Origin of the sequence: Agrobacterium sp. SOY23 (genome assembly GCF_027212525.1) — a bacterium.
Classification (GTDB): Bacteria; Pseudomonadota; Alphaproteobacteria; order Rhizobiales; family Rhizobiaceae; genus Agrobacterium; species Agrobacterium tumefaciens_I.
The window spans coordinates 566,424-622,581 of the sequence record NZ_JAPWDT010000002.1; the positions used below are offsets into that span (position 1 = coordinate 566,424).

Below are 56,158 nucleotides of genomic sequence, written 5' to 3' on the forward strand. Positions count from 1 at the left end.
CTTCGGCGCCGGCTGCACCAAACGCACCGTCGAAACAGTCGTCGATGGCGGCCAGCGCTTCGGCTTCCGTCATGGCAACGGTCACGCCCTTGCCGGCGGCAAGTCCGTCAGCCTTGATGACGATCGGCGCGCCCTGTGCGCGGACATAGTCCTTGGCTGGTTCAGCGGATTTGAAGCGCTGGTAAGCGCCGGTCGGGATATCGTAACGGGCGCAGAGATCCTTGGTGAAACCCTTTGAGCCCTCAAGCTGAGCTGCGGCTTTCGAAGGTCCGAAAGTGGCGATGCCGGCGGCCCGCAGATCATCCGCCAGCCCCGCAACCAGTGGCGCTTCCGGGCCGATGACGACGAAGTCGATTGCTTTCTCCTTCGCAAAAGCGATGACGGCAGCATGATCTTCCACGTCAAGCGAAACGAGTGTCGCGTGCTCGGCGATGCCGGGATTGCCGGGTGCGGCATAAAGCTCATCGATGAGGGGAGACTGGGCGATTTTCCACGCCAGCGCATGTTCGCGTCCGCCGGAACCGATCAACAGAACTTTCATGGTCAATACCCCTGCAAATTCGCCAGTAACCTTGTGGCACGGGCGTTAAGGGCAGGGGGGCGAAAGGTCAAGGAGAAAGCGCTGCAAATGCCTGTCTTTCCCTTGAAGTCAGCCTTTCCTGTGGAATCGTTCCCGCCTCTTGTTGTCACGCCACAATCAGACATTATGTTCGCCGCTCCAGACGTGACAGCAGAGAACCCCATGACCGCAGACAATGCCCGCCTCGCATCGCTCATCGCCGCCGAAATCAACGCCCGTCCCGATCAGGTGAAGGCCGCGGTGGCGTTGCTGGACGAGGGCGCGACCGTTCCCTTCATCGCCCGTTACCGTAAGGAAGTGACCGGAGGGCTGGACGATACCCAGCTTCGCACGCTCTCGGAACGCCTTGTCTACCTGCGCGAACTCAACGCGCGCCGGGCCTCCATTGTCGATTCCATCACCGGCCAGGGCAAGATGTCCGACGAGCTGATGGTCAAGATCATGCAGGCGGGCACCAAGGCGGAGCTGGAAGACCTTTATCTGCCCTATAAACCAAAGCGCCGCACCCGTGCCGAAATCGCTCGTGAACGCGGTCTCGGTCCGCTTGCCGAAGCCATCTGGGAAAACCGCGGCGCCGATCCGGCAAAGCTGGCGGAAAGCTATATCCAGGGTGAGGTGGCCGATGTGAAGGCGGCGCTCGAGGGCGCGCGCGACATCGTTGCCGAAACCATGACGGAAAATGCCGATCTTCTCGGCCGCCTGCGTGATTACATGCGCCAGAACGCCACCTTCCGCGCCAAGGTCGTGGATGGCAAGCAGGCGACGGGCGAGAAGTTTTCGGATTATTTCGACCATTCCGAACGCTGGGCAACGGTGCCGGGCCACCGCGCGCTCGCCATGCTGCGCGGCTGGAACGAGGAAATACTGACGCTGACGATCGACGTCGATGCGGACGATCCTTCGCCGGTGAAGCCGTCGCAGCGCACCATTGCTGCCGCCTTCGATATCCGTAATGCGGGCCCCGCCGATCAATGGCTGATGGAGGTGGCGGGCTGGACCTGGCGCGTGAAGCTTTCCATGTCGCTTTCGCTTGATCTGATGCGCGAACTGCGCGAGCGGGCGGAAGAAGAGGCGATCCATGTCTTCGCCCGCAATCTGAAGGATCTGCTGCTGGCCGCTCCCGCCGGTTCCCGCGCCACCATGGGTCTCGATCCCGGTATCCGCACCGGTGTGAAGGTCGCGATCGTCGACGGCACCGGCAAGCTGCTGGATACGAGCACGGTTTATCCCTTCCCGCCGAAGAACGATGTTCGCGGCACGCAGGCCGAACTCGCCTCGCTCATTCGCAAACACAATGTCGAGCTCATCGCCATCGGCAACGGCACGGGCAGCCGCGAGACGGAAAAGCTGGTCGCCGATCTTCTCGCACAGCTTCCCGCTTCCGGCGCAAAGCCCACCAAGGTCATCGTCTCGGAAGCCGGTGCATCGGTCTATTCCGCTTCGGAACGGGCGGCGGCCGAATTCCCCAATCTCGACGTGTCGCTGCGCGGTGCCGTCTCCATCGCCCGGCGTCTTCAGGACCCGTTGGCGGAACTGGTGAAGATCGAGCCGAAATCCATCGGTGTCGGGCAATACCAGCACGACGTCGATCAGGGCCGCCTCAGCCGCTCGCTCGATGCCGTCGTGGAAGACGCGGTGAATGCCGTCGGTGTCGATCTCAACACGGCCTCGTCGCCGCTTCTGGCGCGCGTCTCCGGTGTTGGCAGCTCGATTGCCGATGCCATCGTTGCCCATCGTGACCAGACCGGGCCTTTCGCCAGCCGCAAGGAATTGCTGAAGGTGCCGCGCCTTGGCCAGCGCACCTTCGAACAATGCGCCGGCTTCCTGCGTATTCCGAACGGCAAGGAACCGCTGGATGCCTCTTCGGTGCACCCGGAAGCCTATGGCGTGGCCAAGAAGATCGTCGCCGCATGCGGCCGTGATCTGCGCTCGCTGATGGGTGACAGCGCCGCGCTGAAGGCGCTTGATCCGAAGCGCTTCATCGACGAACAATTCGGCCTGCCGACCGTCAAAGACATCATCGCCGAACTGGAAAAACCCGGCCGCGACCCGCGCCCGAGCTTCAAGACCGCGACTTTTGCCGATGGTGTGGATGAGATCACCGATCTGAAACCCGGCATGCTTCTGGAAGGCACCGTCACCAATGTCGCGGCCTTCGGCGCTTTCGTGGATATCGGCGTACATCAGGATGGCCTGGTGCATGTTTCGCAGCTCGCCGACCGTTTCGTGAAGGACCCGCATGAGGTCGTCAAGGCGGGCGATGTGGTCAAGGTGCGAGTCGTGGAAGTGGATGTGAAGCGCAAGCGCATCGGGCTGACCATGCGCAAGGATGGCGGCGAGGCCGCGCCGCAGCCGATGCGCGAAAAGAACAATGCGGGCGCCATGCGCCATGCCACAGCCAAGCCGAAAGAGCGCAACGAGGGGTCGCAATCCGGTGGTGCTCTCGCCGCTGCTTTGGCCGAAGCCATGAAGCGACGCTGACCTATGGTTGAAATGTTTTTTTACCAAAAAGCCCCGCCGGATACTCCGGCGGGGCTTTTTGCTTGATGAAATCGTTCAATTTTTTTGAAATAAGACTATCTTGCAACTTGTGCTGAAAGGAATACGGTCAGCAAAATTGATAAGTGAGACTTAGCAATTGGGGGTGCCATGGCGTCGTCTCTGCATGTTCTTCTCGAAAAGATAATCAAGATCGGTGATCTCACCGTCAACAGCCCGGGCGGCAGCCGTACATTCGGCAATGGCACGGGAAAAAAGGTGGTTCTGAATTTCACGGACGAAGCCGCCATGCAGGAGATTGCCGCCGATCCGGCGCTCAAGCTCGCTGAAATGTATATGGAAGGCCGGGCGAAGATCGCGGAAGGCGATATTTACGATTTCCTGGCGCTGGTCAAAAGCAATACGCTGAGCGAGGCTTTGTCCTTCGGCATGATCTGGCGCGGCATGGCCCGCATCATCGCTGCCCGCATCAAGATGCGTCTGCCGGTCAATCACAACAAAAGCAATGTCGCCCATCATTATGATCTGAGCGCCAAGCTGTTCGATCTCTTCCTCGATGAGGACTGGCAATATTCCTGCGCCTATTTCAATCCGCCGGGCATCAGCCTCTATGAGGCGCAGGTTGCGAAAAAGCGGCACATTGCCGCCAAGCTGATGACTGAGCCGGGCCAGAGCGTTCTGGAAATCGGTTCCGGCTGGGGTGGCATGGCGATGTATATTGCCGAAAGCGTGGGTGCCGACGTGACCGGCATCACGCTCAGCGAAGAACAGCTTCGCGTTTCCCGCGACCGCGCGGCAAAACGCGGGCTTGCCGGCAATGTCCGCTTCGAATTGCAGGATTACCAGTATCTGCCGGCCTCGAAGAAATATGACCGCATCGTCTCCGTCGGCATGTTCGAACATGTCGGGCCGACCCATTATCGCGATTATTTCGACAAGGTGGCGGAGGTGCTGGACGAGAAGGGCGTGATGGTGCTGCATTCCATCGGCCAGCCCCACCCGGCGCTGGCGACCAATCCCTTCATCGAAAAATATATTTTCCCCGGAGGCTACATTCCCTCGCTCGCCGAGGTGCTGCCGGCGATCGAAAAATCGCGGCTGCTGGTGAAGGATATCGAAATCCTGCCCATGCATTATGCGCACACGCTCCGGCACTGGCGGGAACGTTTCGTGGCGCGCAAGGCGGAAGCGATAGCACTTTACGACGAACGCTTTTTCCGTATGTGGGAGTTTTATCTGGCGGGGTCGGAAATGGCCTTTACCCACGAAAACTTCCATATTTTCCAGATCCAGCTCGCCAAGGATCGCGATGCCGTGCCGCATAATCGCGACTACATTGCGCAGAACGAAGCGAAGCTGCTGGAGTTCGAGAAGACGCGTGCGCCGCTGGAGAAGGTGGCGTTCTGACGGGCGACTGCTCCGTGGAGTCTTGACGAACCTATCCGCAATCTCGGCGTCATCCTCGGGCTTGTCCCGAGGATCTATCCACGTCGCGGAAAGTTGGTCGGTAGCAGATGCTCGGGACAAGCCCGAGCATGACGGAGGGTTAGGTTCGGTGGCGGTGTGCCTTCTTCCCGCTCTGGTTAATGGAATGGAAAGACAATCCCTCTAATTCTACGGACACCTGTCTGTATTGCGTTTCTGGGGTTCTTTCATGTTCAAGCCATCAGCGGCCGTCGCCGCCTGTGTCCTGTCGCTTTTTGCCGTGGGCAATGCCCATGCTGAAGGCTGGTTTTCCGGCGACTGGTATCTGAAGCTCGGCGGTGCGGGTTTCACCGCGCCGAAATACCAGGGCGACAACAAGAATGAATTCGGCTTTTCGCCCATTATTTCGCTCGGCCGTCAGGGGCAGGGCGCGCGTTTCACCTCGCGCAACGACAGCGCCTCGATCTCGCTTCTCGACAATGGCCCGATCAGCATGGGTCTCGCCGGCAAGCTGGTTTCCCCGCGTGACGAAGGCGATTCGGCTGATCTCAAGGGCATGACGCGCATCAAGCGCGGCGGTGAGCTTGGCGGGTTCGCCGAAGCTTATCCGACCGACTGGCTGCGCATTCGCGGCGAAGTCCGTCAGGGTATCCGCAGTCACAGCGGCGTGGTGGCGGATCTCAACGCCGATGTCTTCACCGATATCGCCCCCGGCGTCCAGATTTCCGCCGGTCCGCGCGCGACATGGGTGAGCAGCAAATATAATGACCGCTATTATGGTGTGAGCGCGGCCCAGACGGCCGCCGGCGCGCCATCGCCCTATAGCCCGGGCGGCGGCCTGCATTCCGCCGGCGTCGGCGCTGCCATCACCTGGAAGGTCACCGAAAACGCGGAAGTTGGCTCGTTTGCGGAATATCGCCGCCTGACGGGTGACGCCGCCGACAGTTCGCTGGTGCGCGAGCGCGGTTCGAAAAACCAGTTCATCATCGGTGTTCAGGCAAGCTACAAATTCAATTTCTCTCTGCCCTGAGAGGCAGGCGACAAGGCCACGCGAAGCCCCGTTGCGGAAGCCGCAGCGGGGCTTTTTGCTTGAATGGTCCGGTGCTGAAATCCATTCCGATTTTCCCGCCAATGCTGTAGAACCATACCATGGTTCACCACAGCGATTTATCAGACCGCGTTTCCGACGCGCCATCCAATAACTGGGTCTATCGGATTTTGCCGAGGTCCCTCTGGCCCTATGCGCAGCTGGCGCGGTGGGATCGCCCCATCGGCTGGCAATTGCTGATGTGGCCGTGTTTCTGGTCCGCAGCCCTCGCGGCCAATGCGGCGGTTGTGAGCGGCGGCTTTTCCTGGGGCATGCTGATCTGGCATCTGGTGCTGTTCTTCATCGGATCGGTGGCGATGCGTGGCGCCGGCTGCACCTATAATGATCTCGCCGACCACAAGATCGACATGGCCGTGGCGCGCACCCGCTCGCGGCCCTTGCCTTCCGGCCGGGTGAGCCGAGGGCAAGCCAAGCTCTTCATTGTGCTGCAGGCACTTGCCGGGCTGGTCGTGCTTCTGCAGTTTAACGGTTTCGCGATCCTCACCGGCATAGCCTCGCTGGTCTTTGTAGCGATCTATCCCTTTGCCAAACGTTTCACCAACTGGCCGCAGTTTTTCCTCGGCCTCGCCTTTTCCTGGGGTGCGCTGATGGGCTGGGCCGGGCAGTTCGGTTCTCTCGCCTGGCCGCCTGTCCTGCTTTATGTCGGCTCCATCGCCTGGACGATCGGTTATGATACAATCTACGCCCATCAGGACAAGGAAGACGACACGGCCGTGGGCATCGGTTCAACCGCCCTGCTGTTTGGGGAAAACACACATCGCTGGCTGGTTTTCCTTTATGGCACAGCCCTTGCCATGATTTTCCTGTCCTTCTGGGGGGCGGGTGTTAACGTCATTGCCTATAGCGGTCTGGCCGCCGCCGCCCTCATGCTGTTCCGGCAGGTCTGGGTGCTCGATATCGATGATGTCGACCAATGCCTCGTGCTGTTCAAATCCAACAACCGTGTCGGTGTGCTGATTTTCGCCGGCCTTATCCTGCCGTTGCTGCTGGCGTAAGCTGCGGGAACAGGCAATACGAAAAAGCCCGGCCGCGTCATCCGCACCGGGCTTTTTGTGTTCTGGACTGAAGAAGATCAGTTGCGGGCGATGATTTCCTTGCCCTCGATCTTCATGCGCATGCCGAGCGAGCCGGTGGAGCGGCGAACGAGGAAGCGCGGGCGGCGCTCCGCGAAATAGGAGTGGCGGCGGCGCGGGCGGCTGTTCTGGGTGCGTACCTTGCCGAGATGTTCTTCCAGCGGGCGAGCGACGCCATCGGCTTCCACCATCAGCATGGGAATGCGGTAGGCCTCGGACCAGCTGCGCCAGTCGGCGGCGATATCGCAGAGATCATGGGCGACCAGCAGCGGAACGCAGAGGTCCGGATCGTCATGGTGCAGTTCCAGCGTTACGGTGACCTGTCCGTCGCCATGGTCGATGGCGCGGGCGGCGACACCCTTGAAGGCGCGCGCTGGCAAAGCGAAGGACAGAGGCAGGCCGGAAGAGGTGAGAACCTTTCTCAGAACGGCGCCCCGTTCATCGAGAGTGACGGCGACATCGGTCGCGCCATTGCCTTTTCCATAGGTGACCTGTTGCGGAAAACGTGCCGGGTCGAGTCTGAGAGTGGCGACGGCCCAGTCGGGCTTCAGAACGGTCTTGGTCATGTTTATTCTACCCTTGTTTTACCTGAGAGCCGGTTTCCGGTCTTCTCATCGGGACTTTTCGTCCTCTGATGTCGGGAGAATATCCGCCGCCTGTTCGAGACTGCTTAAAAATCGCGGTTAAGAAAACTTTGCATTCCCAAATGGTTAGCAAAACACACTGTGGCATGGTTTCGCTTAGGTAAAGCAGATCGAGACAATGCGGTTTTTCATCGCGCCGAAATTATGCTCTTTCAAGCTCCGGGCAAGGCGTCTCCCGCATAGTCATGCCAAGGCTTGCCGTGCGTCCAGATGGGGGCACGATATGTGGATTCAAAAACCGGAGCGCGCGGTGTCTGACGGGACAGGCGGTGTTTCAGGGAGCATTCGGATGGTATCGACTTATCTCAGCTACGACCTCATCAACCGCGATATGAAGACAAGCATCTCGCGCGTATCGCAGCAGGGGATCGTCGAACGGCAGACGAAATATTACAAGGAAAACATCGGCAATGTGAAAAGCGTCGATGACTTCCTCAACAACTACCAGCTCTATTCCTATGCCATGGATGCCTTCGGTCTCAGCGAGATGACCTATGCCAAGGCCTTCATGAAAAAGGTGCTGGAAAGCGATCTGAACGACCAGAACAGCTTCGCCAACAAGTTGACCGACGAACGGTATCGGGAATTCGCAGCCGCCTTCAATTTCACCTCATCGACGAAAACGGTCCAGACGGAAGCCCAGCTCGACAAGATGATCGGGCTTTACGACACATCGATAACCAATCTGGACGACAGCCTTGCGGAAGAGACGCGTTATTACAAGGCGATCATCGGCACGGTGACCAATGTGGACCAGCTGCTGCGCAACGACCGGACCCGCGCCTATATCTTCCAGGTCTTCGGTATCGATGAGAAGACCTATTCCTATGCCCATATCAAAGGATTGATGACGAGCGAGGTTGACGATCCCGACAGCTACATCAACCAGAAATACGGCGCGGCCTATAATGATGCGGTCGAGAAACTGGCGATGAAGGGCAATATCGAACTGCATGCGCAGGTCACGGCCCGCGTGACGGCCATCGACACCGCGCTGGCAGGCACCGGCTTGACGGCCGAGGAGCGTACGAAGCTCGAGGCGGAAAAGGTCACCCGGCAGGATCAGCTCACCCAGCTTGAGGCGGTGCTGCCGCCCAAGGACGAATGGGCGGCGAAACTCGCGGCCATCAAGGCGGAGCAGACGACGCTGTCCAACACCGTCACGCAATATAACAAGATGGCGCAGCTTGCCGCCGCCTTCGAATTCAAGAATGACGGCACGGTGGCCGCCGGCGGGGCGCAGACGGCGGATAATCTCAAGGTCATGACGGATGCCTATATCAGCAGCGCGCCGCGCGTGACGCCCACCGTCGCCACGCTGAACAGGGATTATTTCGAATCAAAGATCGGCTCGATCAAGACCGTGGACGAACTGACCTCGGATACGCGGCTTCTCAACTACATCAAGGTTGCCTTTGACCTGAACGACGCGACCACCGTGACGGCAACGATCAAGAACATCCTGACCAGCGATCTGAACGACCCGAACAATTACATCGCTACCTTTGGCAAGAATGACAAACGTTACCTCGCCTTGAGAAATGCGTTCAACTTCCAGACCGATGGAACGCTGGCTGCGGGTACAACACCCCAGACGACGACACAGACCGCGACCACCACCAGCGGCTACATGATCCACTATAATGACAAGGACGATGCTGCCGACGAAAAGGCGATCAAGCTGTACAAGAGCGACATAAAAAGCGTCACGTCGGTCAAGGATTTCCTCGAAAGCAGCGCGGTCTATAATTATGCGCTGAAAGCCGTCGGCCTCGATCCGGCCAAGGTGAATCCGGCCGATATCCGCAAGGTCCTTACCAGCGACCTGCAGGACAAGAAAAGCTACGTCTATACCCTGAAAGACGAGCGCTACGTCAAGCTGGCGGAGCTTTTCAATTTCGCATCCGACGGCAAGGTGGGGTCGCCGGTTCTGGCGCAGTCGGAAATAGAGATGCAGACCATGTCGGCCGACTATATCAAGAAAAAATCCGCTTTCGGCACGGAAAAGGACAAGGAAGCGGCCAAGAAGGAAGCTGAATATTTCACCGACGAGATGCAGAAGATCAAGACGCTCAAGGAGTTTCTGGGCAATGATCGCCTGACGAAGTTCGCGATGGAATCGCTCGGCATCGATCCGAAAAGCGTGACTAAGGCACAGCTCGAGAAAATATTCACCTCGAAGCTCGACGATAGCGAAAGTTACGTCAACAAGGAGATGGATCCGGTTTTCCGCCGCCTCGTCACCGCCTTCAATTTCAATGCGGATGGCAGCCTTCTTCACGAGGATCGCAGCCTGATCCAGACGCGGCGCGGCCTTTACGAGACGCTGGACAATTATCTGACCCAGACGCTGGAAACGCAGGCGGGTGAAGAAAATGCCGGTGTGCGCCTCGCGCTCTATTTCAAGCGCATGGCGACGGGAACGACGTCTTACTACTCCATTCTCGCCGATACCGCGATCCAGAATTTCATCAACACCACCTTCAGTATTCCCGATGAACTCGGCAATGCACCGGTTGATACGCAGGTGGCGATGATGAAGAAATATTTCGACATCAAGGACTTTCAGGATCCCGACAAGGTCAAGAAACTGATCGCCCGTTTCACCATCATGTATGATGACAAGCAGAACACCACCAATCCGATCATGGCGCTGTTCAATGGCAGCGGCTCGGTAGGCATCAGCGGCGACACGCTGCTGGCCGTCGCCTCGCTGCGGGCGCGATAGGCGGGACGCGCGGGCGGACGATAAGGCGAGCTGGTTTGGCCGGCTCAGGCTGACGATAAAGGCGGAAACCTTTTCTCCGTCTGCGGTGCCGGATCATCTCCTCGCGGTGACGGCGGATGCTTGCGTATCACACGCCCGCATCCCACCACCCGGTCACCAGCCCGGCAGCATATGCCCGGCACGCAGGCGCGGCATCTTGGGGTAGGTTTTCACATCATTGTCCATTTCGTCGACAACGCTCATCGGCGAGATATTGTCGAGGCAGGCGGTGATGTGGTCGGTAATGGCGTTCACCAGCGAGGGCGAGAGGCCTGGCCGCTTCATCAGCCCGATCTGCACCGGCGGCAGGGGCGGGAAGCCATCCGCGGCGGTCAGAACCTTCATGCCGGTGCGCAGCGCCGATTCCGGCAGCACCGAGACGGCCATGCCGGCCAGCACGGCGGCGGCGACCACCGTGGAAGACCAGCTGGTGAACAATACCTGATAATCCCGCCCGTCGGCATCGAGCGCCGAACAGGCAAGCTGGCGCCAGTGGCAATCGCGCCGCCCAACGGCGAGCGGCACCGGCGCGTCGTCCTTCAGCGGATGGTTGGCGGAGGCGACCCAGCAGAGCGGTTCGGTTCGCACCACATCCGAGGAGCGGGCACGGGGATTATGGGTGACGAGCGCGATATCCAGTTCACCGCGCGCCATTTTTTCGGCAAGGCTGACCGAAGGTTCGCAGACGATGTAAAGCTCGACATTCGGGTGGGTCTTGGCGAAGCGCCCGATGATTTCAGGCATGTAGCGGTCGGCGTAATCATCAGGTGTGCCGATGCGCAGCGTGCCTTCCAGCCGGTTGTCATCGAAGGCCGCAATCGCCTCATTGTTGAGACGGATGATGCGGCGGGCGTAATTCATCAGCTTTTCGCCCTCCGCCGTCAGGCGGTTGCCGCGCCCGTCCTTGGCGAAAAGCTGTTTGCCGATACGCTCTTCCAATCGCCGCATCTGCATGGACACGGCGGATTGCGTCTTGAAAACGCGGTCTGCGGCCTTGGTGAAACTGCCAGAATCGACAATGGCGATGAAGGTGTGCAGCTGATCTATATCGAGAGGTGCGGACATGGACGGTCATCCATCAGAATGATTGATATCTCACATTAGAAACATTCGTTGGACTGATCAATAGTCTTGCGACATTTTGACACCCAGCAAATCAGTATCAACCGCGGGCCGACGAGACGTCGAGCCCCCAACCCAAGGCAGCTTCTCGCGCGTGGTGCGTCGGGGGGCGGTGCCGCATCGTGCCGTTACGAGAGGATATGTATCATGCGCACGGCAGAACGGAGAATGGAACTGGAACTCGCAACCGCACGGCCGGGGGACGCCTGGCGTCGCGCCGCTGTCCTCGGTGTTTCCGGCGTTAAAACGTTCGTGCAGCGCATCTACAATCGTATCGTGGCCAATGGTCTCACGGAACTTGATGACCGTCTTCTTGCCGATATCGGTCTGGTGCGGTCGGATGTCAGCGATGCTCTCAATACTGGCCTGTTGGAAGATCCGACGGCCCATCTCACCCGCGCTGCGCGCAAACGCGCGGTCACGCGCTTCAAGACGCTTTGAAATTCCGCCTCCGGCAGACCTCCAGCTGCCGGACGTGGCTTCCAGCCGCAAGGTTTTCCCCGCAGGGTGATTTGCCAATAGCCCTGCCTTTGCCCGGTGTCAGGCCCCTCGGCCGCGCCGGGCTTTTTTATGGCCCGGCTTTGCCTCACTGGCGCAGTTTACCGATATAAACTCAATACTGATATTCCTCGAACACCGGCAGCACCGAACCGCCCCAGCGGCCGTTATAGAGTGCGAGCAGGTCTTCGGCGAGCGTGGTCTTCTTGGCCAGCACCTCGTCCAGCGATGACAGGAACACGGTCTCGTCCTGACCTTCGCCATTCAGCCGCTTGCGGTTTTTCAGGCCGGTGCGGGAAATGTCGAGAACCTCGCGGGCGACGCCGAGAAGCGGCTTGCCGGCGATCTCTGCGGTGAGGCCCTTGGCCGGTACGGCGTCGCGAAGCGCGATCACCTCATCGAAGCTCCAGCCGGCGGTGAGCGTATCGGCAGCGTCCAGCGCTTCCTGGTCATAAAGAAGACCGACCCAGAAGGCGGGCAGGGCGCAGATGCGCCGCCACGGACCGCCATCGGCGCCGCGCATTTCGAGGAAACGCTTCAGGCGTACATCGGGGAAGAGCGTGGAGAGATGGTTCGTCCAGTCGCCCATGGTCGGCTCCCATGCGGCGATTTCGCCCTTCAGCGCGCCATTCATGAACTGCCGGAAAGTGACGTGGGTGCAATCATGATATTTGCCGTCGCGCACGATGAAATACATCGGCACGTCGAGCGCCCATTCGACATAATCCTTGAAGCCAAAATCGTCGTTGAAGGTGAAGGGCAGTACACCGGAGCGGCGATTGTCGGTATCGCGCCAGATATCGCCGCGCCAAGACAGAAGACCGTTCGGCTTGCCCTCGGTAAAGGGCGAGGAAGCGAAGAGCGCCGTCGCCAGCGATTGCAGCTTCATGGAAACGCGCATCTTCTGGCGCATGTCCGCTTCGGAGGAGAAGTCGAGATTAACCTGGATGGTGCAGGTGCGGTACATCATGTCGAGACCCTTTGTCCCGACCTTCGGCATGTAGCGCGTCATGATCGCGTAGCGCGATTTCGGCATGCGCGGCGTCTCGTCATAGCTCCACAGCGGGCTGCCGCCGATGCCGAGGAAACGGATGCCCATCGGCTCGGCCACTTCGCGCAGCGTCGCCAGATGCTGGTTGGATTCCTTGCAGGTCTGGTGCAGGTTTTCGAGCGGCGCGCCGGATAGTTCGAACTGGCCGCCCGGCTCGATGGAGATGGCGCCCATGCCATGCTGTTCGCCAAGACCGATGATGTTTTCACCGTCCATGATCGGCTCCCAGCCGAGCTTTTCCTGCATGCCCTTCAAAAGGGCTGAAATGCTGGCCTCGCCGAAATAGGGAACTGGGCTGTTGTCCTCGCGGAAAAACGCGAATTTCTCGTGTTCGGTGCCGATGCGGAAATCGGCTTCAGCCCTGCAACCGCCCGCCAGATAATCTGTAAGCTCCGTGACGGAGGAGAGGGGTGTCTGGTCGGTCGTGTCGCGTGCCATGGCTTACCTTGTTATGACGTCTCTGTTGCGGCGAGGCATATGATTGGCAGATAGGGCCGGATCGCATCCGGTGGCAAATGAATTTCTTTTAAAGATGCATGAAGCGCAATGGTGCCCCTCAGTTCCAGTCGCCGATTGCCGCCTGAATGACGGCGAGCGCGGCGACGGCGGCCGTATCGGCCCGCAATATACGCGGCCCGAGCGGGATAGGGGTAACGAAGGCAAGGCTGCGCAGCAACTCCCGTTCTTCCTCGGAAAAACCGCCTTCCGGGCCGACCAGCAGGGCGATCTTGCGTTCCTTGATGGCCTGCAGGACCGGCAGCGGATTTTGGCCGGCATCGCCCTCGTCGCAATAGATGATGCGGCGGTCAGCCGGCCAGGTTTCCAGCATGTCTTTCAGTTTTACCGGTTCTGCCACCTCGGGCAGGGACAGAATGCCGCATTGCTCGGCTGCCTCGATGGCATTGGCGCGCAGTTTTTCGGTATTGTGGATCTTGCCCTGAACATGCTGCGTCATCACCGGTTGCAGCAACCCGGCGCCCATCTCCACCGCCTTCTGCACCAGATAATCCATCCGCCCGACCTTCAGCGGCGCGAAAAGATAGTGCAGATCCGGCGCATCCGGCTGCGGCCGCGTCTGTTCGAGCGGAACAAGGATGATCTTCTTGCGGCTCGGAAAGGAGAGTTTCGCTTTCCATTCGCCGTCGCGGCCGTTGAACAGCAGGATTTCCGCGCCGTCCGTCATGCGCAGCACATTGGCGAGGTAGTTGAACTGTTCGCTCGTCGCTTCCTGTGCCACGCCCCCGGCGAGGGAGGCTTCGATGAACAGGCGTTGCATCCGGAAATTTGCGCGCATGGGACTTTCGGTTTCAGCGTCAGAGAAAGAGGAAGGACAGGAGCCAGTAGAGCAGCGCCGCAAGCGTCGCGCTCGCGGGAACCGTGACCACCCAGGCCGCGATGATCGTCATGAAATGCGAGCGCCGGACGAGGTAGCGGCGGCGGACCTCGGAAGGATTGTCCAGATATTTGCGGGTGCGGCGGGCCTGGCCTGCGCCTGACTGGACGAGCTCCTGCCGCCGGCGTGACGATTGCGTGTACCATTCGCGGAAGAAGCCGACGCCGAACACCGCGCCGATTGCCGTATGGGTGGTGCTGACCGGCAGGCCGAAGCGCGAGGCGACGAGAACGGTGAGCGCCGTGGCCACGGAAACGCAGAAGGCGCGCATCGGATTGAGCTTGGTGATCTGCTCGCCGACGAGGCGGATGAGGCGTGGGCCATAAAGGAGAATACCACAGGAAAGCCCGAAGGCGCCGACCAGCATCACCCATAAAGGCGCGCGGGCGGATGTCTGCACCACTTCGTCATGCAGGGCCCGCACGATGGCCACCACCGGGCCGATGGCGTTCGACACGTCATTTGCGCCATGGGCGAAGGACATCAATCCGGCAGCAAGAACCAGTGGCCACTGAAACAGGATCCGCAGCGACTGGTTACGATTATCCAGCCCTACCGATTGCTTGCGGATAATGGGCACGCAGATCCGCCAGGCCACGAGCCCGGTCACCAGCCCTGCGATGCTGGCATAACCAAGCGACACAGGGATGAGCTGATGCAACCCGACCCAGATGAGATAGGCCATGAAAACACCGGCCATCAGGCCGATCAGAACCGGAACCCAAAGCCGGGCGGAGCCGATCTTGTCGTCGCGGTAGATGATGAATTCCTTGATGAAGGCAAGGATGGCGATGGCGATGGCGGCACTGATGAAGGGCGCGAGCACCCAGGCAAATGCGATGCTGCCGAGCGACAGCCAGTCGACCGCTTTCGCCCCATAGGCGGCCATCCCGGCACCGGCAACCCCGCCAACCACGGTATGGGTGGTGGAAATCGGGGCTCTGGTCCAGGTCGAGACATTGACGAGAAGGCCGGCGGCAAGAAGTGCTGACAGCATCGCCCAGGAAAATGCGGTCCTGTCGGGAATGGTCTGCACGTTGATGATGCCGCTGGAAATGGTTTCGACGACATTGCCGCCGGTGATCAGCGCGCCCGCGATCTCGCAGATGGCAGCGACGATAAGCGCGGCGGCAAGCGGCATGGCCTTGGCGCCAACCGCCGGGCCGACATTGTTCGTCACGTCGTTCGCGCCGATATTGATAGCCATATACGCGCCGATGGCAACGGCGGCGATGATGATGACGGCGCCAGCTGTACCAGTGACGAAAGCACCGGCGAAGACGGCCGCAAGCACAACGAACATGAACCCCGCGCCAAGGCCGGCAAGCTGCTGGGTGACATGCAGCGTCGCTTCTTCGACACGGGTAATCTTGTCGAGATCCTTGTCGAGCGTCGGCTTCATGTTCGATGGCGGCTTCGTTGCCATTCACACCTCGTTTGCCAGCATTCCCTTTCGTCCGGCAGTGTCGCAGGTTGAAGGCAATTTACAGAAAGACTGTTGCATCTCGCACGTCTTTCCAAAAAGAAAAGACGACCCAAAAGAAAAGACGGCAAGATCCATGTCGGAGAACCAGATGGCAGATTGCCACATTTCCGGCAGTCGCGCTATTTCGAATGCGCCATCCGCCTGTCGAAAGTGAGCATCAGCGCTTTCAGTTCCGGCTCGTTGACCCGAGCGGCGGCCTCCCGGGGGCTGACCCATTCCAGCCGGCGCGCTTCCTTTTCGGGAAAGTTGTCCTGCATTTCGGCAACCTGGAGAAGGTGCACCTGAACCCTGCACGGCACGTTGATGCCGCTGTTCAGTTTTTTCTCGTATTCATAAAAACCGAAGGGGGCCTTTTCCACCGTGCCTTTGACGCCGGCTTCCTCGTAGGCTTCCTGTTCGGCCACCGCATGGGCCTTCTTGTTGGACATTGGCCAGCCCTTGGGAATGACCCATCGTCCGGTGTCACGGCTGGTCAGCAGCAACACTTCCGGCTCCGGATTGGTCTTAGACAATCGATAGCACAGCGCCGCATATTGCTGTCGCGGCGGTCTGCGCAACATCAAGCCAACATCTGTCGCCAATCGATTCAAAATCTTCAATCCGAATAAATCCTCTTCGTCGGGTAGTGATAATTGCTAATATAGAGACGCTGCAAATTCCGCCAATCCCCCTTTACCCATAACCCACTACTGTCTTCATGCTGATGAAGCCTTTGGGCAAAGGGATGTGGTCGATTTGCGAACAAAGTTTCGACCGGGTGGTTCCCCGGACGGACAGCCGATGCGGTAACGCTCTCTCTGCCTGCCTTCAAGCCATTCGGAATGCAAACCCGCTATGAATTATGGCCGGTACTGCTTTGACCGGGGTTCAGTCCCCAGTGCCGGAGGCCTTCGATCACTCCATCAGCCTCTTTGGCGGTCGAGTGAAAAAAGCGATTGTCCTGATGTGCCAGCGAGACAAGCTCAGGCAGGGCATTGCCCACGATCACGCCGCGAATAGTCTTCAATTCAAACATCGCCCGGTCATTGCCAGTATCGCCCGAGACCACTGATTCGTCGAGGCCGATACGTAATTGTCCACATAACCATGCAAGGGCCGCGCCCTTGTCGGCGGCCTTGGGCAATATGTCGAGGTCGCGGCCGCTGGAATAAACGATGCGGGCGTCTATATTGGCCGCCAGAAGCGCGGCTTCAATCTCGCCGAGCGCGGCGGCATCGGCGTCATGCAGGAACCAGCTCGATTTCAGGCCGTGCTGGTAACGCTCCTCCTGCATCGTCGCGCCCGCAATACCGGACATGACATCGGCAATCTTTCGTGGGTCAAAGCCGGTGCCAAGGGAATGTGTATAGGCGTTTTCCAACTCGCTGCGTTTCTTCGCGTGCAACATGGTGCCAACACCGCCAATGATGTAGTCCGGCTGCGGCAGCGGCACCTCTTCCAGAAGCGCAAGCTGATCGTTAATCAACCGGCCGCTGTTGAAGACCAGAATCGGGCGAAGATCATCCGGCAGGGCGTGCCAGAAATCACGGAACCGCCGCGTGGCGTCGTTATCGCCAACGACGGTTCCGTCGAGATCGGTGGAAAGAAGACGAAGCGGTTTCAATCGCCGTCGTTCCATGGTTCGGCCCAGTCTGCTTCTTCCAGAACCGGCATCATGGTCCTGCCTTCCACGAGCGCGAGGAGCTGCTGGGCAATGCCGGTCCATGTGAACAGGCTACGCGCCTTGTGCGCGCCCATGCGGGAAAGCCGCCCGTAAAGCCGCTCATGCTTGAACGGCTTCATCATGGTAATGCCGAGGTCTTCCTTGTCGAAAGGATCGGCAAACAGCGCATGGCGCCCGTAGCTGACGGCGCGGAACAGCCCGCCATGAATGGTGACGACGGTGGGCGTGCCGCTCGCCATGGCCTCGATCGCGGTCATGCCGAAGGGTTCGTAGCGGCTGGAAAGCACGAAGAGATCGGCGGCGCGATAGATATCCGGCAGGTCCTCATCCGCGACATAACCGGAAAATGCCACCTTGTCTTCCAGACCGAGCGATTTCACCCGTTCCTTCAGCTGGTTGAGAATGGTGGTTTCGTGCTCATCCATATTCTCGCCACCGACGGCGAGATGCAGGCGGGCTTCCGGCTCGCGCTCGGCAAGCACGGAGAAACCGTCGATCAGGAGATCATAACCCTTGTTGGTGGCGAGCCGCCCGAGCGCCAGCACCACCTTGCCCTCGAAACCGAAACGCTGGCGGATCATCTGCCGCGTTGCATCCGAAACCGGGAAGAAACGGTTGTCGTCATAACCTGGCGGGATCATGTGGATATGTTTGCGCTTGAGGCCATAATCCTCGATCAGCACGTCAAGCTGCACCGGCGTCGTGGCGATCACCATGTCGCAGCTGCGATAGATGATCAGCTCATGCTGGATGCGTTCCCTGAAGTTGAACTCCAGCTCGAACGTATCGGATTTTTCCGGATAGTCGGTCTCCATCTGGCGCTTCTTCCAGATGCCGAGCGAATGCGGCGTGTGCAGATGCGGGATTTTCAGCGCTTCGGAAAGCCGCTGCCCGGCGACGCCTGCGTCCCAATAGTGGCTGTTGATGAAGGAGTAGTTGAGGTCGTTTTTCTTGATGAAACGCAGCGCGTTTTCGCACCATTCCATCAGGTGCCGGTGCAGGTATTCCTTGGGTATGAAATCGCGCCCGCCGCAGGGAATGCGCACCACACGGACGCGCTCGTCAACCTCGTCGAATTCCGGCTGGTCTTCGAAGCGGCGGGTATAAAGATCGACGGTATAACCGAGCTGGCCGAGTTTGCGTGCAAGCTCAAGCACATAAACCACCTGTCCCCCGGTATCGGCAGCGCCCAGTGGCGGGTGCGCGGCGACATAGCCATGCGTCGATATGAGAGCTATCCGCGGATAGCGTTCAGTTTCGCTCGTGGTTGTCATGGGTCCCATCTTGGTAAATTTTTCCAATTAACCCGATAAAAAGACCGAACAGCACAAAAGGTTCCATAAAAACCCGAATAAAATGGATGGTGTATTTCGCCGGATGGCGTTTTCAGCTGCTGCGCTGCTGCTGTCGCAGGCGGGAAATCCGGTCCCATTCGCGCGCCTGATGCGCCTTCGACGTCGTCTCCACGATGAAGTCGATATGGGCTTCCGCCGCCGCCCTTGCTGCTGCCGGATCGCCGGCGGCGATGGCGTCATGGATGGCGATGTGCTGCCGTAACACCTCGTCATGGGCGCCCGCGATGGTGAAGATGAGGTGACGGTTATAGAAGATGTCGTCGCTCAGGAGCCGATAGCAGGACCGCAATGTGTGCATCAGCACGATATTATGCGCCGCCTCGCCAATGGCGTTGTGGAATTCCACGTCGCCCGAGAGCTCCTCTTCGAAGCGGCCCGCCTCATGCGCTTCACGCATTCTGTCGACGATGGCGGCAAGGTTGCGCCTGTCCGGTTCCGTTGCCCGCTTTGCGGCAAGTTCGGCGGTCATGCCTTCAACGTAGCGGCGATATTCGAGGAAATCCCGCGTCGCCCGGCTGTGGCGGGTGATCAGCGCACTTAACGGGTCGGAAAACACCGGGCCGACAATATCGGCGACATAGGTGCCGCCGCCATGGCGGCTGGTGAGAAGGCCACGCGTCTCCAGTTCTTTCAGCGCTTCCCGCAGGATTGGCCGCGAAACATCCAGGCGCTGCGCCAGTTCCCGCTCGCCGGGCAACCGGTCGCCATCGCGCAATATGCCGTCGAGGATCAGTTCCTCGAAACGTAGGATCACCTCCTGCGATGTGCGGCTGTGCTCGATGCGCGCAAAAAGCGTTTCGTCCATCGCAGAACTCTCCGGCGAAATGCCGCCCCCATGTGATGCAGGGCAAATTATCAGCGAAGCGGCGCACTGGTCAAATATTCTATCCAGTTCCCTGTTCGGCTGTATCAATGCCTGCGGCAACGCGGCATCTGCCTTTTCGAATTGGCTTTTGTTAAAGCAGTTCCCGGACAGGGTGATGGTGGCGGATTTTTCTGCCAGGTGGATCAAAACAATTACATCGGCTTCGATTGCGATGTTTTCATTGCAATCGATGTTTTAGAAATCCGGATAAGAAGCGGGGACGGTATAGCAATGGCCAAGGGTAGATTTGCATTCGCGAGCGCGCCGGAAAGATCGCTGGCTCTGGGCGAGGTTCATGCGCGGCCGACCGTGCTGCTTGCCCCGTCGCGTATCATCATCCAGCTTGCCTTCATGATGGATGGCGGCTCGGCCGTGCACCATTCGGTCATTGCGGAAATGTCGCGCAGCCGCGGTGTCGCGCCGCCGGAGCGCGATGCCCGCCACCACGCCATGCCCTGGGGACAGGGCACGCTGCGCTGGGAGCGGCATACGGAATTTTCGACCTGGTTCTGGGACGGTCCCGCGCCGGAGAAATTCGGCGGCGAGATTGCCGGTGACCCTTTCGGTGACGGCTTTTCGCCGCCCGGTTCGCTGATCTCAGGCGTGCGGCTGGAAATCCGCCCGGAAAACGGTGTCACCTCCCAGGCGGAAGCGATGTTTGAACCGACCAGCCTCTGTCACAGCGATGTGCGCGACGGGCAGGCGGCGATCCTCACCGATTTCCGCCAGGATCGTGACGGGCTGACGCAGATATTGGTCATCGACCGGGGCCTCACCGATTATAGCCGCGGCGCGCTGGTGCAGCGGCTGCTCGATATCGAGACCTATCGCACGCTCGCCATGCTCGGCCTGCCGATGGCGCAGACGCTGTCGCCGGACATTCGCCGCATCGAAGATGGCCTGACCGGCATCACCCAGCGCATGAAGAGCGACGCCCGCGACGAGGCGGATGCGCTGCTGGCCGAAATGACCCGGCTTGCCGCCGAGCTGGAGGCCAATGCCGCACTCAGCCTTTACCGTTTCGGCGCCAGCCGCGCCTATGACGGCATCGTGCGCGAACGCATCCGGGCGCTCGCGGAAACGCCCGTTCAGGGCCATGAGACCATGGGCAGCTTTCTGGAACGGCGCATGGCGCCGGCCATGCGCACCTGCCAGTCAGTGGAGGAGCGGCAGGCCAACCTGTCGCGCAAGCTCTATCGCGCCACCGCGCTTGTCAGGAGCTGGATCGATGTGGAACTGGAGCGGCAGAATACGGTGCTGCTCAACACCATGAACAAGCGCGCCGCCATGCAGCTTCGCCTGCAGCAGACGGTGGAAGGGCTCTCGGTCGCGGCGATCTCCTATTATGTCGTCGGGCTCATCGGTTATCTCACCAAGGCGATCAGCCATGACGTGCTGCCGGTCGATCCGGCCGTCGTCACCGGCATTTCCGTTCCCTTCGCGGTGCTTGGTGTCTGGTGGGTCGTGCGCCGCATCCGCCGCTCCCATGCGGAAGGCGGGCATTGAACAACACCCCACCTCCCTCATTCCTGTGCTTGGCACAGGAATCCAGTCGACGCGCGTCTGCGCGGAGGGAAGACTCTTTTCAGCCCAAGGACTTGGGCTGGCTGGATCCCTGTGACGAGCACAGGGATGAGGGAAGATTGGTGGTGACGGCGCGACTTAACCGCCTTAGCCCTGCTCCCAGTAGGGCGCTGGCCCATAAAGCCCGGCGAGATAATCGATGAATAGCCGCACCTTGGCAGGCAGGAACTGCCGGCTCGGATAGACCGCAGACAGCGTCACATTGCGCGACCCCTCATAACCGGGCAGCACCTGCACCAGCTTCCCGCTGCGCAATTCATGGCCGATATCCCATGTCGAACGCAGCGCAATACCAAGCCCGGATATCACCGCCTCGCGGATCACCTCGCTTGAATTGGTGACAAGCATGCCCTCCGGCCGGATGCTCAGCGCCCCGCCCGGTCCCTCCAACCGCCAGATATCGTTATTGTGCGCCGGCAGGCAGCGGTGTTTCTTCAGATCCTCGATCGTGGCCGGCATGCCGTGCGCGGCCACATAATCCGCCGAGGCGCAGAGCACACGCCGCACCGGCGCCAGCCTGCGGGCCACAAGGCTGGAGGAATTGAGATCGGCGATGCGGATCGCCAGATCGTAACCGCCTTCGATGATATCGATGAACTCGTCGCTCAGCACCAGATTGACCGACAGGTCCGGATGCCGTTCCATGAAACCCTTCAAATGCGGCGCGATATGCATGCGCCCGAAGGAGGTGGGGGCGGAAACCTTCAGCGTGCCGTTAACGGTGTTGGCCCGGCCGGACACAAAATCCTCGGCCTCTTCCAGCCCTTCCAGCACGGCCAGCACCCGCTCGTAAAAACCCTGTCCGGCTTCGGTCAAAGAAATCTGCCGCGTCGTGCGCTGGAAAAGCCGGGCGCCCAGCTTTTCTTCCAGCCGCTTGATGCGCTTGGAAATCACGGCGGGCGAATAGCCAAGCTCCCTGGCGGCCAGCGACATGCTGCCGGAGGCGGCAACGCTTGCGAAGACTTCCAGATCACCCAGATTTGTCACAGTTGTCTCCGATTGTTTCCGGAATGGAAAAAATCCTTAGCATTTGATTGCGTCGTTTCAAAGTGGTAAAGAAAGAATACCAGTTGGAGGAACGTGCATGGAGGAGGGGCGGTGACTCAGCCGATCAAGTTTCTGGAGCCGCGCGCGAAGGTCGTCGCGGATCGTGACCGCATCATAGCGGACCTCAAGGATATCCTGCCGGTGGACTGTCTTGTGCACGAGCCGCGTGAGCTCGTGCCTTTCGAAACCGATGCCTTCGTCTCCTATCGCCGCCTGCCGCTGGCTGTGGCGCTGCCGAAAACGACGGAAGAAGTGGCGGCGGTGATGAAATATTGCCACCGCTACGGCATTCCGGTCGTGCCGCGTGGCGCCGGCACGTCGTTGTCTGGCGGTGCCATCCCGCAGGAGGATGCGGTTGTGATCGGCCTTTCGAAGATGAGCGCGATCCTCGAACTCGATTTTTACAATCGCACGGCGCGGGTACAGGCGGGTGTCACCAACCTCTCCATTTCCGATGCGGCGGGCGCGGAGGGTTTCTTTTATGCGCCCGATCCCAGCTCGCAGCTTGCCTGCACCATCGGCGGCAATATCGGCATGAATTCCGGCGGCGCGCATTGCCTGAAATACGGCGTCACCACCAATAATCTGCTCGGCGTGAAAATGGTGCTGGTGGACGGCACGGTGCTGGAGCTGGGCGGCAAACATCTCGACGCCGCCGGTTACGATCTTCTCGCTCTCGTCTGCGGTTCGGAAGGCCAGCTCGGCATCGTCACGGAAGCGACGGTGCGGCTGATCGCCAAACCGGAAGGGGCGCGGCCGGTGCTGTTCGGTTTCGAAACCTCTGAAGAAGCGGGCTCCTGCGTGGCCGATATCATCGGCGCGGGCATCATCCCGGTCGCCATCGAATTCATGGACAAACCGGCCATCGAGATCTGCGAGGCCTTCGCCAAGGCGGGTTATCCACTGGATGTCGGCGCGCTTTTGATCGTCGAGGTCGAAGGCTCCGAGGCGGAAATGGACGCCATGCTGGCCGATATCGTCACCATTGCCAGAAAACACGGCGTGAAGACGGTGAAGGAATGCCAGTCGGCCATGGAGGCGGCGGCGATCTGGAAGGGCCGCAAATCCGCCTTCGGCGCAACCGGCCGTATCGCGGATTATATCTGCATGGATGGCACGGTACCGCTTTCCCAGCTTTCCTATGTGTTGAAAAAGACCAGCGAAATCACCGACCGGCTCGGCCTGCGCGTCGCCAATGTCTTCCATGCCGGCGATGGCAACATGCACCCGCTCATCCTGTTCAACGCCAATGATCCTGATGATGCGGCCCGCGCGGAAGAGGCGGGCAATGAAATATTGAAACTCTGCGTCGATGCGGGCGGTTGTCTCACCGGTGAGCATGGTGTCGGTATCGAGAAACGGGATTTGATGCGGCATCAATATGGCGAGGCCGATCTTGCCCAGCAGATGGCGGTACGAACGGCCTTTGACGAGGGCTGGCTGATGAACCCTTCCAAGGTGTTTCCGCTGGAGGGGAGAGGGTGATGGGTGTGAGATTTGTGACGTTGGAGGGTGTGGCTTACCCCCCTCTGCCCTGCCGGGCATCTCCCCCTCAAGGGGGGAGATCGATATGCCGCATCCGCTCGTTCCAGAGGCAGGGGGCTATCCGCTTGCCGATCTCCCCCCTTGAGGGGGAGATGCCCGGCAGGGCAGAGGGGGGTGCCCCTCGCACAAACGTCCCTGTCCCATGCCCGGAGCCCACCACCCCATGCTGACCCCCTATGCAGAAACCCAGGTCGCCGACATCATCCGCGATTACGCCGACCGAAAAGCCGCGCTAAAAATCATCGGCGGCAACACCCGCTCCGGTTTCGGCAATGCGGTTGCGGCAGATGAAACGCTTTCCTCCCGCGCAATGTCCGGCATCGTCGCCTATAACCCCGCCGAAATGGTCATGACCGCCAAGGCCGGCACACCGCTCGCCACCGTCGAGGCCGCCCTTGCACAAAACCGGCAGATGATGGCTTTCGAGCCGATGGACCATCGTCCGATCATGGCAACCGAAGGCGAGCCGACCATTGGCGGTGTCTTTGCCGCCAATGTTTCCGGCCCGCGTCGCTACGTGGCCGGTGCGGCACGCGACAGCCTGCTCGGCATCCGTTTCGTCAATGGCAGCGGCGAGATCATCAAGGCCGGCGGCCGGGTGATGAAGAATGTCACCGGGCTTGATCTCTCGAAATTCCTGGCCGGATCCTTCGGTACGCTCGGTTTTCTCACCGAAGTCACCTTCCGCGTATTGCCGAAACCAGCGGCAGAAAAAACCGTCATCGTTTCCGGCCTCGATGACGATGCGGCGACGCGCATCATGGCGGCGGCGATGGCGATGAGCGTTGAGGTCTCCGGTGCAGCGCATCTGCCGGAAAGCGTGCGTTCCCGCTTCATTGACGGTGCCCTGCCGGAAGGCCCGGCGACCATTCTGCGGCTGGAAGGGCTCGCCGCCTCGGTGGAGGCGCGCGCGGCGAAACTCCTTTCGGTCATGGATCGGGTCGGCCCATGGGCGCTGCTGGAGGGTGAGGAAAGCGGGTTTTTGTGGCGGCAGGTGCGCGATGTCGCGCCCTATGCCGGGCAGGGCGCAAAACCGCTCTGGAAAGTCTCGGTCGCGCCCGCGGAAGGTCACCGTCTTGTCGCGGCGCTGCGCATGGAAGCGGGTATCGATGCTTTTTACGACTGGCAGGGCGGCCTCGTCTGGATGCAGATGGAAGCCGACCCCGAGGCGGATTTGCTGCGTGGCGCCATCCGGGCGCTGGGCGGTGGCCATGCAACATTGCTGAGGGCGAGTGACGCGGTGCGCGCAACTGTCGCTGCCTTCGAACCGCGCCCGCCGGCGGAGGCGCTGCTTTCTGAGCGTATCAGGGAAAAGCTCGATCCGGCGGGCATCTTCAATCCCGGCAAGATGGCCGTAACGATAGAAAGGGCCGTCTGAACCATGCAAACATCCTTCACGCCCGAACAGCTGGCCGATCCGCATGTGGCGGAATCCGAAAAAATCCTGCGCAAATGTGTGCATTGCGGCTTCTGCACCGCCACCTGTCCCACCTATGTCACGCTCGGCAACGAGCTGGACAGCCCGCGCGGCCGCATCTACCTCATCAAGGACATGCTGGAAAACAGCCGCCCGGCCGATCGTGAAGTGGTTACCCATATCGACCGCTGTCTCTCCTGTCTTGCCTGCACCACCACGTGTCCCTCCGGCGTGGATTACATGCATCTGGTCGATCACGCCCGCGCCCATATCGAACAGACCTATAAGCGGCCTTTCATGGACCGGCTGATCCGCAATCTTCTGGTTGCCGTCCTGCCGCATCCCGCCCGTTTCCGGCTGGCCCTGCATCTGGCCCGGCTGGCGCGACCTTTCGCGGGCCTGCTTGCCAAGGTTCCGGCGCTGAAACCCCTGCAATCCATGCTCGCCCTTGCCCCCGCTGCGGTGCCTCCGGCCTCCGCATCCGCCCGTCCGGGCGCACGGCCGGTCGAAGGCGAAAAGCGCGGGCGTATCGCCATCCTCACCGGCTGCGCCCAGCCGGTGCTCGATCCCGGTATCAACGAGGCGACGCTCAGGCTTCTTGCACGGCTCGGTATCGAGGTTGTCGTGCCGAGGGGCGAGGGCTGCTGCGGTTCGCTGGTGCATCACATGGGCCGTGAGGAAGAGGCGCTTGCCTCTGCCCGGCGCAATGTCGATGTCTGGACACGGGAGATGGAGGAGGGCGGCCTTGACGCCATCATCATCACCGCTTCCGGCTGCGGCACCACCATCAAGGATTATGGCCATATGCTGCGGCTCGATCCGGCCTATGCCGAAAAAGCCGCACGTGTCTCGGCGCTTGCGAAGGACATCACCGAATATCTCGCCACCCTCGATCTGCCGCAAAGGGAGAGCCAGGGACTGACTGTCGCCTATCATTCCGCCTGCTCCATGCAGCATGGCCAGAAGATCACGCTCGCGCCGAAACAGCTCTTGAAAGCGGCGGGTTTTACCGTGCGTGATCCGGCGGAAGGGCATCTGTGCTGCGGTTCGGCCGGAACCTACAACATCCTGCAGCCGGAAATTTCCGCCAAGCTCAAGGCGCGTAAGGTGAAAAATATCGAAGCCACGCGCGCGGATGTCATCGCCACCGGCAATATCGGCTGCATCACGCAGATCGGAACCGGCACGGATATGCCGATCCTGCACACGGTGGAACTGCTGGACTGGGCCTATGGCGGACCGAAGCCGGCGAGGCTGTCGGTTTAAAACTTATACGCCACGCCGAAATTCACCGCATTGGTGATGACATCGGTCTTCAACGAGGCGCCATTGTCGATATCGACATCGATAAAGGAATAGGTGCCCTTATATTCCACGAAGGTCGACCAGTTGTCGGTGATGCGGTAGCTGACGCCGGCCTGTGCCTGCAGGGTGGCGCCGCCGAACTGGTATTCGAAGGTATTGCCTGACGGGCGGTATACTTCCACATGTGGCACGTTGATGCCGACGCCGGCGCCCACATAGGGTGTCAGACGTATCGATTCCAGCGGAAAGCGGTAGAGCGCATTCAGCGTCAGAAGGTTCAGGCCGTCGGTGAATTCGAAATGCGACCAGCCGGAACGGGCAAGCGTCCCGTCGTCGGCATAAACCTTGTCATGGGTGAAATCGAGCGAGATACCGAAATTCCTGAGCTGGCCTTCATCGAACCAGTAGGTGCCGCGCACGCCCCAATAGGCCGGGTTGGAAAAAGACTTGCCTTCCCATCCGGCGCGGAAGTCCGGTCCGTCGGACACCGTCACATCGCTGTGCGGCGCGCTTTGCCAGCCGCCATAACCGGAAATTTCAAATTCGCCTGCCATGGCGGCAGAGAAGGAAACGCCGCTGAACAACAGGGCGCAGACAAATAAAGTATGGCGCGGCATGAAAAGAATCCAAGTTGATATCAGAAATGCACCAAACCGTTTTTTGATAACATTTGAATGACAGAAACAAAAAACGGGCGGTCAGTTGACCACCCGTTTTAAGGCCGTTCCATCATCCCCCTGAGAGAGGTTCGGCGCCTGGCGTCCCCCGCCAAGTTTCGTTCAATTGAAGTGAGCCGGATTGTACCGCCGCAAGGCGGCAATTCAAGCGGATACGCCCCTTTGCCGGCGGCGGACCGATCGGAATGGCCGAACCGTTGCCATCATATCACTATGACCCTGGTTCCTACGTTTACGCGCTCGTAAAGATCGGTGACATCCTCGTTGCGCATGCGGATGCAGCCGGAGGAATTGTTGCTGCCGATCGTCCAGGGCTGGTTGGTGCCGTGGATGCGATAAAGCGTCGAGCCGAGATACATGGCGCGTGCGCCCATCGGGTTGGCGGGGCCGCCTTCCATGAAGGCCGGCAGGTAGTGTCCCTTGGCCGCCTCGCGGGTGATCATTTCCTTCGGCGGGGTCCAGCTCGGCCATTCCGCCTTGCGGGTCACCTTGTGGGTTCCGGCCCATTCGAAGCCGGGCTTGCCGACGCCGACGCCATAACGCCGGGCCTTGCCATCGGCAAGCACCAGATAGAGGAAGCGGTTCGGCGTATCGATGACGATGGTGCCGGGCTTTTCGGCGGTGTCATAGTTCACGATCTGCGGCAGGAATTGCGGCGCGATCTGCGTGCGCACCGGCGCATTTGGGCGGACGGCGGCATTCTGCACCCGCGCCGGGCGCTGCGATGTGACACCGGAACTCGGGCGCTGCGGCATGGCCGCGGCCTGGCGCTGCTGGAACAGCGGCTGGCGTGCGGCAGGCGCACGCGGATAGACCACAGGGCGGACATTGCCGCGGCCACCGAGCTGCGTGACCCAGGGGGCGGAAAGATCCGGGCTGACGACGACGGGCGGGCGTTCGCGATACCGCTCATTGGCCATGGCTGCCGGAACGGCGAGGGTGGAAACGAGGCTCAGCGCCAGAAAAACGGACTTCATCGGCATCGGGTGGACTCTCTCTGCGGGATGTCGCAACAATGGATTGCGGGCTCATTCACCCGCTTTGCCGGACACGTTCGCACCTCGAGGCCAGCGAATCGTAAATGGCTGTTCATTAAAAAGCGCTTGTTTAAGGAAAGCTGGATTTAAGGTTAGCGCCCGGTTTTGAAACGTGGTGAATGAGTGGTAAGCGCGCAGGTTCACACCACCTGCGGGTGGGAGCGAAAAGGGATTGTCAGCGGATGAGCGAAGCGGGACTTGAAACGGGCGCGGATGGCCGCGTGCGGTGTTTCTGGCAGCAGGGGTTGGAGGATTACAGCCGCTATCACGACGAGGAATGGGGTTATCCCGTGACTGACGATCGCCGCCTGTTCGAGAAAATCTGCCTGGAAGGTTTTCAGTCCGGGCTTTCCTGGCTCACCGTCCTGCGCAAGCGCGAGGCGTTCCGGCTTGCCTTCGCCAATTTCGAGTTCGAAAAAGTGGCGGAGTTCGGCGAGGCCGATATCGAGCGCTGCCTTGCCGACAAGGGCATCATCCGCCATCGCGGCAAGATCGTTTCGACCATCAACAATGCCCGCCGTGCCATGGCGCTGCGCGATGAATTCGGTTCGCTCGCGCGTTATTTCTGGGGTTTCGAACCCGCCGCCGCAGAAAGGCCGCAAAGGCTGGACTATGCGACGTTAAGGGCCAACCCCACCAGCGCTGCTTCCATTCGCCTTTCCAAGGATTTGAAGAAGCGGGGCTGGACCTTCGTCGGCCCGACGACCGTCTATGCATTCATGCAGGCCATGGGTATGGTCAACGATCATATCGAAGGCTGTCATTGCCGCCAGCCGATAGAGGCAATGCGGCGGGAGTTTGTACGTCCATGAAGGTAACTTCCCTTCTTCTGGCGCTCACCATGGCCACCGCCGCCGTGCCGCATCCGTCTTTTGCGGAAAGCCGCAATGTCGACGGCATCTGGCTCGATGACGGTGAGAGGCTGAAGGAAGTGGCCCTGCCGCCGACCGGGCCATTGAAACTGGATGGCTGGACGCGGCGCGGGCGCGGCGATGTCTATCGCCTGAAGGTCAAGGCAGGGCAGACGGTGAAGGTCGAGCTTGCCGCCTCCAGCGAATTCGTCCTGATGGCGATCTTCGATTTTTCAACTCCGGATGAGGACGCGATCTTCTTCAGCGATTCCGAAGGCAAGACCGCGACCCTGACGCCGAAGGCGGATACGGAATGGTTGATCCGCCCGACGCTGATTCTGGGTTCGCCGCGCCGCGGGCTCGGCGCGCACTACACGCTGACGGTCAGCACCGGGAAATAACGGGCTTTCTGTCCCAGGCTCAGGCTGCCTGCGTGAGCGCGATCAGGCCGAAACTCAAAACACCCAGCAGCACAAGCGACAGGCTGGCGGCGACGATGACCTTGCCGCCGGCATGGCGAAGGCTGCGAATATCGACCGACAGTCCCAAAGCCGCCATCGACATGATGGTGAGGATGTTGGAGAGCGAGGCGACCGGAGAAAGCAGCACTTCGGGGATGAGGCCGAAGGACCGGGCCATGATCATCAATATGAAGCCGATGATGAACCACGGAACCATCTGCTGCAGCTTCAGGCGTCCCTTGTCGGACCGGCCGTGGATGACGGAGAGGGTGGCGATGACGGGGCCCAGCATCAGCACGCGGATGAGCTTGACGATGGTGCCGGTCTGCACGGCAATCGCGCCGAGCGGGGCGGTGGCGGCCAGAACCTGCGGCACGGCATAGACCGTCAGGCCGGCGAAGATGCCGTATTGGGTGGCGTCGAGCCCGAGCAGCTGCGGCAGGAAAGGCATCAGCAGCACGGCGGCGACGCCGAGAACAGCGGTGAAGGCAATCGAGGCCGCGACATCTTCCGGTTTCGCGCCGATGGCGGGCGCGGCGGCTGCAATGGCCGAATTGCCGCAGATGGAATTACCGCAGGCGATCAGCGTCGCGAGCTTGGGTGGCAGTCCCAGCATTCGCCCGGCGGCATAGCTGACGACCAGCGACAGGGCGACGATCAGCGCGATGCCGCCGATCAGCAAACCGCCTGCGCCCTTGAGGATGGAAAGGCTCAAGGATGCGCCGAGAAGCGCCACCGCGATTTCAAGCAGGGTCTTGGCACTGAACTTGATACCGGCCGAGGCGACCGCCGGCAGCGACACCAGCGAACGCAAAAGCGTGCCGATCAGAATGGCAAGCACCAGATCGCCGAGCCATGCGTGGCCCGCAAGCCGCACCTGAAAACGCTCTGCCAGAATGGCAGCGCAACTGACCGCCGCGCAGAGGAGAATTCCCGGCAGAAGCGGGGTGAGCCAGCGAAGCGAAAACTGAAGGGGATGGGTGAGGGTGCGATGTTGTGCCATGGGCCGACAATGCCGCAGCCGCCTGTTTTATTCTATCAAATAATATGGCATATATCGTTCGATAAAATCGAATGATAAGCCATGACCTTCGAACAACTCCGTATCTTCATCGCCGTCGCCGAACGCGAACATCTGACACGCGCCGCCGAAGCCATCGGCCTCACGGCTTCCGCAGTCAGTTCCGCCATCAAGAATCTCGAGGCCTTTTATAATGTCGAGCTGTTTCATCGCGTCGGCCGCAACATCGAGCTGACCGAAAGCGGCCGGGCTTTTCTGGGCGAGGCCAAGGCGACGCTGGCGCGTGTCCGCAATGCGGAACTGATTCTCTCCGAAATGGGCGGACTGACGCGCGGGGAAATCACCGTCTGCGCCAGCCAGACCATTGCAAGCTATTGGCTGCCGCCGATCCTGATGCAGTTCAAGAAGCTTTATCCCGGCGTGACCGTCCGGCTCGATATCGGCAATACCAAGACGGTGACGCAGGCGGTGCTGGATGGTCTGGCGGAGGTCGGTTTCATCGAAGGCAGGATCGACGAGCCGGCATTGATGGTGCAGCCCGTCGTGTCCGACAAGCTTCTGGTCGTCACCGGTTCGGCCCACCCTTTCGCCGACGGCCGTTATCTCACCGCGCTCGATATACTCTATGGCACCTCATGGGTCCTGCGTGAGCAGGGCTCCGGCACCCGCTCCGCCTTCGAGGCGGCGGTGCGGCAGATGGGGGTGGATCCCGGCGAACTGTCCGTCATGCTGGAACTGCCGTCCAATGAGGCGGTGGTGATGGCGGCACGTTCCGGCGGCGCGGCGACTGCCGTCTCCGCCTCGGTGGCATCCCTGTTCCTGCGGCAGGGTTTGCTGGTCCGCGCCGGCATCGATCTGCCCGCTCGGAACTTCGCTTTGTTGCGCCACAAGGAACGCCACACCAGCCGCGCGGCAATGGAACTGGAACGCCTCAGCCGGGCGGCGTCGGAGGATTACAAGGCCGGCCTTGCGGGGTTGTAACAGAGTGGCGAGTGGGATGGGCGGCGCTCGCGCCGTTGCCATTGGAGGGCAAGGTCGCCGGAGAAGCGCCGAAGCCGGCGCTCCCCTTCAACAATAGCAATCACTTGCCCTTGGACTTCAGCCAGGCCTTCATCATGGCGATTTCGCCTTCCTGGGCCTTGATGACCTCTTCGGCCAGTTTCCGGATTTCCGGATCCTTGCCATATTCCAGCTGGACCTTGGCCATATCGATCGCGCCCTGATGATGCGGGATCATGCCGCGCACGAAATCGACGTCGGCATCGCCGCTATAGTCGATGGCCATATCGCCATGCATCTTCTTGCTGGCTTCCATGAAGGCCTTGGTGGACGCGGTTTCGCTCGCGTCGCTTTTCGACATGCTGTGCCCGGCATGGCCGCCCGCCTCCTGTGCGAAAGCGGGCATGGCGAGGGCGGTGGCGAAACCGGCGGCGAGTGTGATGGTTTTGATAGACATGGATTATCCTTCCTGTGTCTGACGGATTTTTCGATAGGTTGATTGAAAAATCTGCGGTCAGGCGCGGGGAGGCGGCAGCAATGGCGCGGAAGCCTTGCCGTTGAAGACGATACCGCGCTGCGGTTTCGGATAGGAGAAGGTGATCTTGCCGCTATCGGCAAACACCATTCGAGGCACCACGATCAGGCAGGCAGCGCAGGATCCGGGATGCGCGGCGTCATCACCATGCGGACAGCAACCGCCCGTGCCTGCTTTATGGGCCGTATTTTCCCCGTGCGTTTGAAGATTGTCGTCCGGATCGGCCGAATGATGCGAATGGGCATCGTCATGTTTCATTGGCGCGTGTGGGGAAGCAGCCACGCCCGTGGCCGCCGGCATGCTCATCGCCATCTGCACCGGCATCGCGCCGAAAAGCAGGCAGGCAAGAAACATCAATGTGCGAACCGCCCGAGACATGCGCTGAATTTACCGCGGAAATTATGGAATAAGCATGACGTTCAGGTGAGTTCGCGCGCAATGACGTGATGAACGATGCGATAGTCCCTGCTTTCCTCCCCGAAGGGTGCGAGCGGCCAGTCCCATGCGGCGACAGGCGAGGTAATCTCGATACCGTGCAGCAGGTCCTCATGCTGCTGCGGGCTGCCATCCTTGCCGATGACATCGAAGGCGGTGTCCGTTACCAGACAGACCTTGCAGGGCAGGCCGGTCAGCGCATCGAGATGCGTCTGAATGAGCCTTGGCAGAAGATCGTCCGGCGCATTCGCGATCTTGTCCCGCTCCAGCCGGTGCTGCGCCCCGGTGCCGATCTGCGACAGGAGGTTGGCCGAGACAACGAGATCGAGATAGGGCACGCGCCGCAGGAAATCGAGCGGTTCCGCCGGCTTACCGGCCATCAGGTCATCGAAGCCGGATAGATCGCGATTGGCGATGCGGACGTTCTTTTTGGCATTGAGCCGCAGCTTCGCCTGCACGCTGGCGAGATGCACCAGATCGACCAGAACGACGGTATCGAACATCGCCACCAGCGCCTCATGGGGCACATCCCGCAACAGGCCGGACCCCAGCACAACGGCTGTCCGCCTCTGCTTCAGCTTTCTCGCCGATTGCAGCACGAATTGCCGGCTGTTGTTTTCATGCTCCGCCCAGGCGGCGGCGCAGCGATTGGCGCGCGCCCAGAGGTTGACGGAATAGCGGACATACGGCCGGAATTCTTTCGGCGTGACCGCGCGCGTGGCAGCATATTGCAGGGCTTCGAGGATCATGAATGCCTAACGGTAAATTTCACGGCGATGGCCGATTTCGACCACCAGAACGACCAGCTTGTGGTCCTGTATATCGCAGATGATGCGGTAATCGCCCACCCGGTAGCGCCAGAAATTTCCGAGTTCGGAGCCTTGCAGCGCTACGCCGGTTCTGCGGGGGTTGTCGTCCTGGGCAACGCGGTCCGTCAGAAAGGAAACGATGCGATTGGCATCGCTCTTCGTCAGCTTGCCCAGTTGCTTGATGGCATTTCGCTGGAATTCAATTCTCCAGATCAAGATCGCGCATCACTTCTTCCAGAGTATAGGTGCGCTCCTTATTGGCGATGCGTTGCCGTGTCGCCTCTTCGGCAAGATAGAGGTCTTCCATATCCTCGATATGTTTCTCGATCGCCTCACGGATATAATAGGCGGATGTGCGGCCCGTGCGCTCAGACAGAGCCTTCAGCCGCTCATAGGTCTCGTCCGGCAGGCGGATGGCCGTCTGTTTGCTCATGGGTCACGTCCTTTCGGATACAAAATGGGATACACGTATCCCATATAGCATCGCATGCCTCGTGGTGCCAGTAGAACCGCAGCCTTTGCGGCTTGCCGCACAGGGCTTCATCCTCTAATACACCGGCATAATTTCAGGAAAATATCGGATCGGCATCATGAGCGAAAAAGCAAAAAAGCCTCAGAAACTGAAAGCCCGCCTGCCGCGTGGCTTCGTGGATCGCTCGGTTGCCGATATCCATGCCACCAATGAGATGATCGAGAAAATCCGCAAGGTCTATGAGCTTTACGGCTTCGATCCGATCGAGACCCCGCTGTTCGAATATACCGATGCGCTTGGCAAGTTCCTGCCCGACAGCGACCGCCCGAACGAGGGCGTGTTTTCGCTGCAGGATGACGACGACCAATGGATGAGCCTGCGTTACGATCTCACCGCGCCGCTTGCCCGCCATGTCGCGGAAAACTTCAACGAAATCCAGCTGCCTTACCGCACCTATCGCGCCGGTTACGTGTTCCGTAATGAAAAGCCCGGCCCCGGCCGTTTCCGGCAGTTCATGCAGTTCGATGCCGATACGGTGGGTGCTTCCGGCGTGCAGGCGGATGCCGAAATGTGCATGATGATGGCCGATACGCTGGAAGCGCTCGGTATCGCGCGGGGCGACTATGTCATCCGCGTCAACAACCGCAAGGTGCTCGACGGTGTCATGGAAGCCATCGGCCTCGGCGGCGAGGACAATGCCGGTCGTCGCCTGAATGTTCTGCGCGCCATCGACAAGCTCGACAAGTTCGGCCCTGAAGGGGTGAAGCTGCTGCTCGGCCCCGGCCGCAAGGATGAGTCCGGCGATTTCACCAAGGGCGCGGGTCTTGGCGAGGAGCAGATCGAAAAGGTTCTGTTTTTTGTCGGCATCAGGGACTATGCGGCAAGCGCCGATGATCTCGCGAAACTGGTCGCCGGCACCTCCAAAGGCGAGGAAGGCGTCGATGAGCTGAACACCATCGGCGCTCTGGTCACCAGTGCCGGTTACGATGCGACGCGCATCAAGATCGACCCCTCGGTCGTGCGCGGCCTCGAATATTACACCGGCCCGGTCTACGAGGCCGAGCTGACCTTCGACGTCACCAACGAAAAGGGCGAAAAGGTCGTGTTCGGTTCGGTCGGCGGTGGCGGCCGTTATGATGGCCTCGTTTCGCGCTTCATGGGCCAGCCGGTTCCGGCCACGGGCTTCTCCATCGGCGTTTCGCGCCTGATGACGGCGCTCAAGAACCTTGGCAAGCTCGGTCAGGTCAAGCCGCTTGCTCCCGTCCTCATCACCGTCATGGACGGTGATGTGGAGAGCATGGGTCGTTACCAGCGTTTCACACAGGCGTTGCGCGCCGAGGGCATCCGCGCCGAAATGTATCAGGGCAACTGGAAGAAATTCGGCAACCAGCTGAAATATGCCGATCGCCTCGGTTCCCCCATCGCCATCATCCAGGGCGGTGACGAGCGCGCCGAAGGCGTGGTGCAGATCAAGGACCTGATCGAAGGCAAGCGTCTCTCCGGCGAGATCGAGGACAATGCCAGCTGGCGCGAGGCGCGCGTGGCGCAGGTCAGCGTGCCGGAGGCCGAACTGGTGGCGAAGGTCCGCGAGATTCTGGAGCATCAGGCAGAGGACGTTCGCCGCGCCGCCGAAGGGCGCTGAGGCCATGGCGATCCTTGCGCTCGATCATCTTCAACTGGCGATACCGGCTGGCCGGGAAGAGGATGCGCGCGCCTTTTACGGCGGCCTGCTCGGTTTTATGGAGCAGGCCAAACCCGCCAATCTGGCTGCGCGCGGCGGCTGCTGGTTTGCCTGCGGCCCGATAAAACTGCATCTCGGCGTCGAGCAGGATTTTCGGCCGGCGCGGAAAGCCCATCCGGCCTTTCTGGTCGATGATCTGGCAAGCTTGCGAAAAACACTTGAAACAGCAGGCTGCCATGTGGTTGAGGATGAGCCGCTTGAAGGGTATCACCGGTTTTATGTCCATGATCCCTTCGGAAACCGCATCGAAATGATGCAGCCGCTCGAACCGTGACGAAAAGTACCGTTCCATGCCCCTGATCGACATGCCGGAATTTGCCGGAGAGCTACTGGAAGAATTCGCCGCGCGCCGCACGAGCCGCGTGAACACGCCTGTCATCCAGCCCGCCGAACCGTTTCTGGATATGGCCGGCGAGGATTTGCGCCGCCGTATCTTCATGACGGAAAGCGAAACGGGTGAGAGCCTGTGCCTGCGCCCCGAATTCACCATTCCCGTCTGCCTGCGCCATATCGAGACGGCGACTGGCACGCCGAAACGGTATTCCTATATCGGCGAAGTGTTCCGCCAGCGCCGTGAAGGTGCGAGCGAATTTTACCAGGCCGGCATCGAAGACCTTGGCGATACGGATATCGCTGCCGCCGATGCCCGTGCCGTCATCGATGCGACTGCCATTTTGCGGCGCCTGCTGCCCGGCCGGCCGCTTGCCGTCACGCTGGGCGACCAGCAGGTGTTTGAAGCCGTCGTCGCCGCGCTCGGCCTGCCGCTCGGCTGGCAAAAGCGGTTGGTGCAGGCTTTTGGCGATATGGCGCAGCTCGACGCGCTGCTGGAAAGCCTCGTGCATCCGAAGCCGATGACGGGGCTGGACGCACGGGTCGCCGGCCTGCTGGCGACGGGCGAGGAGGCGGTGCTGGTCGAGTATCTCGATACGGTGATGCAGGAAACCGGCTATTCCACCAATGCCAGCCGCTCGCCGCAGGAAATCGCTCGCCGCCTGCGGGAAAAGCTCGCGCTTGCCGCCACGCGCCTGCCGGATGAGAGCTTCGCGCTGCTCAAGCAGTTCCTCGCCTTGAAGGCGCCGCTGGCGCAGGCCTCGCAGGTTCTGGCCGACTTCGCCGCAAAGGCAAAACTGAAGCTGGACGGTGCGCTTTCCGCTTTCGACAAGCGCGTCGCGGCGCTCGCCAATGCCGGTGTCGATCTTGAGGCCGTCACCTATGGCGCTGCCTTCGGTCGTCCGCTCGATTATTATACCGGCCTTGTCTTCGAGGTGGTGGAAGCCGGCGGAGACAGCGTTCTGGCCGGTGGCGGTCGTTACGACCGGCTGCTGACCCTGCTCGGCGCACAGGAAAAAATACCGGCCGTGGGCTTTTCGCTCTGGCTGGATCGCATCGAAGCGGTGCGTGGGAGCAAGCCATGATTACCATCGCATTGCCCTCCAAGGGCCGGATGAAGGAAGACGCCTCCGCCGTTCTGGAACGTGCGGGGCTGAAGGTTGCGGCTGTCGGTAACGACCGCTCCTATCGCGGCCGCATCGAAGGGCGCGACGATATCGAGATCGCTTATCTGTCGGCCTCCGAGATCGCTCGCGAAATCGGCGCCGGCACGGTGGATTTCGGCGTGACGGGTGAAGACCTGGTGCGCGAGGGGCTGACCAATGCCGATGCGCAGGTGGAATTCTGCGCCCGCCTCGGTTTCGGCCATGCGGATGTCGTGGTTGCAGTGCCGGAGATCTGGCTGGATGTGGACAGCATGGCTGACCTTGGTGATGTCGCCTCGGAGTTCCGCGCTCGCCATGGCCGCAGACTGGCCATCGCCACAAAATACTGGCGGCTGACGCAGCAGTTCTTTTCGCGCCAGCACGGCATCCAGCTTTACCGCATCGTCGAAAGCCTTGGCGCGACCGAAGGTGCGCCGGCGGCAGGGCAGGCGGATATCATCGTCGATATCACCTCCACCGGCTCGACGCTTAAGGCCAATCACCTCAAGATTCTCTCCGACGGCATCATCGTCCGGTCTGAAGCCTGTTTCGTCCGCGCCCGCAAGCCGGAACATGAAGCCGACGCGGCGGTCGAAGAGATCGCAGCGCGCATAAGGGCGGCGGTCTGACGCGATATACATAAAAAAGCCGCCGGATCGCTCCGGCGGCTTTTTTGTTGGTCTGTCCCTGGCTTCAGGCGTGGGCCACAGCCGCGCCACGCTTGGCGTCGACGGAATAGGCGCCGGGGCCGAAGGTTGCGAGCAGGATGTAAGCGCCGGCAAGGGTGATGTTCTTCACCATCATGATGCCGTTCAGCGTATTGATCCAGCCAAGAGCCGGCTCAGGCCAGCCGGGAACGGCAACGGTGCCGCTGTGGAAAACCAGACCGGTGAAGACGCAGAAGACGGCAAGCGCCCAAGCGGCGACTTTGGTCTGGAAACCAACGAGAATGGCAAGACCGGCAACGAGTTCGAACAGGCCTGCGAGATAAGCAAGCACGGTTGTGGCGGGCAGGCCGGCGCCGGCGATCATGCCGGCGGTGCCGGCCGGATCGACGAGCTTGCTGAAGCCAGACGAGATGAAGATGAAGGAAAGCAGGATACGAGCGATGAGAACGAGCACGTTCTGGCTGCTGGACATGGATATCTCCGGTAAGTGATCGGCGGTATCGCCGGTTGAGCTGCAAGGCAATGTCTGGAGACATCAATGACTGAAAATCATCTGCTCATAAAGATGAACAAGAGAAGACAAATTGTCTTCATTTTGTGAACGATCTTCGGTGCCGGGCGACAATAGTCAGGCGGCGAAGCGGATATCTTCGAAACGCGGAAACAGGAAAAACCCGGATATGCGCCCCTGCTGGCCATCTTCGAAATCAGACGATTCACCCATGCAGATGACCGGTTGCCGCATTGCCGGCAGAAGGAAGAGGCTGGTTGAAAAGCAGAAGCGCGAAGGTGCGGTGGACGCCTGCTCGAAAAGCTCCAGCACGCGGGCGTGGTCGCCGCGATCGTAGCAGCGGACGAGGCTGAGCAGACCGCATTCGCCCGGCGGCAGGCCATGCATGAAAGATGCATGTTCGCCAAGCCGGATGACACCGCTCGAAAGATCGCTGCTCCACTCCTCCGAAATGAAGAAATGCGACAGGGTGCGGGGATCGGGTGCGGTCGTCACGGCCGCAGGCAGAGCATTGTTGCGTCTTGATATTTCGAACAAATCGCGCCCCCGCATGAACACATGCCAGCGCCGCTGTTGCAAGCGTCGCCGCAGGTTGAACCTTTACCGCCACCCGCCGTCGAACGTATCTGCCAGGCATCGAAACCCCTTCAATGCCTGTCGTCCTGTCGCGGAACCCTCAGGGGGCTGACTTATAGTTTATTTTCCCCTGCCTACAACAACCGCTCAGTGAGAAAATCAAAAATATTATGTATTTCTTCTTCAAAATCGCGAGACATGGGAAAAAACACAACTAAATAGCGCACTTATAGGCCATCCGGAGTGAAAATCGGCCCCCTGTGGGGTGGTGATTCGCTCGTGGTTGTGTCTCATTATTGCATGGTCCGCCCCAAAATAGCCGGATAAAATCACGCTTGTTCCAAAACGGGACAATATTTGGATGTGTCCGCTTTCGGCCTTCAGAATTATGCAACCTATTGATTTCGCGAAGCATCTCTCTCGCCGGGTGCAAATTCTCTCGACGTCATCCTCGGCCTTGTGCCGAGGATCTAATCACGTTGAATAAAATCAAGACGTGGCAGATCCTTAGGGCAGGCCCGAGGATGACGGCGGCATGATTGGCGTAACTCGTCGTCCTGTCGGACGACGCTGCTCATCGTGGTGTGCGCTGCAATCGCAAAAGCCTGGTCCAATTAGGGCTTCGCGTCTCTTCGAAAAACTCAAATCGGACAGCAGCAATCATGCAGGGGGCGACAAAGAAAAAGGGCGATCCGAAGACCGCCCTTTCGTAATTCCGGTGACAGGACTGATTGGAAGTCCATGCCGCCCGTCTGGTGCGCTTGCGGCACCAGGCCACTCAGAGGGCATGGGCGGCTACGAAAAAAGGGCGATCCGAAGACCGCCCTTTCGTAATTCCGGTGACAGGACTAATTAGAAGTCCATGCCGCCCATGCCGCCGCCCGGCATTGCCGGCATCGCGGATTCCTTCTTCGGAAGCTCGGCGATCATGGCTTCGGTGGTGATCAGCAGCGAAGCAACCGAAGCTGCGTTCTGCAGAGCCGTGCGGACAACCTTGACCGGGTCGACGATGCCGAGCTGGATCAGGTCGCCATATTCGCCGGTCTGGGCGTTGTAGCCGTAGTTGTCTTCGTTCTTTTCGAGGATCTTGCCAACAACGATGGAAGCTTCGTCACCTGCGTTGTCTGCAATCTGGCGAACCAGAGCCTGCAGGGCGCGGCGGATGATGTTGATACCGGCTTCCTGGTCGTCGTTTTCACCCTTTGCGGTGATCTTCGTGGACGAACGCAGCAGAGCCACGCCACCGCCCGGTACGATGCCTTCCTGAACGGCAGCGCGCGTCGCGTTGAGAGCGTCGTCGATGCGGTCCTTCTTTTCCTTCACTTCGACTTCCGTCGAACCGCCGACGCGGATAACGGCAACGCCGCCAGCGAGCTTGGCAAGACGTTCCTGCAGCTTCTCGCGGTCGTAGTCGGAGGTGGTTTCTTCGATCTGGGCCTTGATCTGGGCAACACGGCCTTCGATGTCGGACTTCTGGCCGGCGCCGTCAACGATCGTGGTGTTTTCCTTGGAGATCGAAACCTTCTTCGACTTGCCGAGCATGTCGAGGGTAACGTTTTCGAGCTTGATGCCGAGGTCTTCGGAAATGACGGTACCACCGGTCAGGATGGCGATGTCTTCCAGCATGGCCTTGCGGCGGTCGCCGAAGCCCGGAGCCTTGACGGCAGCGATCTTGAGGCCGCCACGCAGCTTGTTGACGACGAGCGTTGCAAGAGCTTCGCCTTCGACGTCTTCAGCGATGATGACGAGCGGCTTGCCGGTCTGAACGACAGCTTCGAGAACCGGCAGCATGGCCTGGAGGTTCGAGAGCTTCTTTTCGTGCAGAAGGATGTAAGCGTCTTCGAGGTCCGCAACCATCTTTTCCGGGTTGGTCACGAAGTAGGGCGACAGGTAGCCGCGGTCGAACTGCATGCCTTCGACGACTTCGAGTTCGGTTTCAGCGGTCTTGGCTTCTTCAACGGTGATGACGCCTTCGTTGCCGACCTTCTGCATTGCTTCAGCAATGTCGAGACCGATCTGACGCTCGCCGTTTGCGGAGATCGTACCGACCTGCGCAACTTCTTCAGACGTGTTGATCTTCTTGGCCTTGGCCTGAAGGTCCTTGACGACTTCAGCAACGGCCAGATCGATACCGCGCTTCAGGTCCATCGGGTTCATGCCGGCAGCAACTGCCTTGGAACCTTCGCGAACGATGGCCTGGGCCAGAACCGTTGCGGTGGTGGTGCCGTCACCGGCGATGTCGTTGGTCTTGGAAGCGACTTCACGGACGAGCTGTGCGCCCATGTTCTCGAACTTGTCTTCCAGTTCGATTTCCTTGGCGACCGAAACGCCGTCCTTGGTGATGCGCGGAGCGCCGAAGGACTTGTCGATAACGACGTTACGACCCTTCGGGCCGAGGGTTACCTTTACTGCATCAGCAAGAACGTCGACGCCCTTGAGCATCTTTTCGCGCGCTGTGCGGCCGAATTTTACTTCTTTGGCTGCCATGTTCAAAACTCCTGGTTTCGAATGGCCGGAACGGGTCCGGCTTGAAATTTAAGGAAGGACGGGTCCGGCCAGATCAGCCGATGATGCCCATGATGTCGGCTTCCTTCATGATCAGAAGGTCTTCGCCGTTGAGCTTGACTTCGGTGCCCGACCACTTGCCGAACAGAACGCGGTCGCCAGCCTTGACGTCGAGAGCGACGACCTTGCCGGACTCATCGCGTGCGCCGGAACCGACGGCGACGATTTCGCCTTCCTGCGGCTTTTCCTTGGCGGTATCGGGAATGATGATGCCGCCCTTGGTCTTGGCTTCGGATTCAACGCGACGAACGACGACGCGATCGTGAAGCGGGCGGAAATTGGTGCTTGTCATTGCCTAATCCCTCGATCAAATGACTTCACGAACCTTCAGAGGCTCGCGTGATGGGTGTTAGCACTCTTCTTGTTTGAGTGCCAGCGAAGCCGAGATAAGGAGGCCTTCTGCCTGAGTCAAGAACGGCCTGTCGGAAAAATTTCATGGCTTATGGTTATCAGCGTTCCATGACAGAAATTTCCGATGGGCGGGCGGAGGGTCAAACTAGGCGTCAGGGCGATGGCAGAATCTGAAAAGGTCGCTGCCGTCATCTTCGGGCCTGTCCCGAGGATCTATCCCCATCGAATAAAATCAATAGGTTGCAGATCATCAGGACAGGCCAGAGGATGACGGCGTGTGTGAGGCGAGGTGGGTCTACAACATTGGCGCGGTGAAGCTGACCTTTCGCGGCTTGGTTATTTTCTGGTGCGGCGGGGAGACGCTCCGCCCCGCTTTTTTCCTTGCCATCGGCGTCCCGCTTTGCGATGTGACGCTCACCCTTTTCTCGCAGCCGGAAAGCATCTCATGGCCCATCGCATTCTCACCCTCGGCGAAATCACGGCAGGGTTCGACGTTATTCTGTCGGATGTCTGGGGCGTGCTGCATAATGGCGTCAGCGCCTTTCCGGATGCGGCTGTTGCGCTGCGGGAAGCGCGCAAGGCCGGCAAGACGGTGGTGCTCATCACCAATTCACCGCGTCCCGCTCCCGGCGTCATCGACCAGCTTCGCGTTCTCGGCGTGCCGGATGAGGCCTATGACCGCATCATCACCTCTGGCGACGTCACCCGCGGCCTGATCGCGGAAGGCCCGAAAAAGGTCTTCCTGCTCGGCCCGGAACGGGATTTGCCGCTGCTCGATGGTCTCGATGTCGAGCGCGTCGGCGAGGCGGAAGCGCAATCCGTGGTCTGCACCGGCTTCTTCGATGACGAGACGGAGACGCCCGAGGATTATACCGAAATGCTCAAGGGCTTCATTGCCCGTAACGTGCCGATGATCTGCGCCAACCCCGATCTGGTGGTGGAGCGCGGTGAGCGCATCATACCCTGCGCCGGCGCCATGGCCGCTTATTACGAACAGCTCGGCGGCGAAGTCCGTATTGCCGGCAAGCCGCATGCGCCGATCTATGACGCCTGCCTTGCGGCGGCCAAAGAGGTGCGCGGCGCCTTCGCCAGGGATCGTGTGCTCGCCATCGGCGACGGCATGCCGACGGATGTGAAGGGCGCGATTGCGAGCGGCCTCAACCTTCTTTATATCAGCGGCGGCATTCACGCCGCCGAATATACGCTGAACGGCCAGACGGATGAGGCGCTTCTCAACGCCTATCTCAAGGGGCAGGGCGCGGCTCCCGGCTGGTGGATGCCCCGTCTGGCTTGAGGAATAGCTGGCGTAGGAATGGATCGATTGCCATGACCGTCTTTCACCGCAATGAAAAAAAGGAACCGCTGCCGGAAGCTCTGCGCGGCGGCGTCATCGCCATCGGCAATTTCGATGGCGTGCATCGCGGCCACCGCGCGGTTCTGGATCGTGCGCTGGAACTGGCGGAAGCGCGCGGCGTCCCCGCGCTGGTTTTGACCTTTGAACCGCATCCCCGTTCCGTCTTCCGTCCCGATACGCCGGTCTTTCGCCTGACACCCGCGCCATTGAAGGCGCGCATCCTTGAGGCCATCGGTTTCCGCTCCGTCATCGAATATCCCTTCGATCGGGAGTTTTCGCAGCGCTCGGCGGAGGAATTCGTCCAGTCCATCCTGGTCGACTGGCTTCACGCCAGTGCCGTCGTCACCGGCTTCGATTTCCATTTTGGCAAGGGCCGCGAGGGCGGCCCGGCCTTTCTGATGGCGGCCGGCAAGCGCCATGGCTTCGACGTGACGCTGGTGGATGCCTTCCGCGACGAGGGTGCGGATGTCGTCTCCTCCAGCCGCATCCGCTCGCTTCTGTGCGAGGGTGATGTGGCGGGTGCAGCGGGCCTGCTCGGTTATCGCTTCACGGTGGAGAGCGAAGTCATTGGCGGCCAGAAGCTTGGCCGCACATTGGGTTACCCCACCGCCAACATGGCGCTGGCGCCGGAGACGGAACTGAAGGCGGGCATCTATGCCGTGCGCTTCCGTCGTCCCGACGGTTCGATCCACGATGGCGTGGCGAGCTTCGGTTACCGCCCGACGGTGACGGAGAACGGCGCGGCGCTGCTCGAAACCTTCGTCTTCGATTTCTCCGGCGATCTTTACGGTGAGGTCTGTTCGGTGTCCTTCTTCGGGCATCTGCGCGACGAGCTGAAATTCGACGGTCTCGAACCGCTGGTCGCGCAGATCAGGCGCGATGAGGAAGAGGCGAGGGCGATGCTTTCCGGCGTGCGGCCACTGAGCGAGGTGGACGCGAAGATTGCGTTTTAAGCGGGCGGGGATGGCAGGGCCGTATTCCGGCCCATATTGCTGTCGCTTTTCTCTTCCTTTTTGCTGGAAAACCGCATAAACAACCGGCCATGTCCCAATACCGGTTGCTGTTTACAGTTCAGATTGGCCGAATTATTGGCCCGGCCTTCCGCCCGCTCTGAAGAGCCGGAAGGTCCGGGATTTTGGCGCTTGTCACGGCATTTGTGATGGCGCTTTCCGAATTTGCCCTCTTTAGCAATTGAGATGGCGCGGCCGACACGGCGCGCAACAACGGTACGATTATGAGCGACACCGCAGAAAAACTGGATTACTCCGCCACCCTCTATCTGCCGCAGACGGATTTTCCGATGCGCGCCGGCCTGCCGCAGAAGGAACCGGAAACGGTGAAGCGCTGGCAGGAAATGGGCCTCTACAAGAAGCTTCGCGCTTCCGCTGCCGGCCGCGAAAAATTCGTGCTGCATGACGGCCCGCCCTATGCCAACGGCAACATCCACATCGGCCACGCGCTGAACAAGATCCTGAAGGACGTCATCACCCGCTCGTTCCAGATGCGCGGTTACGACGCCAATTACGTGCCGGGCTGGGATTGCCACGGCCTGCCGATCGAATGGAAGATCGAGGAAGCCTACCGCGCCAAGGGCAAGAACAAGGACGAAGTTCCGGTCAACGAATTCCGCAAGGAATGCCGTGACTTCGCGGCTGGCTGGATCAAGGTTCAGTCGGAAGAGTTCAAGCGCCTCGGCATCGAGGGCGACTTTGAAAACCCCTATACGACGATGAACTTCCACGCCGAAGCCCGCATCGCTGGCGAACTGCTGAAGATCGCCCGGACCGGCCAGCTTTATCGCGGCTCGAAGCCGGTCATGTGGTCGGTGGTCGAGCGCACGGCGCTGGCGGAAGCCGAAGTCGAATATGCCGATGTCGAGAGCGACATGATCTGGGTGAAGTTCCCGGTTGTGGATGCGGCTTCCGTGTTCTCCGGTGTCTCCGTCGTGATCTGGACGACCACGCCGTGGACCATCCCCGGCAACCGCGCCATCGCATTTTCGTCACGGGTCGAATACGGCCTCTACGAAGTCGAGAGCGCTCAGAACGATTTCGGCCCGCAGCCGGGCGAAAAGCTGATCTTTGCCAAGAAGCTGGCCGATGAGGCCGCGGCCAAGGCGAAGCTGACCTTCAAGCTCGTTCGCGACGTGAAAAGCGAAGAGCTGGCCGCCATCACCTGTGCCCATCCGCTCGCATCGCTGGGTTACGATTTCCCGGTTCCGCTTCTCGATGGCGATCACGTTACCGACGATGCCGGTACGGGTTTCGTGCACACGGCGCCCAGCCACGGCCGCGAAGACTTTGACGTCTGGACCGCGCATCAGCGCGAGTTGGAAGCGCGCGGCGTCTCCCCGGCCATCCCGTTCCCGGTTGGCGATGACGGTTTCTACACCGAGGATGCCCCCGGTTTTGGTCCGTCCGCCGAAGGCGGTGCCGCCCGTGTGATGGACGACAACGGCAAGAAGGGCGATGCCAACGAGCGCGTCATCAAGGCGCTGATCGCGGCAAACAACCTGTTTGCCCGTGGCCGCATGAAGCACAGCTATCCGCATAGCTGGCGCTCCAAGAAGCCGGTCATCTTCCGCAACACGCCGCAATGGTTCGTCTATATGGACAAGGAACTGGGCGACGGCACGACGCTGCGTTCGCGTTCGCTGAACGCCATCGATGCGACCCGCTTCGTTCCGGCCTCCGGCCAGAACCGCCTGCGCGCCATGATCGAAGGCCGGCCCGACTGGGTTCTGTCGCGCCAGCGCAGCTGGGGTGTGCCGATCGCCGTCTTCGCAGACGAGAAGGGTGAGGTTCTGGTCGACGAGGCGGTCAACGCCCGCATCCTCGAGGCTTTTGAGGCCGAAGGCGCGGATGCCTGGTTCGCCGAAGGCGCCAAGGAGCGTTTCCTCGGCAATGACCACGACCATGCCAAGTGGCTGCAGGTCATGGACATCCTCGACGTCTGGTTCGACAGCGGCTGCACCCACACCTTCACGCTGGAAGACCGCCCGGACATGAAGTGGCCGGCGGATGTCTATCTCGAAGGCTCCGACCAGCATCGCGGCTGGTTCCACTCGTCGCTGCTCGAAAGCTGCGCGACGCGTGGCCGTGCGCCTTACAACGCCGTTGTCACCCATGGCTTCACCATGGATGAGAAGGGCGAGAAGATGTCCAAGTCCAAGGGCAACGTTGTCTCGCCGCAGGAAGTCATGAAGGATGCCGGTGCGGATATCCTGCGCCTGTGGGTCATGACCACCGACTATTGGGACGACCAGCGCCTCGGCAAGGCCATCATCCAGACCAATGTCGATGCTTATCGCAAGCTGCGCAACACCATCCGCTGGATGCTCGGCACCCTTGCTCACTACAAGGGCGAAGAGATTGCCTATGACGATCTGCCGGAGCTGGAAAAGCTGGTGCTGCACCGCCTGTCCGAGCTGGATCAGGTCGTGCGCGAAGGTTATGACGGCTTCGAGTTCAAGAAGATCGCCCGCGCGCTGGTGGATTTCGCCAATGTTGAACTTTCGGCCTTTTATTTCGACGTTCGCAAGGACACGCTTTATTGCGACGCGCCGTCGTCGCTGAAGCGCCGGGCGGCGCTGTCGGTTATCGCCAAGCTGTTCGATTGCCTCGTTTCGTGGCTGGCGCCCATGCTGCCCTTCACCACGGAAGAGGCGTGGCTGTCGCGTTTTCCGGATGCGGAATCGGTGCATCTCGTCCAGTTCCCGGAAATCCCGGCGGAATGGAAGAACGACGCGCTGGAAGCGAAGTGGGAAAAAATCCGCAAGGTCCGCACGGTCGTCACCGGCGCGCTGGAAGTCGAGCGCCGTGAAAAGCGCATCGGTTCCTCGCTTGAGGCGGCACCCGTCGTCCACATCGCCGATGCCGATCTTCTGGCGGCGCTGAAGGGTCAGGATTTCGCCGAAATCTGCATCACCTCGGCCATCACCGTTGTGGGCGATGAAGGTCCGGCCGATGGCTTCCGCCTGCCGGAAGTTGCAAAGGTCGTGGTCGAGCAGAAGCTGGCGGAAGGCGTGAAGTGCGCCCGCTCCTGGCGCATCACCACCGATGTCGGCTCCGATCCGGACTATCCGGAGGTTTCCGCCCGCGATGCGGCCGCGCTGCGTGAGCTTGCAGCCCTCGGATGATCCGAAGCTGCGCATCGTTCCTGTCGAAACCCGATTCCGGGTTTCGGGCCGATGCGCGATGAAAATGACCGGATGAATTGCGCTTTGCCTCTTCATCCGGTACACCTGCCTGAAAATGGCCGGATTTGCAGGGCAATGCGGGCTGCCGCCTGCCGAAAGACGATGTCTGGCGAAGTGGGACGGACGGCTGGAAGGGTTTCAATGAAGACGATGCAGGGTAATGCGCAGGGTTTGGGCATGTTTCGCACGGTTGTGGGCGTCACGACGATAGGCGTGTTGCTCGGTGCCTGCACCAGCCCGACCTATGGTACGGGCAAGACAGCGGCGGAACAGCTTGTCGACGATCTCGGCAACGCGACCTCGATCACCGGCAATGACCAGGAAAAGCGCAACCTGAAATACAGCCCGCGTCCGGGCCTCGTCGTTCCCGCCCAGGCCCGCGCCGAACAGCTGGCCACGCCGCAGCAGAACATGGCAAGCCGCGAAAACAATCCGCAATGGGTCGAATCGCCGGAAGAAACCCGTGAACGCCTGCGCGAAGAGGCGGACGCCAACAAGAACAACCCGCATTACCGCTCGCCGCTGCTCGCCGGCAACGGCACCGCCGGCCAGATGACCGAGAGCCAGAAATGGGAAGCTTTCCGCAAGGCCAAGGCCGATGCCCAGGGTGGCTCCGTCGTCAACGCCCAGCGCAAGTTCCTCACCGATCCGCCGGTTGAATATCGCAGCGTCCCGCAGGATCAGCTGACCGATCTCGGCGAACCGGAGCAGAAGAAGGAAAAGCGCCGCAAGAAAGAAGCGGCAGTCGCAAACACCGGCAAGAGCTGGTGGAACCCCTTCTGATAAAATGACGGGCTGATGGCCCGCGGGAAAGCGTGTGCCTCCCGCCGGCCGCTTAGTCGTCGAGACGTTTCTCGCGGAAGAATTGCCTCAGGATTTCAGCACTTTCGCTTTCCGAAAGCCCGGAATAGACGTCCGGTGCATGGTGGCAGGTCGGTTGGCTGAAGAAGCGCACGCCACTCTCCACCGCGCCGCCCTTCGGGTCTTGCGCGCCGTAATAGAGCCGGCGGATGCGGGCAAATGAAATCGCCGCCGCGCACATGGTGCAGGGCTCCAGCGTGACATAAAGATCGGCGCCGGGCAGGCGTTCCTGTCCCAGGGCCTCGCAGGCCATGCGGATTACGGCGATTTCGGCGTGAGCCGTCACATCGTTCAATTCACGGGTTCGATTGCCGGAACGGGCGATGACGCGGCCGTCCAGAACCAGCACGGCGCCGATCGGAACCTCCTGCCGCTCGCCGGCGGCACGGGCTTCCGCAAGCGCCAGTTCCATGAAATGCGTCCTTTCGGCCATTGCGTTTCAATTTCCTCTTAACCCTTGTGCTTGGACCTGATAGGACAGCCCAAACAACAGGCAAACAGCAAATGACTTTTAAAGACAAGCCGAAGCGTGACGGCGGCAAGACATTTAGCCGCGACAGGAAGCCGAAAGGCCCCGGCAAGCCCGCCGCCGAGCGCGAAAAGAAACCAGCCGAGGCAACGGCAGCTCCGATGCCGGAAACCGTTGGCGGCGCCAAGCCCGAGCGCATTTCCAAGATCATGGCGCGCGCAGGTGTGGCTTCGCGCCGCGATGTCGAGCGGATGATCATGGAAGGCCGCGTGTCGCTGAACGGCGTCAAGCTGGATACGCCCGTGGTCAACGCCACGCTGTCAGACAAGATCGAAGTGGACGGCATGCCGATTCGCGGTGCCGAGCGCACGCGCCTGTGGCTTTACCACAAGCCCGCCGGCCTGGTGACGACCAATTCCGATCCGGAAGGCCGCCCGACCGTTTTCGACAATCTGCCGGGCGAGCTGCCGCGCGTGCTCTCCATCGGCCGTCTCGATATCAACACCGAAGGCTTGCTGCTGCTCACCAATGATGGCGGCCTTTCCCGCGTGCTGGAACTGCCGACCACCGGCTGGCTGCGCCGTTACCGCGTGCGCGCCCATGGCGAGGTGGACCAGGCCGCACTCGACAAGCTGAAGGACGGCATTGCCGTCGAGGGCGTGCTTTATGGCGCCATCGACGCGACGCTCGACCGCACGCAGGGCCACAATGTCTGGATCAGCATGGGCCTTCGCGAAGGCAAGAACCGCGAAATCAAGAACGTGCTCGGCGCGCTGGGTCTCGAGGTCAACCGCCTGATCCGCGTTTCCTACGGCCCGTTCCAGCTTGGCGATCTGGCCGAAGGCAAGGTTCTGGAAGTGCGCGGCCGCATGCTGCGCGACCAGCTCGGCCCGCGTCTCATCGAACAGGCCGGCGCCAATTTCGACGCGCCGATCTACAATGCGCCCGTTGAGGACGAAGAAGACAACGCGCCGAAGCGGCCCGTGAAATCCGAATGGGCAAAGAGCGATGCGCCGGAAGGCAAGCCGCGCTTTGAAAAGACCGGCGGTAAATCCGAGGATCGCCGTGAAAAGGCGCTCGGCCGTCTCGATACCAAACGTGGCGACAAGCCTGCCGGCAAGTTCGGCTCCAAGCCCGCCGGAAAATTTGGCGCCAAGGGCCGCAGCGAGGAAGATGGCGATGACCGCCGTCCACGCCAGCCCGCCGGCACCAGCCGCACGGCCAATGTCTGGATGGCGCCCGGCGCAAAGCCCACCCGTGACGGCAAGGAACGCAAATCTTCCGCCCGCGCGGAAGCCGAAAATCTCTTCAAGAAGCCTTCCGCCCAGGACGAAGCGCGCCGCAACGTTGTGAAGCATGCGGATGCCGAGGGCGAGTGGATCCGTTCGGATTCCCCCCGCGAAGAAGAAGGTGGTCGCGGACGCGGCGACCGTCCGCGTGGCGAAAAGAGCTTTGGTGATCGTGGTGGACGCGGCGGAAAGCCGTTCGGCGACCGGCCATTCCGCGACAGGCCGCGTGAAGACGGTGATCGCCCGCGCAGCGACCGTCCGCGCGGTGAAAAGAGCTTCGGTGACCGCCCGGCACGCGGCGGCAAGGCTTTCGGCGACCGGCCGTTCCGTGACAAGCCGCGCGAAGAGGGTGACCGCCCCGCACGTGGCGAAAAATCCTTCGGCTTCCGGGACCGTCCCCGTGAGGAGGGCGATCGCCCACGCGGTGAGAGACCCTTCGGCGACCGGCCGTTCCGCGACAAACCCCGTGAAGAGGGCGATCGTCCGCGTGGCGAAAGGCCCTTCGGAGACAAGCCGAGAGGCGGCAGGCCCGGTGGAAAACCGGGTGGCCGGCCGGGATCGGGCAAACCATCCTTCGGAAAATCGGGTGAGCGTGGTGAACGCTCCGGCTTTTCCGGCAAGGACAAAGGCGCTGGCGGCAAGGGCCCCGGCGGTAACAAGCCGGGCGGCAAAGGCCCGGGTGGCAAACCTTCTGGAGGCAGGGGAATGACACGTAATGCGGATCGTAGGCGGTGAGTTCCGCGGCCGGACACTGGCCGCGCCGAAATCGAATTCCATTCGTCCAACCATCGACAGGACGCGGGAAAGCCTCTTCAACATTCTGAGCCACGCCTATCCGGAAAGTCTGGATGGCACGCGCGTTTTGGACGTTTTTGCCGGAACCGGCGCGGTGGGGCTGGAAGCCCTGTCGCGTGGCTGTCGCGTGGCGCTCTTCGTCGAAAACGGCGTCGAGGGCAGGGGGCTGCTTTGGGAAAATATCGATGCGCTGGGTCTGCATGGCCGCGCCCGCATTTTGCGGCGCGATGCCACCAAGCTCGGCGGCGTCAATAATATCGAGCCCTTCGATCTTCTCTTCGCCGATCCGCCCTATGGCTACGGCCACGGCGAGAAGGCTTTCGCGGCAGCCCATGGCGGTGGCTGGCTGAACCCCGGTGCGCTCGCCATTCTGGAAGAGCGCGGCGATGTGGCGGTCAAGGTCGAGCCCGTGTTCAAGCTGCTCGAAAGCCGGATTTTCGGCGATACGAAGATGCATTTCTACCGCTACGAGCCCTGACGGGAACCACCTTCCCGTCACGCCACGGTCTTGTCTTGTTTGCGCAATAGGCAGAGTCTTTACCGTGGTAACCTTTTTGGGTGTTTCGCATGGAGCAGGCTGGCAACGAGAGCGTCACGATCGTCCGCGCCGGGGAGGAAGTCCTCAAGGGCGATGGCGGGAGCGGCCATGAGCCGACCTTCGGACTGGCGCTCGGCGGCGGCGGCGCGCGTGGCATCTGCCATATCAACGTCGTCGAGGCGCTGGATGAACTCGGCATCCGGCCCGTGATGCTCTCCGGTTCCTCCATCGGCTCCATCATCGGCGCTGGCATGGCGGCAGGCATGTCGGGCCGCGAAATCCGCGACTATACGCTTGAACTCATGGGCCGGAAGGGCTCCGTGGCAAACCGGCTCTGGAGCCTAGGTCCCGCATCGATGCGCCATGCCGCCCACGGTTTTCGCCTCGGCCAGTTCAATCTCGAACTCATCCTCCATGCCCTGATGCCGCAGGCCTTGCCGAAGGATTTTTCTGAGCTCGCCATTCCGTTGAAGGTGATAACCACCGATTATTACGCCCAGACCGAAGTGGTGCTGGAAAGCGGCGAGATCATCCAGGCGCTGGCGGCATCCGCCGCCATTCCGGCGCTGTTCATGCCGGTGCGTATCGATGGCCGCATCATGATCGATGGCGGTATCTTCAATCCGGTCCCTTATGAACATCTGCTGGATCACGCCGATATCGTCATCGGCGTTGATGTGGTCGGCGGCCCGGAAGGTGACGGCACCACGATGCCGAACCGGCTGGACAGTCTGTTCGGCGCCAGCCAGCTGATGATGCAGGCGGCGATTGCCCTGAAACTGAGGCTACGCCCGCCGCATATCTTCCTGCGCCCGCCGGTGCACCGTTTCGGCGTGCTGGATTTTTTGAAGTCGGAAGAGGTGCTGAATGCTTCCGCCAGCATCAAGGACGATCTGAAACGGCAGATCGACATGCAGGTGGAGCTGTTTCATCGCGGGCAGGGCGTGGAGGCCTGAGCGTTACATCCTGAACGGAGCGAGCGGGTGCCCATCGCTTCTTCTCCCCGGCCGGGAGAAGAAACAGGCGGCGCGCTCCCGGCTACGACCCCAAACTCAATTCACAGCGAAACTTCCGTCTCGCTATCCTCCGCATCTTCCTCTTCCCGCTTCTCCGCCTTGTTCTTCGGTTTCATCAGCGGTTCCGGCTTCACCTCCCGAACCGGCTTGTTGTGCAGCATCTGCCGTCCGGCGGCGAGGCCTTCGACGGCCTGAAGCTCCAACCGCTGTTCGTCACGTTCGCGGATGTCGTCGGAGATGGCGAGCGCCCTTTCGCCATCCATATCAAGCCCTTCCAGAATGCGCCTGCCGAACAGCAGGCCGGATTCCAGCGTCTCGCGGATTTCATATTCCACGCCCTTCTTTCTGAGGTCGAGGGAATGCACACGGTCATAGGAGCGGGCATAGATGCGCACGCTTGGAAAATCCGACTGGATCATGTCGATGATACGATCGGTGACCTCTTTCTTGTGGGTGCAGACGGCCACGAGATCGGCCCGCTCTATGCCGGCGGCGATCAGCACATCCTTGCGGGTGCCGTCGCCGAAAAAGATGCGAAAACCGAAGCGGGCGGCCTGGCGCACGCGGTCGGCGGAGCTGTCGATGACGGTCACGTCGCGGCCGCCGGCGAGAAGAATCTGCGAGGCGATCTGGCCGAAACGGGAAAAGCCGATCATCAGCACATCCGCGCCCGCCCCGTCGAAATCCTCCTCCAGCTTGTCCTCTTCCGCATCCTCCGCCGTCAGCCGCCGTGAAATTACCGCGAGAACCGGCGTCAGCGCCATGGAAAGCGTGACGACGGCGACGAGGATAGAGGCCGTGGCCTGGGGAAACAGCCCGGAGGCCGCGGCCGTGGTGAAGAGGACGAAACCGAATTCGCCGCCCTGCGCCAGAAGCAGCGCGATGCGGCTCGATGCATAACGCGAGGAACCCGCAATGCGGCAGAGGCCATAGATCAGGGCTGCCTTCACCGCCATCATCACCGGCACGGCGATCAGGATGAGGACGATGTGCTCATAAACGATATGAATGTGCAGCGACATGCCGACGGCCATGAAGAACAGCGCCAGAAGCAGGCCACGGAACGGCTCGATATCGGCCTCCAGCTCATGCCGGTAGGAGGATTCCGACAGCATCAGCCCCGCCAGCAATGCCCCCATGCCCATGGAAAGCCCGACCGCTTCCATGATGGCGGCAGCGCCGATGACGACGAAAAGCGCAGCTGCGATCATCACTTCCCGCGCACCCGTGCGGGCGATGATCTGGAACATCGGCGTCAGAAGATAGCGCCCGGCCAGCACCATGCCCGCCACCGCGACGATGGAGGCGATGAGATCGGATATCATCGAATCCGTCGGCACATCCGGGCGGTTGGAAAGAATGGTGACGAGGGCAAGAAGCGGCACGATGGCGAGATCCTGAAACAGCAGGATCGAGAAGGAGCGGTTGCCGTGCCGGGTGTTCATGTCGCCGTCATCGGCGAGGATCTGCAGCGCGAACGCGGTGGAGGAGAGCGCAAGGCCGAAACCCGCAACCACGCTTCCCCGCCAGTCGATCAGCCCGGCCCACCAGGCAATCGCCGCCAGCACGCTGCCGGTCACCAGCACCTGCGCCAGACCGAGCCCCAGAATATCGCGCCGCATCTGCCAGATGCGCGAGGGTTTCAGTTCGAGACCGATGATGAAGAGCAGGAAAACGACGCCGAGTTCCGAAACGTTGAAGATGTCCTTCGCATCTGTGACGAGGTGCAGGAAAGGGCCGATGACGATGCCCGCCACCAGATAACCGAGCACGGTGCCGAGACCGAGTTTGCGGAAAATCGAGGCGGCAACGACCGCGCCCGCCAGAAGCAGCAATGGTTCGGAAAAGAGAGCATCGTGCTCAGTCATGCGGGCGAACTTTCGAATAGGGTGGCGACAAAGCCGTCCGGAAGGAGAAAGCGGCGTTTCGCCCTTGATGCGGGGTTGCTGGCACAATAAATGGAACTGGAATGAAAGGCCAACTCATGTCCTCAGAAATAGATTCTTCCAAACTTCTCGATCGCGCCAGCGAGCTTGTTGATCTCGCCCGCGCCGCCGGCGCGGATGAGGCGGATGCCGTTGTCGTCCGCTCCCGCTCGCAATCGGTCGGCGTGCGGCTCGGCAAGGTGGAAAGCACCGAATCCTCCGAAAGCGACGATTTTTCCCTGCGCGTCTTCGTGGGACGCCGGGTGGCGAGCGTTTCGGCCAATCCCGGCTTTGACTTGAAGACGCTGGCTGAACGGGCCGTCGCTATGGCGAAGGTCTCGCCGGAAGACCCCTTTGCCTGCCTTGCGGAAAAGGAACGGCTGGCAACCTCCTATGACGATCTTGAGCTTTTCGACGCGACGGAAGTCTCGGCGGATCAGCTGCGGGAGGCGGCACTTGCGGCGGAAGAGGCGGCGCTCTCGGTCAAGGGCGTCAGCAATTCCTCCGGTGCGGGCGCATCGAGCGGCATGGGCGGGCTCGTCCTCGCCACCTCGCACGGTTTTTCCGGCAGCTATATGGGCAGCCGCTTCAGCCGTTCGGTCAGCGTCATCGCCGGCGAAGGCACGAAGATGGAGCGTGACTACGACTTCGACAGCCGCCTTTATTACGCCGATCTCGATGCGGCCGAAGAGATAGGCCGCCGCGCCGGTGAAAAAGTCGTGCGGCGCGTCGGCCCGCGTCAGGTCGATACCGGCAGCAACATCACTGTGGTTTTCGATCCGCGTATCGCCCGTGGTTTTGTCGGCGCCATTGCCGGCGCGATCAACGGTGCGTCGGTTGCCCGCAAGACTAGCTTCCTGCGCGACAAGATGGGCCAGCAGGTTTTGAAAAAAGGCCTCCATCTCACTGACGATCCGCAGATCGTGCGCGGCCCGTCCTCCCGTCCTTTCGATGGCGAAGGTGTCCGGGGCGAGAAGATGACGATGATCGAGGATGGTGTGCTGAAACACTGGTTCCTCTCCACTTCGGCGGCGCGGGAACTCGGTCTTGAAACCAACGGCCGCGGCGTGCGTGGCGGCACGGCGGTCTCGCCGGCCTCCACCAATCTGGCGCTGGAGCCGGGCGATCTGTCGCCGGAGGAATTGCTGGCACAGGTTGGAACCGGCTTTTACGTCACCGAACTGATCGGCCACGGCGCCAATATGATCACGGGTGAATATAGCTGTGGTGCCAGCGGCTTCTGGATCGAGAATGGCGAAAAGACCTTTGCCGTGTCCGAGGTCACCATTGCGTCCAACCTGAAGGACATGTTCATGCGGGTTACGCTGGCCAACGATATCGACCGCAAATACGGCGTTGCCGCACCGACGCTCGCCATCGAAGGCATGACGATCGCCGGCAAGTGACGCGGCCTTTGGGTTGTTTTCGCCGGCGCTTTGTGTGCAAGTGCGAAGAGAAAAACGGGCGCGCCGTTCGAGGCGCGCGGAGAAGACGGCAAAATGAACGATATGGCTGAGGCCCGCTGGGCCTCCGATCTGAGGCTGATCCTTAAAGCCGCCCGCAAGGCGGGCGAGACGGCGCTGGGTTTCTTCCGCAAGGATCCCGAGGTTTGGTGGAAGAATGGCGGGCTTTCGCCCGTCAGCGCGGCCGATTACGCCGCCAATGAAATCCTCGAAACCATCCTGCGTTCCGCCCGGCCGGATTATGGCTGGCTTTCGGAAGAGACGGATGACGACATCGAGAGGCTTTCCCGCTCCACCGTCTTCGTCGTCGATCCCATCGATGGCACGCGCGCCTTCATCGGCGGCCGGGATACCTGGTGCGTCAGCGTCGCGGTTGTGCATGAGGGAAGGCCGGTGGCTGCGGCCCTGGTCGCACCGGCGCTTGCCGAGGAGTTTACCGCGGTTGAAGGCGGTGAAGCTCTGAAGAACGGGGCACCCGTTTTTGCCGCGCGCGAAAATGCCGGCATCTTCCATCTGGCAGCACCGGAAGATGTGATCACGCATCTTCCGGAAGAGGTGCGGGGCGGCGTCAAGCGCATTCCGCATGTGCCCTCGCTCGCCTATCGGCTGGCCATGGTGGCGGATGGCCGCATCGATGGA

52 protein-coding genes (2 of these 52 only partly in view) are annotated in these 56,158 nt (G+C 60.8%); 27 read left to right on the forward strand and 25 right to left on the reverse strand.

The genetic code is table 11. The features are described from left to right. Positions 1-541: the 5' portion of a phosphoribosylamine--glycine ligase gene (purD, locus tag O3S81_RS07935; RefSeq protein ID WP_269342099.1), read on the reverse strand. The gene continues 731 nt to the left of window position 1, outside the view; 541 of the gene's 1,272 nt are visible here — the first part of the coding sequence; its start codon is at positions 539-541; its stop codon lies off the left edge, out of view. 201 nt (positions 542-742) lie between these two features. Between purD and O3S81_RS07940 the strand changes: the two genes are divergently transcribed. From O3S81_RS07940 to ubiA, 4 genes are all read left to right on the forward strand, one after another. Continuing rightward, complete coding sequence (locus O3S81_RS07940; RefSeq protein WP_269342101.1) at positions 743-3,061, forward strand: Tex family protein; 2,319 nt, start codon at positions 743-745, stop codon at positions 3,059-3,061. A gap of 168 nt (positions 3,062-3,229) precedes the next feature. Further along, the gene (locus O3S81_RS07945) at positions 3,230-4,486 is read left to right on the forward strand and encodes an SAM-dependent methyltransferase (RefSeq protein ID WP_269342103.1); all 1,257 of its coding nucleotides are present in this window, start codon (positions 3,230-3,232) and stop codon (positions 4,484-4,486) included. 247 nt (positions 4,487-4,733) lie between these two features. Then, positions 4,734-5,534: a MipA/OmpV family protein gene (locus O3S81_RS07950; RefSeq protein WP_269342105.1), complete on the forward strand. Its 801-nt coding sequence runs from the start codon at positions 4,734-4,736 to the stop codon at positions 5,532-5,534. Positions 5,535-5,653: 119 nt separating this feature from the next. Then, positions 5,654-6,607 (forward strand): 4-hydroxybenzoate octaprenyltransferase, encoded by a 954-nt coding sequence (ubiA, locus tag O3S81_RS07955; protein WP_269342107.1) that lies wholly within the window; start codon positions 5,654-5,656, stop codon positions 6,605-6,607. Positions 6,608-6,684: 77 nt separating this feature from the next. On the opposite strand, the gene O3S81_RS07960 is transcribed toward ubiA, so the two are convergent. Beyond that, positions 6,685-7,251 (reverse strand): DUF6101 family protein, encoded by a 567-nt coding sequence (locus O3S81_RS07960; RefSeq protein ID WP_269342108.1) that lies wholly within the window; start codon positions 7,249-7,251, stop codon positions 6,685-6,687. A 367-nt stretch (positions 7,252-7,618) separates the two neighbouring features. Between O3S81_RS07960 and O3S81_RS07965 the strand changes: the two genes are divergently transcribed. Then, positions 7,619-10,057, forward strand: a complete 2,439-nt coding sequence (locus tag O3S81_RS07965) for a DUF1217 domain-containing protein (RefSeq protein ID WP_269342110.1) — start codon at positions 7,619-7,621, stop codon at positions 10,055-10,057. 153 nt (positions 10,058-10,210) lie between these two features. On the opposite strand, the gene O3S81_RS07970 is transcribed toward O3S81_RS07965, so the two are convergent. Next, positions 10,211-11,161, reverse strand: coding sequence for a LysR substrate-binding domain-containing protein (locus O3S81_RS07970; RefSeq protein WP_269342113.1), 951 nt, complete (start codon positions 11,159-11,161; stop codon positions 10,211-10,213). Between the two features lie 204 nt (positions 11,162-11,365). Here O3S81_RS07970 and O3S81_RS07975 point away from each other — a divergent pair, with 204 nt between their 5' ends. Beyond that, entirely contained in the window at positions 11,366-11,659 is a 294-nt protein-coding gene (locus tag O3S81_RS07975; RefSeq protein WP_269342114.1) for a DUF1127 domain-containing protein, read from the forward strand. Positions 11,660-11,831: 172 nt separating this feature from the next. Here O3S81_RS07975 and O3S81_RS07980 read toward each other — a convergent pair whose 3' ends face one another. The 7 genes from O3S81_RS07980 to O3S81_RS08010 all read right to left on the reverse strand — a co-directional run bounded on the left by O3S81_RS07980 (position 11,832) and on the right by O3S81_RS08010 (position 19,469). Beyond that, on the reverse strand, positions 11,832-13,205 hold the full coding sequence (locus O3S81_RS07980; RefSeq protein ID WP_269342116.1) for a glutamate--cysteine ligase: 1,374 nt from the start codon (positions 13,203-13,205) through the stop codon (positions 11,832-11,834). Positions 13,206-13,323: 118 nt separating this feature from the next. Then, on the reverse strand, positions 13,324-14,061 hold the full coding sequence (locus O3S81_RS07985) for a 16S rRNA (uracil(1498)-N(3))-methyltransferase (protein ID WP_269342118.1): 738 nt from the start codon (positions 14,059-14,061) through the stop codon (positions 13,324-13,326). 19 nt (positions 14,062-14,080) lie between these two features. Then, the gene (locus tag O3S81_RS07990; RefSeq protein WP_269342120.1) at positions 14,081-15,586 is read right to left on the reverse strand and encodes an inorganic phosphate transporter; all 1,506 of its coding nucleotides are present in this window, start codon (positions 15,584-15,586) and stop codon (positions 14,081-14,083) included. Positions 15,587-15,765: 179 nt separating this feature from the next. After that, on the reverse strand, positions 15,766-16,206 hold the full coding sequence (locus tag O3S81_RS07995) for an NUDIX hydrolase (RefSeq protein ID WP_269342122.1): 441 nt from the start codon (positions 16,204-16,206) through the stop codon (positions 15,766-15,768). 272 nt (positions 16,207-16,478) lie between these two features. Then, entirely contained in the window at positions 16,479-17,249 is a 771-nt protein-coding gene (locus O3S81_RS08000) for an HAD family hydrolase (RefSeq protein ID WP_269342124.1), read from the reverse strand. Further along, entirely contained in the window at positions 17,246-18,592 is a 1,347-nt protein-coding gene (locus O3S81_RS08005; RefSeq protein WP_269342127.1) for a glycosyltransferase family 4 protein, read from the reverse strand. Before O3S81_RS08005 ends, O3S81_RS08000 begins: the two co-directional genes overlap by 4 nt. A gap of 103 nt (positions 18,593-18,695) precedes the next feature. After that, positions 18,696-19,469, reverse strand: a complete 774-nt coding sequence (locus O3S81_RS08010) for a FadR/GntR family transcriptional regulator (protein ID WP_269342129.1) — start codon at positions 19,467-19,469, stop codon at positions 18,696-18,698. Here O3S81_RS08010 and O3S81_RS08015 point away from each other — a divergent pair. After that, the gene (locus tag O3S81_RS08015; RefSeq protein ID WP_269342131.1) at positions 19,444-19,728 is read left to right on the forward strand and encodes a hypothetical protein; all 285 of its coding nucleotides are present in this window, start codon (positions 19,444-19,446) and stop codon (positions 19,726-19,728) included. The genes O3S81_RS08010 and O3S81_RS08015 overlap by 26 nt on opposite strands. A 32-nt stretch (positions 19,729-19,760) precedes the next feature. Further along, on the forward strand, positions 19,761-21,035 hold the full coding sequence (locus O3S81_RS08020) for a DUF3422 family protein (RefSeq protein ID WP_269342133.1): 1,275 nt from the start codon (positions 19,761-19,763) through the stop codon (positions 21,033-21,035). A 165-nt stretch (positions 21,036-21,200) separates the two neighbouring features. On the opposite strand, the gene O3S81_RS08025 is transcribed toward O3S81_RS08020, so the two are convergent. After that, positions 21,201-22,100, reverse strand: coding sequence for a LysR family transcriptional regulator (locus O3S81_RS08025; protein WP_269342134.1), 900 nt, complete (start codon positions 22,098-22,100; stop codon positions 21,201-21,203). A 111-nt stretch (positions 22,101-22,211) separates the two neighbouring features. Between O3S81_RS08025 and O3S81_RS08030 the strand changes: the two genes are divergently transcribed. From O3S81_RS08030 to glcF, 3 genes are all read left to right on the forward strand, one after another. Further along, positions 22,212-23,645, forward strand: coding sequence for an FAD-binding oxidoreductase (locus O3S81_RS08030; protein WP_269342136.1), 1,434 nt, complete (start codon positions 22,212-22,214; stop codon positions 23,643-23,645). A 223-nt stretch (positions 23,646-23,868) separates the two neighbouring features. Beyond that, a complete protein-coding gene (gene glcE / locus O3S81_RS08035; protein ID WP_269342137.1) occupies positions 23,869-25,083 on the forward strand; it encodes a glycolate oxidase subunit GlcE in 1,215 nt (404 codons plus the stop codon). Positions 25,084-25,086: 3 nt separating this feature from the next. After that, positions 25,087-26,388: a glycolate oxidase subunit GlcF gene (glcF, locus tag O3S81_RS08040; protein ID WP_269342139.1), complete on the forward strand. Its 1,302-nt coding sequence runs from the start codon at positions 25,087-25,089 to the stop codon at positions 26,386-26,388. Here glcF and O3S81_RS08045 read toward each other — a convergent pair. Together O3S81_RS08045 and O3S81_RS08050 are read right to left on the reverse strand one after the other, a co-directional pair. After that, complete coding sequence (locus tag O3S81_RS08045) at positions 26,385-27,044, reverse strand: outer membrane beta-barrel protein (protein WP_269342141.1); 660 nt, start codon at positions 27,042-27,044, stop codon at positions 26,385-26,387. The two genes, glcF and O3S81_RS08045, sit on opposite strands and share 4 nt — an antisense overlap. A 263-nt stretch (positions 27,045-27,307) precedes the next feature. Next, positions 27,308-28,087: a L,D-transpeptidase gene (locus tag O3S81_RS08050; RefSeq protein ID WP_003503197.1), complete on the reverse strand. Its 780-nt coding sequence runs from the start codon at positions 28,085-28,087 to the stop codon at positions 27,308-27,310. 236 nt (positions 28,088-28,323) lie between these two features. Here O3S81_RS08050 and O3S81_RS08055 point away from each other — a divergent pair, with 236 nt between their 5' ends. Both O3S81_RS08055 and O3S81_RS08060 read left to right on the forward strand, forming a co-directional pair. Beyond that, entirely contained in the window at positions 28,324-28,953 is a 630-nt protein-coding gene (locus tag O3S81_RS08055; protein WP_269342143.1) for a DNA-3-methyladenine glycosylase I, read from the forward strand. Beyond that, positions 28,950-29,393 (forward strand): hypothetical protein, encoded by a 444-nt coding sequence (locus tag O3S81_RS08060; RefSeq protein WP_269342145.1) that lies wholly within the window; start codon positions 28,950-28,952, stop codon positions 29,391-29,393. The genes O3S81_RS08055 and O3S81_RS08060 overlap by 4 nt, the downstream gene beginning before the upstream one ends. A 19-nt stretch (positions 29,394-29,412) precedes the next feature. Here O3S81_RS08060 and O3S81_RS08065 read toward each other — a convergent pair whose 3' ends face one another. Further along, on the reverse strand, positions 29,413-30,456 hold the full coding sequence (locus O3S81_RS08065; RefSeq protein WP_269342147.1) for a YeiH family protein: 1,044 nt from the start codon (positions 30,454-30,456) through the stop codon (positions 29,413-29,415). An 81-nt stretch (positions 30,457-30,537) separates the two neighbouring features. Here O3S81_RS08065 and O3S81_RS08070 point away from each other — a divergent pair, with 81 nt between their 5' ends. Beyond that, the gene (locus O3S81_RS08070; protein ID WP_137002951.1) at positions 30,538-31,455 is read left to right on the forward strand and encodes a LysR substrate-binding domain-containing protein; all 918 of its coding nucleotides are present in this window, start codon (positions 30,538-30,540) and stop codon (positions 31,453-31,455) included. Positions 31,456-31,555: 100 nt separating this feature from the next. Here O3S81_RS08070 and copM read toward each other — a convergent pair whose 3' ends face one another. From copM to relB, 5 genes are read right to left on the reverse strand one after another with little or no spacing between them, the layout of a single operon-like run. Beyond that, positions 31,556-31,930 carry a CopM family metallochaperone gene (copM, locus tag O3S81_RS08075; protein ID WP_269342150.1) on the reverse strand — a complete coding sequence of 125 codons (375 nt, stop codon included), beginning with the start codon at positions 31,928-31,930 and terminating at the stop codon, positions 31,556-31,558. A 57-nt stretch (positions 31,931-31,987) separates the two neighbouring features. Further along, the gene (locus tag O3S81_RS08080) at positions 31,988-32,386 is read right to left on the reverse strand and encodes a hypothetical protein (RefSeq protein WP_269342152.1); all 399 of its coding nucleotides are present in this window, start codon (positions 32,384-32,386) and stop codon (positions 31,988-31,990) included. Between the two features lie 41 nt (positions 32,387-32,427). Beyond that, entirely contained in the window at positions 32,428-33,192 is a 765-nt protein-coding gene (locus O3S81_RS08085) for a hypothetical protein (protein ID WP_269342154.1), read from the reverse strand. A 6-nt stretch (positions 33,193-33,198) separates the two neighbouring features. Then, the gene (locus O3S81_RS08090; RefSeq protein ID WP_269342156.1) at positions 33,199-33,468 is read right to left on the reverse strand and encodes a type II toxin-antitoxin system RelE family toxin; all 270 of its coding nucleotides are present in this window, start codon (positions 33,466-33,468) and stop codon (positions 33,199-33,201) included. Continuing rightward, a complete protein-coding gene (gene relB, locus O3S81_RS08095) occupies positions 33,452-33,685 on the reverse strand; it encodes a type II toxin-antitoxin system RelB family antitoxin (protein WP_003503188.1) in 234 nt (77 codons plus the stop codon). The genes O3S81_RS08090 and relB overlap by 17 nt, the downstream gene beginning before the upstream one ends. A gap of 157 nt (positions 33,686-33,842) precedes the next feature. Between relB and hisS the strand changes: the two genes are divergently transcribed. From hisS to hisG, 4 genes are read left to right on the forward strand one after another with little or no spacing between them, the layout of a single operon-like run. Further along, complete coding sequence (gene hisS, locus O3S81_RS08100; RefSeq protein WP_269342158.1) at positions 33,843-35,366, forward strand: histidine--tRNA ligase; 1,524 nt, start codon at positions 33,843-33,845, stop codon at positions 35,364-35,366. Between the two features lie 4 nt (positions 35,367-35,370). Continuing rightward, positions 35,371-35,739 (forward strand): VOC family protein, encoded by a 369-nt coding sequence (locus O3S81_RS08105; RefSeq protein WP_269342160.1) that lies wholly within the window; start codon positions 35,371-35,373, stop codon positions 35,737-35,739. Positions 35,740-35,755: 16 nt separating this feature from the next. Beyond that, the gene (locus O3S81_RS08110; RefSeq protein WP_269342161.1) at positions 35,756-36,880 is read left to right on the forward strand and encodes an ATP phosphoribosyltransferase regulatory subunit; all 1,125 of its coding nucleotides are present in this window, start codon (positions 35,756-35,758) and stop codon (positions 36,878-36,880) included. Then, positions 36,877-37,569, forward strand: coding sequence for an ATP phosphoribosyltransferase (gene hisG / locus O3S81_RS08115; RefSeq protein WP_269342162.1), 693 nt, complete (start codon positions 36,877-36,879; stop codon positions 37,567-37,569). Before O3S81_RS08110 ends, hisG begins: the two co-directional genes overlap by 4 nt. A gap of 64 nt (positions 37,570-37,633) precedes the next feature. On the opposite strand, the gene O3S81_RS08120 is transcribed toward hisG, so the two are convergent. From O3S81_RS08120 to groES, 4 genes are all read right to left on the reverse strand, one after another. Next, positions 37,634-38,080, reverse strand: coding sequence for a DoxX family protein (locus O3S81_RS08120; protein WP_269342164.1), 447 nt, complete (start codon positions 38,078-38,080; stop codon positions 37,634-37,636). A 156-nt stretch (positions 38,081-38,236) separates the two neighbouring features. Further along, the gene (locus O3S81_RS08125; RefSeq protein WP_269342166.1) at positions 38,237-38,671 is read right to left on the reverse strand and encodes a hypothetical protein; all 435 of its coding nucleotides are present in this window, start codon (positions 38,669-38,671) and stop codon (positions 38,237-38,239) included. An 876-nt stretch (positions 38,672-39,547) separates the two neighbouring features. Then, positions 39,548-41,182 (reverse strand): chaperonin GroEL, encoded by a 1,635-nt coding sequence (gene groL / locus O3S81_RS08130; protein WP_269342168.1) that lies wholly within the window; start codon positions 41,180-41,182, stop codon positions 39,548-39,550. 73 nt (positions 41,183-41,255) lie between these two features. Further along, the gene (gene groES / locus O3S81_RS08135) at positions 41,256-41,552 is read right to left on the reverse strand and encodes a co-chaperone GroES (protein ID WP_003522946.1); all 297 of its coding nucleotides are present in this window, start codon (positions 41,550-41,552) and stop codon (positions 41,256-41,258) included. Between the two features lie 504 nt (positions 41,553-42,056). Here groES and O3S81_RS08140 point away from each other — a divergent pair. The 4 genes from O3S81_RS08140 to O3S81_RS08155 all read left to right on the forward strand — a co-directional run bounded on the left by O3S81_RS08140 (position 42,057) and on the right by O3S81_RS08155 (position 47,946). Then, positions 42,057-42,905 (forward strand): TIGR01459 family HAD-type hydrolase, encoded by an 849-nt coding sequence (locus O3S81_RS08140; RefSeq protein ID WP_269342170.1) that lies wholly within the window; start codon positions 42,057-42,059, stop codon positions 42,903-42,905. Between the two features lie 32 nt (positions 42,906-42,937). After that, positions 42,938-43,918, forward strand: coding sequence for a bifunctional riboflavin kinase/FAD synthetase (locus O3S81_RS08145; RefSeq protein WP_269342171.1), 981 nt, complete (start codon positions 42,938-42,940; stop codon positions 43,916-43,918). A gap of 281 nt (positions 43,919-44,199) precedes the next feature. After that, on the forward strand, positions 44,200-47,103 hold the full coding sequence (ileS, locus tag O3S81_RS08150; RefSeq protein ID WP_269342173.1) for an isoleucine--tRNA ligase: 2,904 nt from the start codon (positions 44,200-44,202) through the stop codon (positions 47,101-47,103). Between the two features lie 201 nt (positions 47,104-47,304). Next, the gene (locus O3S81_RS08155) at positions 47,305-47,946 is read left to right on the forward strand and encodes a hypothetical protein (RefSeq protein WP_269342175.1); all 642 of its coding nucleotides are present in this window, start codon (positions 47,305-47,307) and stop codon (positions 47,944-47,946) included. A gap of 52 nt (positions 47,947-47,998) precedes the next feature. Here the strand turns inward: O3S81_RS08155 and O3S81_RS08160 are convergent, their stop codons facing one another. Continuing rightward, positions 47,999-48,457 carry a nucleoside deaminase gene (locus O3S81_RS08160; protein WP_269342177.1) on the reverse strand — a complete coding sequence of 153 codons (459 nt, stop codon included), beginning with the start codon at positions 48,455-48,457 and terminating at the stop codon, positions 47,999-48,001. Positions 48,458-48,528: 71 nt separating this feature from the next. Here O3S81_RS08160 and O3S81_RS08165 point away from each other — a divergent pair, with 71 nt between their 5' ends. From O3S81_RS08165 to O3S81_RS08175, 3 genes are all read left to right on the forward strand, one after another. Then, positions 48,529-50,517: a pseudouridine synthase gene (locus O3S81_RS08165; protein WP_269342179.1), complete on the forward strand. Its 1,989-nt coding sequence runs from the start codon at positions 48,529-48,531 to the stop codon at positions 50,515-50,517. After that, positions 50,498-51,055, forward strand: a complete 558-nt coding sequence (rsmD, locus tag O3S81_RS08170) for a 16S rRNA (guanine(966)-N(2))-methyltransferase RsmD (protein WP_269342181.1) — start codon at positions 50,498-50,500, stop codon at positions 51,053-51,055. Before O3S81_RS08165 ends, rsmD begins: the two co-directional genes overlap by 20 nt. A gap of 89 nt (positions 51,056-51,144) precedes the next feature. After that, positions 51,145-52,071 carry a patatin-like phospholipase family protein gene (locus tag O3S81_RS08175; RefSeq protein WP_269342183.1) on the forward strand — a complete coding sequence of 309 codons (927 nt, stop codon included), beginning with the start codon at positions 51,145-51,147 and terminating at the stop codon, positions 52,069-52,071. 101 nt (positions 52,072-52,172) lie between these two features. Here the strand turns inward: O3S81_RS08175 and O3S81_RS08180 are convergent, their stop codons facing one another. Further along, positions 52,173-53,999: a monovalent cation:proton antiporter-2 (CPA2) family protein gene (locus O3S81_RS08180; protein ID WP_269342185.1), complete on the reverse strand. Its 1,827-nt coding sequence runs from the start codon at positions 53,997-53,999 to the stop codon at positions 52,173-52,175. 116 nt (positions 54,000-54,115) lie between these two features. Between O3S81_RS08180 and O3S81_RS08185 the strand changes: the two genes are divergently transcribed. Then, positions 54,116-55,462, forward strand: a complete 1,347-nt coding sequence (locus O3S81_RS08185; protein ID WP_269342187.1) for a TldD/PmbA family protein — start codon at positions 54,116-54,118, stop codon at positions 55,460-55,462. 93 nt (positions 55,463-55,555) lie between these two features. Continuing rightward, positions 55,556-56,158, forward strand: partial view of a 3'(2'),5'-bisphosphate nucleotidase CysQ gene (locus O3S81_RS08190; protein ID WP_269342188.1) — the 5' portion only. 204 nt of this gene lie beyond the right edge of the window; the window shows 603 of its 807 coding nt (coding positions 1-603); its start codon is at positions 55,556-55,558; its stop codon lies beyond the right edge, outside the window.

Bases quoted from the DNA above. Each gene is read 5' to 3' on its own strand.
- groL (WP_269342168.1), bottom strand. From the start codon at position 41,182: ATGGCAGCCAAAGAAGTAAAATTCGGCCGCACAGCGCGCGAAAAGATG.
- O3S81_RS08065 (WP_269342147.1), bottom strand. From the start codon at position 30,456: ATGGCACAACATCGCACCCTCACCCATCCCCTTCAGTTTTCGCTTCGC.
- O3S81_RS08080 (WP_269342152.1), bottom strand. From the start codon at position 32,386: ATGTCTCGGGCGGTTCGCACATTGATGTTTCTTGCCTGCCTGCTTTTC.
- O3S81_RS08120 (WP_269342164.1), bottom strand. From the start codon at position 38,080: ATGTCCAGCAGCCAGAACGTGCTCGTTCTCATCGCTCGTATCCTGCTT.
- O3S81_RS08185 (WP_269342187.1), top strand. From the start codon at position 54,116: ATGTCCTCAGAAATAGATTCTTCCAAACTTCTCGATCGCGCCAGCGAG.
- O3S81_RS08125 (WP_269342166.1), bottom strand. From the start codon at position 38,671: ATGCGGGGGCGCGATTTGTTCGAAATATCAAGACGCAACAATGCTCTG.
- O3S81_RS08060 (WP_269342145.1), top strand. From the start codon at position 28,950: ATGAAGGTAACTTCCCTTCTTCTGGCGCTCACCATGGCCACCGCCGCC.
- O3S81_RS07950 (WP_269342105.1), top strand. From the start codon at position 4,734: ATGTTCAAGCCATCAGCGGCCGTCGCCGCCTGTGTCCTGTCGCTTTTT.
- ileS (WP_269342173.1), top strand. From the start codon at position 44,200: ATGAGCGACACCGCAGAAAAACTGGATTACTCCGCCACCCTCTATCTG.
- O3S81_RS07945 (WP_269342103.1), top strand. From the start codon at position 3,230: ATGGCGTCGTCTCTGCATGTTCTTCTCGAAAAGATAATCAAGATCGGT.
- O3S81_RS08005 (WP_269342127.1), bottom strand. From the start codon at position 18,592: ATGGGACCCATGACAACCACGAGCGAAACTGAACGCTATCCGCGGATA.
- O3S81_RS07995 (WP_269342122.1), bottom strand. From the start codon at position 16,206: ATGTTGCGCAGACCGCCGCGACAGCAATATGCGGCGCTGTGCTATCGA.
- O3S81_RS08015 (WP_269342131.1), top strand. From the start codon at position 19,444: ATGCGCGCAAAAAGCGTTTCGTCCATCGCAGAACTCTCCGGCGAAATG.
- O3S81_RS08045 (WP_269342141.1), bottom strand. From the start codon at position 27,044: ATGCCGCGCCATACTTTATTTGTCTGCGCCCTGTTGTTCAGCGGCGTT.
- copM (WP_269342150.1), bottom strand. From the start codon at position 31,930: ATGTCTATCAAAACCATCACACTCGCCGCCGGTTTCGCCACCGCCCTC.
- O3S81_RS07960 (WP_269342108.1), bottom strand. From the start codon at position 7,251: ATGACCAAGACCGTTCTGAAGCCCGACTGGGCCGTCGCCACTCTCAGA.
- O3S81_RS07965 (WP_269342110.1), top strand. From the start codon at position 7,619: ATGGTATCGACTTATCTCAGCTACGACCTCATCAACCGCGATATGAAG.
- groES (WP_003522946.1), bottom strand. From the start codon at position 41,552: ATGACAAGCACCAATTTCCGCCCGCTTCACGATCGCGTCGTCGTTCGT.
- O3S81_RS08165 (WP_269342179.1), top strand. From the start codon at position 48,529: ATGACTTTTAAAGACAAGCCGAAGCGTGACGGCGGCAAGACATTTAGC.
- hisS (WP_269342158.1), top strand. From the start codon at position 33,843: ATGAGCGAAAAAGCAAAAAAGCCTCAGAAACTGAAAGCCCGCCTGCCG.
- O3S81_RS08110 (WP_269342161.1), top strand. From the start codon at position 35,756: ATGCCCCTGATCGACATGCCGGAATTTGCCGGAGAGCTACTGGAAGAA.
- O3S81_RS08085 (WP_269342154.1), bottom strand. From the start codon at position 33,192: ATGATCCTCGAAGCCCTGCAATATGCTGCCACGCGCGCGGTCACGCCG.
- glcE (WP_269342137.1), top strand. From the start codon at position 23,869: ATGCTGACCCCCTATGCAGAAACCCAGGTCGCCGACATCATCCGCGAT.
- O3S81_RS07985 (WP_269342118.1), bottom strand. From the start codon at position 14,061: ATGCGCGCAAATTTCCGGATGCAACGCCTGTTCATCGAAGCCTCCCTC.
- rsmD (WP_269342181.1), top strand. From the start codon at position 50,498: ATGCGGATCGTAGGCGGTGAGTTCCGCGGCCGGACACTGGCCGCGCCG.
- ubiA (WP_269342107.1), top strand. From the start codon at position 5,654: ATGGTTCACCACAGCGATTTATCAGACCGCGTTTCCGACGCGCCATCC.
- O3S81_RS07975 (WP_269342114.1), top strand. From the start codon at position 11,366: ATGCGCACGGCAGAACGGAGAATGGAACTGGAACTCGCAACCGCACGG.
- hisG (WP_269342162.1), top strand. From the start codon at position 36,877: ATGATTACCATCGCATTGCCCTCCAAGGGCCGGATGAAGGAAGACGCC.
- O3S81_RS08105 (WP_269342160.1), top strand. From the start codon at position 35,371: ATGGCGATCCTTGCGCTCGATCATCTTCAACTGGCGATACCGGCTGGC.
- O3S81_RS08175 (WP_269342183.1), top strand. From the start codon at position 51,145: ATGGAGCAGGCTGGCAACGAGAGCGTCACGATCGTCCGCGCCGGGGAG.
- O3S81_RS08145 (WP_269342171.1), top strand. From the start codon at position 42,938: ATGACCGTCTTTCACCGCAATGAAAAAAAGGAACCGCTGCCGGAAGCT.
- O3S81_RS08050 (WP_003503197.1), bottom strand. From the start codon at position 28,087: ATGCCGATGAAGTCCGTTTTTCTGGCGCTGAGCCTCGTTTCCACCCTC.
- O3S81_RS08160 (WP_269342177.1), bottom strand. From the start codon at position 48,457: ATGGCCGAAAGGACGCATTTCATGGAACTGGCGCTTGCGGAAGCCCGT.
- O3S81_RS07970 (WP_269342113.1), bottom strand. From the start codon at position 11,161: ATGTCCGCACCTCTCGATATAGATCAGCTGCACACCTTCATCGCCATT.
- O3S81_RS07990 (WP_269342120.1), bottom strand. From the start codon at position 15,586: ATGGCAACGAAGCCGCCATCGAACATGAAGCCGACGCTCGACAAGGAT.
- O3S81_RS07980 (WP_269342116.1), bottom strand. From the start codon at position 13,205: ATGGCACGCGACACGACCGACCAGACACCCCTCTCCTCCGTCACGGAG.
- O3S81_RS08070 (WP_137002951.1), top strand. From the start codon at position 30,538: ATGACCTTCGAACAACTCCGTATCTTCATCGCCGTCGCCGAACGCGAA.
- O3S81_RS08055 (WP_269342143.1), top strand. From the start codon at position 28,324: ATGAGCGAAGCGGGACTTGAAACGGGCGCGGATGGCCGCGTGCGGTGT.
- O3S81_RS08010 (WP_269342129.1), bottom strand. From the start codon at position 19,469: ATGGACGAAACGCTTTTTGCGCGCATCGAGCACAGCCGCACATCGCAG.
- relB (WP_003503188.1), bottom strand. From the start codon at position 33,685: ATGAGCAAACAGACGGCCATCCGCCTGCCGGACGAGACCTATGAGCGG.
- O3S81_RS07940 (WP_269342101.1), top strand. From the start codon at position 743: ATGACCGCAGACAATGCCCGCCTCGCATCGCTCATCGCCGCCGAAATC.
- O3S81_RS08155 (WP_269342175.1), top strand. From the start codon at position 47,305: ATGAAGACGATGCAGGGTAATGCGCAGGGTTTGGGCATGTTTCGCACG.
- O3S81_RS08140 (WP_269342170.1), top strand. From the start codon at position 42,057: ATGGCCCATCGCATTCTCACCCTCGGCGAAATCACGGCAGGGTTCGAC.
- O3S81_RS08180 (WP_269342185.1), bottom strand. From the start codon at position 53,999: ATGACTGAGCACGATGCTCTCTTTTCCGAACCATTGCTGCTTCTGGCG.
- glcF (WP_269342139.1), top strand. From the start codon at position 25,087: ATGCAAACATCCTTCACGCCCGAACAGCTGGCCGATCCGCATGTGGCG.
- O3S81_RS08020 (WP_269342133.1), top strand. From the start codon at position 19,761: ATGGCCAAGGGTAGATTTGCATTCGCGAGCGCGCCGGAAAGATCGCTG.